Raw genomic sequence first — 41,213 nt, 5'->3', positions numbered from 1 at the left:
CCCGAATCCTTCGGGCCACCAAGCCCGTGAATCCCAGTCTTCTTCGGCGGATCCGACTTCTCACCACCACCCGACGCCTTCGGCCCCTCATCCTTCGTCGGCACCGGCGGGCCATCATCCGTCAACAGACGCCCACCACCAGGGAACTTCTCCGCCGGAGCCTTACCCTCACCCGAATCCTTCGGGCCACCGAACCCGTGAATCCCAGTCTTCTTCGGCGGATCCGACTTCTCACCACCACCCGACGCCTTCGGCCCCTCATCCTTCGTCGGCACCGGCAGGGGATCATCCGTCAACAGACGCCCACCACCAGGGAACTTCTCCGCCGGAGCCTTACCCTCACCCGAATCCTTCAGGTCACCAAACCCGGCAATCCCGGTCTTCTTCGGCGGGGCCGACTTCTCACCACCGCCCGACCCCGACCCACCGGAACGGTCGGAGTCGGCGGGGGCCGGCTCTACCTGGGTCTGGCTGCCCTCGGACTTCCCACGCGTCTGCGCCCCGCCGTCGGCCGGGCCGGACCCGCCCTCGCGCCGCCCGCCTGCGCCGGAATTCGGTGCGGCGGCACCGGAGTTGTCGCTCTCCTCCTTGGCCTTCAGATCGTCGATCGTGCCGAACCTGAGCTCCCGCGTCGAACGCGGCCTCTTGGCATCGGCCAACGCCTTGGCCTTCTCACGGTCCGCGAAGGACGGGTCCGACAGCGCCTTCGCCGCGCGATCCGCCTCACCCTGCTCGCGAAGCTGCCGATGCAGCTCAGCCTCCGCCGAGTGCCCGGGGTCAGGCAGCGGCTCCTTCTCACCACCGGCCGAATCCTTGGCCCCCTCACCGTCCTCAACAGACGGATCCGACGCCTCCTTCGCCTTGCGAGCAGCCGCCTCGGCCGCCTTCGCCGCACGGTCCGCCTCACCCTGCTCGCGAAGCTGCCGGAACAACTCAGCCCGCGACGTGTACGCAGGATCGGGCAGCGGCTCCTTCTCCCCACCCTCCGGCCCCTTGGGCGCCTCATCATCCGCCTGGGACCTCTTGGCCGCCTCCGCAGCCGCCTTCGCCGCACGGTCCGCCTCACCCTGCTCGCGAAGCTGCCGGAACAACTCAGCCCGCGACGTGTACGCAGGATCGGGCAGCGGCTCCTTCTCCCCACCCTCCGGCCCCTTGGGCGCCTGACCATCCGCCTGGGGCTGCTTCGCCGCCTCCGCAGCCTCCCTCGCCCTCCGAGCCTCCTCAAACCGAACGCGATCCGCCTCACCCTGTAGGCGTTGTTCCCGGACGCGTTCCCGCTGGAGTTCGAACTCGGACTTGGGTACGTCCTTGTCAGGACCGTTCGGGCCGGGATCCTTCCGGTCGCCCGGGCCGCCCTCGGTCTTGGGCGGCGGTCCGTCGCCGCCGTCCTTCGACGGGTTCGGGTCGGGCGTCTTCGGGCCCGGCTTGTGATCAGGGTTCGGGTCCGGCTTGATCGGGTCCGGCCTGTTCGGGTCCGGCCTATCCGGAAGCGGCTTGCTCGGGTCCGGCTTGATCGGGTCCGGCCTGTTCGGGTCCGGCCTATCCGGAAGCGGCTTGCTCGGGTCCGGCTTGATCGGGTCCGGCCTGTTCGGGTCCGGCCTATCCGGAAGCGGCTTGCTCGGGTCCGGCCTGTTCGGAAGCGGCTTGTTCGGCTCGCCGCCGCCCGCCGGCGCCGTGGTGCCACCGGTCTTCTTGCCCTGGTCGCCCCCGGACTCGGTGGGGCGGGGGGTGGCGGGGTCCGGGGTGGTCCGGCCGCCGGTGCCGGTCTGCGAGCCGGGCTTGGAGGTCTTGTCCCCGCCCGGCGCCTCCGCGCCGACCGTCGACTTCGAGCCCGTCGACTTGCCGCCCTCGGAGCCGGCCGCGTTCGACCCGCCGTCCGTCTTCGACCCGCCCTCGGTGCTGGGCCCGCCGTCGGTGCGGTGCGGGCCGGACGGCGGGGTGAGCGAGGGGGTGTGGCCGCCACCCTCGGTGCTGGTCAGGTGCGCGCCGCCGCCCTCGGTCGGGGCGGGGAGGCGCTCGCCGAGCCTGGGCACCGGGAACGGCACGGCGTGGCCCGACAGGTTGGTGGCCACGGACAGCAGGGTGAGGGGGTGGAGCGGGTGGAAGTACTTGCTGCCGTCGTGGGGGATGTCGGCGTGCTGGAGGTCCCGGACGAAGTTGGCGTACTTGGTCATCAGCGGCGAGGTGGCGCCGTGCAGCAGGTGGCGCGCGCCGCCCATGAGGAAGCCCGCGAGGAAGCTCGAACCGCTGGCCGAGAACTCGTGGCTCGGGTCGAAGATCAGGTTGTAGAAGCCCTCGCTCAGGTACTGGTTGGCGCCCATCTTGACCTGCTCGCCGAGCGCGTGGCCGAGCACGAACATCTTGTTCATCTTGTCGACACGGCCGGCGAGTTCGGGCAGCTTCTCGGCCAGGACCCGGAGTTCGCCGTTGGCGATCTTGGAACTGTTCGCGATCTCGCGCAGGGTGGCGGCCAGGCCCGCGCGGGCCCCCGGCGACTTGGCCCACTTCTCGGCGAACTCCTTGCCGAACTTCGTTCCCAGCTCGCGGGCGAGGTCCTTGCCGAGGGCGGCGCCGAGGTGCTTCTCGAAGGCGTCCGCCATGCTCTTCGTGAACTGGGCCCCGGCCTTGGCGCCGGTCTTGCCGGCGGCCGCGAAGCCCTTGGAGAGGTAGTTGGAGTGCTCCCGCAGGATCTTGTCGAGGCTGTTGGCGAACTCGTTCGCCGTCTTGTCGCCGATCGCCCGGCCGGCGCCCGACCCGGCCTCCTTCCCCCCGAGGTTCCCGGCCTCCTTGCCACCGAGGTTCCCGGCTTCCTTGCCGCCGATGTTGCCGAGTTCCTTGGACCCGAGGTTCTTCAGTTCCTTGGCACCGAGGTTCGCGAGCTCCTTGGCCCCGAGCTTCTCCAGGTCCTTGGCCCCGCCCTTGGCGAGCCCGGTGGCCAGGCTCTTCAGCGAGGCGCTCAGTTCCTTCGAGACGAAGAGCTTTCCGAACATCTTGCCGAAGAGCTTGCCCAGGCCCATGCCCAGCAGGTGCAGCGGACCGGCGATGACGCCGCTGATCGCGCCGAAGATCGCGGCCTGCTTGGTCAGGTCCTTGTCCCACTCGTGCCGGTCGCCCCGCCCGAACTGGATGCCCTGGATGATCCCGTCCATCACCAGGCCGCCGACCACACCGAAGAAGGTGTGCATCAGGATCACCTGGAGGAGCTTCTTCAGCAGGTTGATGATGATCGTCTTGACGACCTGCTTGCCGGGCTCGACCGCGAGGAGCGAGGTGCCGGCGGTGAACGGGGACCAGAAGATGGCCAGCGCGATCTCGATCAGCAGCTGGATGATCTGGCCGACGATCATCCACTTCGTGTACTCGACGGTGTTCGCGACCTTTCCCGCGAACTCGCTGAGCTGCTTACAGAGTTCGGTCGCGACACCGACGTAGTCGGTGTCGCTCCCGTCGCCGATGAACCGCCCCATCTCGCGTTCGAAGGCTTCGGCGGCCTCCCCCTCGAACTGCTTCCGGCACGCGGCCACCAGATCCGCGATGTAGGTCTTGAGCTGCGGCAGGTCCTCGGCGAGCGTCGCGTACTCGTCCCGGACGTCCCGCAGCGCCCCCTCGTTGGACTCCGGCCACGGCATCCCGGTGAGGATGTGGAAGAACGTCGCGACGCCGGGCGAGACGTTCATCGAGGAGTGGGCCATGGCGGGGAGCCTCCGGCTGCGAAGCCTGCTGAGTGCGGTGCGGGTGGGGAACGGCGCCGTCCGGCGCTATCGGCGGGTCACTTCACCAGCTCGGTGTTGTGCTCGTCGGTCGAGTCGAACAGGTTGGCCGTGCTCACGCCGTGCCTCCCGACGCTCGCCAGCTTGTCCCTGATGGAACCGACCAGTTCGAGCAGGTTGGTGGTCGGCTCGTCCACCTTCTCGTGGTACTGCTTGCCGATCTCGTCGGAGCCGGCCGCCGTCTTGTTCATGATGTTGACGTTGTCGACCTCGCCGTAGATCTTGTCGACGAACGCGGACATGTCGTCGAACTTGGTGAACGCTTCCTTCAGGTCCTCAAGCTTCCTCAGCTGCTTAGCCATTGAACTCGTCCTGCTTGTGGGAGGTCCTGGCCCGGTCGGCTCCCGGCCGCATCGCGGTGAGCGGCGCCAGCAGCGCGTCCAGGTCCAGGCCGCCCAGCGCCGACAGCAGCGGGTCCTCCTCGCGCTCGCCGGTGACCGCCAGGCGCAGCGTCTCGCCGACCCCGTCGAAGGAGCGCATCGACTGGCTGATCCGCTCGCCCATCCGGGCCTTGGCCTCGTTCAGCACGTCCTTGAGGACGGCGGCCAGTTCGGCGGGGGCCATCTCCTGGTAGGCGGTGGTGTGGAAGGTCAGCGCGAGCACCTCGCCCTGCGCGCCGACCTTCGCGGTGACCATCCGGTCCTTGGTCGTCGCCGAGGCCGTGGCCGCCTGCAGCTCCCTGGCCATCTCGGCCATCTTGATCTGCTGCTCCTCCATGGCCGCCATCGCCTGGGCGAGCTGCTCCTCGAACGAGAACGTCATCTCCGTGTTCCTTTCCACTCTCGAAACGCGAGGCCGGCTCAGCGGCCGATCACTCCGCTGACCGCACCGGTGTCGGTGCCCCAGACCTCTTCGTCCTCGGCCAGCCAGGTGGTCCGCTGACGGCCCTTCTCGCCCTGGCCGCCGCCGCCCATGCCACCGCCCATCGGCATCATGGGCATCCCGCCGCCGCTGGTGTTCACCGAGCGGCCGCGCATCGCGGCGGCCTCCTCGGCGGCGAGCTCGGAGGCCTTCTGGCTCATCGCGGACTTCTCCGCGGCGGCCGCGCCGGCACCCGCACCGGCACCCGCGCCGGTGCCGCCGACCTTCGGCACGGGCGGCTGTCCGCCGTTCTCCGCCACCTGGGGGCCGACCCCGCTGGAGGTGTTGAGGATCCGGGGGCCGCCGCCGGAGGTGCTGAGGCCGCTCCCTCCTCCGCCCACGCCGCCGAACAGCCCCGGGTAGGAGCCGAACGAGTCGATGCCGCCGCTCTGGTCGAGGCCGCTGCCGCCGGTCCCCAGGTCCAGGGTCCAGGGCGCGCCGGTGGACGGCGGGCGCGCACCGCCGCCGATGTCACCGCCCCAGGTGATGGTTCCACCGCCGCCGCCGCTGCCGGTGCCGCCGGCCGTGGTCCAGGCGTGCTGGAGGTCCCGCGAGCGCTGGACGTAGTCGGAGATCGGCTTCTTCTGGGCGTCCAGCAGGGTGCCGTCATCGGCGATCGAGGAGCCCTTCTCCACCACGACCGGGTTGCCCTGGGAGTCCAGGACCGGCTTGCCGTCGGCGTCGACGACCGTGCCGTCCTCGCGGATGGTCGAGCCCTTCGGCACCTTGGCGTTGGGGCCGTAGATGCCGCCGCCGGTGCCCGCCGGCACGTTCGCGCCGGGCGGCACGACGATCGGCTTGCCGTCCTTGTCCAGCACCTCCTTGCCGTTGGCGTCGTACACCTTGCCGCCGCTGATGTAGCCGCCGGGCGGGAGGAGGATCGGCTTCTTGTCCTTGTCCAGGAGGACGTTGCCGTCCTTGTCGCGGATCGGCGTCCCGGCGCCGCCACCTCCACCGGCACCGGAACCGCCACCGCCGTTCCCGCCGGCGCCGTTGCCGCCGATGATCGGCGGGGGGATGTGCAGGTTGTTCCCGTTGCCGCCGCCACCGCCGGCGCCCCCGGCGCCGTCGCCGAGGTTGAACTTGTTCCCGGCGCCGCCGCCCCCGCCACCACCGGTGCCGTCTCCCCCGCCGCTGCCCCCGCTGCCGTCGCCGAGGTTGAACTTGTCGTTGCCGCCGCTACCGGGCGGCGGAGGCGCGTCGGGGTTGTTGGGGTCTGGCACGGCCTTCGGGGGGAGCGTGATACCGACCGGCAGGAGGTCGAAGCCGAGCTTGGCGATCAGCGGCTCGTACGCGGTCCCCAGCGCCGTCATCGCGTCGTCACCGGGCTTGTCCAGAAGGGTGGCAACCTTCTCCAGCCACCTCAGCTTGGCCTTCGCGTCGAGTGCGGTGTAGAAGGCGTCATTGCGGGGGTCGCCCAGCGAGGAGGTGTCGTACTTCCAGGTGCTGTCCGCGGTCCAGTACATGGGCGCCTTGCCCATCTCCTCCCGCAGCACCTCCAGGATGCACTGGTACGGGAATCCGACGGCGTACCAGGCCTCCTGTGCCGCGTAGACCGCCTCGATGGCGACGCCGATCCGCTGCGCCGCGAACTTGAGGTACGGCCCGTAGCCGGCTCCGGTCAACTGGTGGCTCAGGTCGTCGAGTTCGACGGCGAACCGCTCAAGGAGCTTCTTGAACTCGCCCGCCGCGTCCCCCTCCCACTTGTCACCCGGGCCGTCGATCTGGTCGGCCCACTTGCGGAACTCCTCGGCCTGTGTCGACAGCCACTTGGTGGTGTCGTCGATCGCCTTGGCCCCGGCCACCAGACTCTGCGGGTCGATCGTGTCGTTCCCGCGGGTGCTGATCGGGAATTCACCCTGCTTGGCGTCCGGAGCCACCGTGATCGGGACGTCCGGCCGGATCGGGCCGAGGATCAGCTCGGCCTGGTGGTTGAACTTGGAGAGCACGCCGGTGGGGTCGTTCCCCCACTTGCTGTAGTCGATGTAGACGTTGATCTTGAAGTGGCGCGGGCCCCCCTGGTTGTTGTTCGCGGTGCCGTCGTAGAAGTTCATCGCCCACCAGACGGACGGGTTACCCGTCCCCGAACCGTCCTTCAGATACGTATGGGTGGAGGCGTCGTCCGGGTTGAAGTACCCGTTCTCGACGGTCATCTTCCCGGTCAGCCAGGAAGCAGCCTTCGGTCCCGCGACGTCCTCCCGCTTGGTGATCCCGACCGGAGACTGCTTGGATTCGAAGGCGGCGAGGACCGCCTCCCAGAGCATGGACACGCGGGTCTCCAGACGAGTAGGAGGGTTCAGGGGTTCAGGGGGCCGATCAGGAGGGGGAATCCACTACTTCCCGCCGCCTCCACCACCGCCGCCGCCACCACCACCGGCGCCGATGACGTCCTGCAGGATCTGCATCACCTCGGCGGCCGTCAGGGCCTCGTCGTGAGCGGTGTCCATCGTCTTGAGGAAGTCCAGGACGTCGAGCCTGGCCTTCTCCATCTGGTTGTGGAAGATCTTGAAGTCGCCCACCACGGAGCCCGCCAGATGCGCGAACCCCTTCTGCAGGTTGGTGCCGCCGTCGAAGTTCCCTGCCAGCAGCGCGACGTAGTGGTGGTCCTTGGCCGCCGTGCCCTGGCCGCTGAAGCCCAACATGGCCGAGTAGCCCGGGTCGGTCTCCAACTGGCTCAGGTAGGACGGCAGGATCGTGTTGGCGAAGTACTCCAGGTCGTCGTGGTTGACGCTGAGCGTGTGGCCGTGGTCCGGCTTCGGAGGCCCGGGCGGGGGCGCGGGCAGCACCGGATCAGTGGACATCGCACCCGCCCCTCCGGTCGAGCCGCTCCGTGGCCGTCATCAGATGCCCGCCGCACCGCGCCGGTCCGCGTCGCGGAGCAGGCCGTGCATGGTGCGCAGGACGTCGGCGCCCTTGGTGATGTCGTCGGTCATGGCGGCGTCCTGGCCGGCCAGCACCTGGTAGAAGGAGTGGGCGGCGGCGGCCAGGTCACCCTTGAGCTGGTGCTCGGCGGTCTGGATGGCCTGCAGGCAGTCCTGCATCGCGGAGTGCATGGCGCTGCCGGCCTGGGTCAGGGCGTCCGCCGCCTCGTCGATGCTGGCGTGGTGGAGTTCGATGCTTGCCATGGCTGGTCCTTTCGGTCGGCTGGGATCCGGCCCGGGGTGTCCCGGTCCGGCGGGTCGGCGCGGGCGGGATCAGGGGTTGAGCCCCTTGTAGACCTCGGAACCCGGGCCGCCGCCGCCCCAGCCGTTGTTGACGTCGAAGGCCTGGTCGTGGGCGTTGTTGATCTGGACGTGCCCGGCGGAGAACCGCCCCTGGAAGCTCTGGTAGGCGTTCTTGAGCTGCTGGTACCGCTCCTGCCAGTCGTGGATCTTCCCCTGGTAGGCGGTGCTGCACGCGGCCTTGAAGTGCTGCTGGACCTCGTCGTTGACGTCCTGGACCCGCTGGCCGGCGTTCATCATGGCCTGGATGTGGTTGTCCAGGGTCGCCATGACGGCCTTAACGGCCGCGTCGTCTGTCTGAACGATGGGAGTGCTCACTGCTTTCCCTTCCTCGGTACGGGTTCTCGGCTGCGGCGGGTGCCGCCCGAGCGGGTCGGCCGACCCGGCCCATTTGCTTCAACGGGCCCGTGGCGGGCGGTGGTTCACCTCGAACAGGCCGGTCCTGAGGGCCGCGGCGCGGGGGTCGCGGCGCCGGTCAGCGCGGCCGGGTCGAGGCTGGGCCCGGTCGGCAGCAGGGACAGCAGGGCCTCGGGGACGGCCGACGGGACGGTCTCGCCGTAGCCGAGCTGCTTGACGGCCGCGACGGAGGCCAGCGGGTACTTCACCCCGGCGTCGGTGACCAGGTAGAGGGTGGCGCCGACGCCCGCGCTGGACAGCGCCCGGACCAGGGCGCCGCCGCCGGGCTTGACGGCGATGCTGTCGGCGCCGGCGCAGGCCGGGTCCACGCCCGGCTGGGCGGCCGGCGGCGGGCCCGCGACGACGGCGGTGTCGACCAGGGTGACGGAGGTGGTCGGCGCCTGGTCGGTGAGCCTCAGGTCCGCGCAGACGCCCCGGCCCTGGGGGACCGTCACCAGTTCGGGCGGCGCGGTGGGCAGCCCGGCCGCGGCGGAGGCGGCCGGGGCGGGCGCGGTGTGCGCGGTGAGGTCGGCCGGGCCGAGCTGCGCGGGGGTGACGGCCTCGCCCGCGTAGGCGGCGTTCTGAGTGCGGGAGTCGTTGCGCAGCAGCTCGAAGGCCATCCGGCTGAGCGGGGTGAGCCCGGCCGTGGTCAGCAGGTACGGGTCGCCGCCGGGGCCGGTGAAGAGCTGGCCGATCCGGGTGGCGTGGGTGCCGAGCTGCGGGCCGGGCTTGCCGCGCTCCCCCGGGTCGGGGGCGGCCAGGTCCGGGCCGGCGGCCAGCGCGTTGAGGAAGGCGGCCGTCACCGGGTAGGGGACGACGGCGGTCTGGCCGAGGGCCTGGCGGGCGCCGTTGGCGGTGTCCAGACGCAGCCGGCGGCCGTGCCAGAGCAGGTACACGGCACCGTCCGGGGCGGAGACCAGCGCGCCCTGGCCGTCCGTCAGTCCGGTGCCGGATCGGCCCGGTCCGACCGCCAGGGCCAGTTCCGGGAGGCTGCCGCCGGACGGTCCGGGCCGGCTGACGGCGCAGGCCAGCCAGGGCACGCGGGCGAGCTGGTCGGCCCCGGGCAGTCCGTCGGGGGCCCCGAGGATGCCGATCGGGGCGCCGCGCGGGGTGTCGGCCAGCGAGCGCACGCTGACCTGGTCGACCACCAGTTGGTCGCCGGCCAGCAGCCGGGCGCTGGCCTCGTTCAGCACGGGGTGCAGGCTGCCGTCCAGGAAGAGGTAGCGGGCACCGCTCTCCTTGACCACCACCAGGGTGCCGGGCTTCTGCCAGGCCGTGGCGCCGCCGGGGACGAACGCCCCGTACACGGCGGCCACCAGGCACCCCAGCACGGCGATGATCACCCCGATGACGGTGCCCCGCGAGGTGCGCCCGGCCGGCGTGTCGGCGGCGTCGGGCTCGCCGCGCAGCATGCCGGTGGCGAGCCTGCCCATCACGAACAGGTGGGCCTGCACCTGGTCGCGCTTCGACTGCATCTCGTGGTTCTCCTCGGGGCGACGGAAGGTGACGGGCCGTCAGGGGCGGTTCAGCCGGCCAGGGCCCGCAGCTCGTGGTAGACGCCGGCCACGGCCAGCGCCAGCGGGATGACCGCCATCGCCGCGGCCGTGTGCAGCAGGTCCGCGGCCCGGCCCCAGTAGGGCAGCAGCCGGCGCCCGGGGATCGTCCAGGAGACGACGGCCAGGGCGGCCGCCAGGGCGAGCAGGCCGACCAGCACCAGCAGGCGGCCCCCGGGCCCCTCCCCGACGGCCAGGTGGCCGAGCAGCAGCGCCAGGCCGTAGGCGCCGGGCAGCAGGACGGACAGCCGCTGCGGGATGCTGCCGATCGCCCGGGAGTGCAGCAGCAGCAGGACGGACAGGGTCGCCGTCAGGGCCGTGGCCGCCCAGCCGGGTTCGCCGGCCACCAGCGTCACGCATCCCGTGAGGACCGTGCCGAGCGCCAGGTGGAAGGCGGTCAGGAAGCCGTCGGCGACGTCGCTGCGGCTGCGGACGGTGGCGCTCGGGACGGCGGCGATGCCCTCCTGGAGCTCCTCGGCGTTGCGCGGCAGCGCGGGCAGCCGCAGCCCGGACAGGCGGAAGCAGATCCCCGGGACGAACGCCCCGACGATCACCGCGAGCACCGCCAGTACGGCCGCCACCTGCGGGCCGTCCTCGCCGCCCAGCGTCAGCCCGCCCGCCAGCATCACGTACAGGGCGAACAGCACCGCGCCGAGGAACAGCGGCGCCGAGCAACCGACGGCGGCCAGCGCGAGCACCGCCGCGCCGGCGGCCGCGCAGCCGCCCGCCAGCATCCGGGCACCGACCGCGCCGGCCCCGCCACCGGCCGGCAGCAGCGCCCCGGCCATCGCGAGGTAGGGCACGGCCATGGCACCGAGCGCGGTGCCCGCCCCGGCGTCGCCGACCGCCCGGGACGCGCTCAGCGCGCCCAGCAGCAGGAGCAGGCCGGTGACGGCGGCGGCCAGGGCGCGCGTCTGCGCCGGGCCGGGGAGCAACAGCACGGCGAGTCCGCCGGCCAGGACGGTCACGGCCAGTCCGAGCGCCACGTGGTGGGTGAGCGCCGGGCGCCAGGTGTCGGAGCGGGCCCGCATGCCGGTGGCGACGCCGTCGGCCAGGTCGTCGTAGTGCACCTCGGGCAGGGCGTCGCGGCGCGGGCGCAGGTACAGCTCGTCCCCGTCGTGCAGGTCGAGCGCGTCGGCGCCGAGTTCCTCGTCCAGCGGTGGACCGCCGAGGCGTTGCAGGACCCAGCCGTCGTGCTCGACGCCCTGTTCCTCCAGCCCGGGGCCGGCATGGGCGAGGACGGCCGGCAGCAGGTCGGCCAGCGGTACGTCGGCGGGGACGGCGAGTTCCAGGACCGCCTCGGGCGTCCGGAACGTCAGTCGGCACAGTCCGGCGACGGCGGTCCCGGTCGCGCTCCCGTTCACACTTCTCCCTTTTGCCCTGGCCTACGAACGGCGTGGCGAGGTGACGGCCCGGGGGCGCCTGGGGGACGGACGAGCCCGGGCGTCACCTCACCAGGAGGGACGGACGGTGGCGTCCGCGGGGTTCAGCGCGCGGCGGAATCCGTTCACCCGGCCGTTCCCGGCGCGCGTTCCCGGCGCGCGTTTCCCGGCGGCACCGCGAGCGTTCCGGCGAACCGGGTGAACCCGGCCGGGCCCGCCGCCCGTCGTCCCGGGTGGACGGTGCGCGTCCCGGGCCGCCGGCGCGCCGAGCGGCCGTTCCCCTGCGCGAGGAGCCCTTCGTTGAGTGTGGTGCTGGTCAACCGTCCGCCGCGGCGCCCTGGCCCGGCGATGCCCGACGGCGAGATCCAGTTGCAGGAGCCGCCCGTCCTCCCCGAGGCGCAGAGCGGCATGTCGAACATGATCGCCATGGCGCCGATGGCGCTCAGCTCGCTCTCGATGGTGTTCATCTTCCTGCGCCCCGGCGACGGCGGCGGCATCCTGACCTACGTCGCGATCGGCATGATGGCGCTGTCCGCCGTGGGCATGCTGGTCACCCAGCTGATCCGCGGCGCCAGCGACCGCAAGCGGGAACTGCGCGCCGAACGCCGGGACTACCTGCGCTACCTCTCCCAGGTCCGCCGCCAGGTGCGCGGCCACATCGCCCGCCAGCAGGAAGCGCTGGCCTGGCGCCACCCCGCCCCCGACGCGCTCGGCTCGCTCGCCCGCACCTCCCGGCTGTGGGAACGCCGCAGCGTCCACCCCGACTTCGGCGACGTCCGGATCGGCACCGGCCACCAGCGGCTCGCGGTGCGGCTGGCGCCGCTGTCCACCAAGCCGGTGGAGGATCTGGAGCCGCTGTGCGCGCACGCGCTGCGCCGGTTCATCAACGCCTACGGCACGGTCGCCGACCAGCCCATCGCCGTCTACCTGCGCGGCTACGCGCAGGTCCTGCTGCGCGGCGACGACCGGGCCGCGACCCGCGCCCTGGCCCGCGCCATGCTGGCGCAGCTGGCGCTCTTCCACGCCCCCGACGAGCTGCGGATCGCCGTTGTCACCGACGCCGAGCACCAGGCCGAGTGGGAGTGGACCAAGTGGCTGCCGCACGCCCTGCACCCCGAGGACACCGACGGCCTCGGTCCGGTGCGGCTGGTGGCGGGATCCGTGGTGGAGATCGAGCAGCTGCTCGGCGGCGAGTTCGCCGGCCGACCGCCGTTCGAGCCGGAGAGCCAGCCCGGCCGGGACGAGCCGTTCACCGTGATCGTGCTGGACGGCCCGCAGGCCGGGGCCACCAGCCGGGCCGCGCTGGCCGGCTGGCGCAACGCCGTCCTGCTCGACCTCGGCGACACCCTCGAATGGAAGCCGCTGCGCTTCCGGCTGCGGCTGCGGATCGAGGACGGCCGACTCGAAATGGTCGGCGCCGACCGCAACCACCGGGACGACGTCACCGACCTCGGCCGGCCCGATGCCCTGTCCGGGACGGCCGCCCGCCGGCTGGCCACCCTGCTCGCCCCGTACCGGATCGGCGACTCGACGGAGGCCGGGGAGCCGCTGGCCACCGACTACGACCTCGCCTCCCTGCTCGGCATCCGCGACCTGCACCGGCACGAGATCAGCCAGGGCTGGGCCGGGCGCGGCGTCCGGGACCGGCTGCGGGTGCCGCTCGGCGTCTCCGGCGACGGCACGCCGGTCGAACTGGACATCAAGGAGTCCGCCCAGGGCGGCATGGGCCCGCACGGCATGCTGATCGGTGCCACCGGCTCCGGCAAGTCCGAGCTGCTGCGCACCCTGGTGCTCGCGCTGGCCCTCACCCACTCCTCCGAGGTGCTCAACTTCGTCCTGGTCGACTTCAAGGGCGGCGCGACCTTCCTCGGCCTCGACCGGCTGCCGCACACCTCGGCGGTGATCACCAACCTGGCCGACGAGGCCGCCCTGGTCGACCGGATGCGCGACGCCCTGCACGGCGAGCTCGTCCGCCGCCAGGAACTGCTGCGCTCCGCCGGCAACTACAGCTCGCTGCTCGACTACGAGACCGCCCGCGCCGCCGGCACCCCGCTGGAACCGCTGCCCACGCTGTTCGTGGTGGTCGACGAGTTCAGCGAACTGCTCGCCGCCCACCGCGACTTCATGGAACTCTTCGTCATGATCGGCCGGCTCGGCCGCTCCCTCGGCGTTCACCTGCTGCTCGCCTCGCAGCGCCTGGACGAAGGCCGGATGCACGCCCTGGAGTCGCACCTGTCCTACCGGATCGGCCTGCGCACCTTCTCCGCGATGGAGAGCCGGGGCGTCCTCGGCGTCCCCGACGCCTACCAGCTGCCCTCCCAGCCCGGCAACGGCTTCCTCCGCAGCGACATCGCCACCCTGACCCGGTTCAAGGCCGCGTACGTCTCCGGCCCCTACCGGGCCCGGCGTCCCGCCGCCGCCCGCCAGGAGGCCGCGGCAGGCCAGGTCGCCCGGTACGGCACCGCCTACGTGGCGCCGCGTCAGCCCGTCGCCCTGCCGGCCGCCGAGGAGCCCGAGGAGACGCCGGAGCAGATCCACACCCTGCTGGACCTCGCCGCCGAGAAGCTCACCGACGCCGGCCCGCCCGCCTACCAGGTGTGGCTGCCGCCGCTGGGCGTCCCGCCCACCCTCGACCAGTTGCTGCCGCCCCTCGCCCCGCACCCCGAGCACGGCCTCACCACCGAGAGCGAGGCCGACCGCGGCACCCTGACCGTCCCCGTGGGCGTCATCGACCGCCCGTTCCAGCAGATCCGCGACCTGCTCACCGCCGATCTCTCCGGCGCCGGCGGCCACGTCGGCATCGCCGGCGGCCCGCAGAGCGGCAAGAGCACCCTGCTGCGCACCCTGATCACCGCCCTCGCCCTCACCCACACCCCACGCGAAGTGCAGTTCTACTGCCTGGACTTCGGCGGCGGCACGCTGTCCTCGCTGCGGGGCCTGCCGCACGTCGGCGGCATCACCGGGCGGCACGACCCCGAGCGGGTGCTGCGCACCATCGCCGAGGTCAACAGCATCCTGAGCCGGCGCGAGCAGCGCTTCGCCGAACTCGGCATCGACTCCGTCTCCGCCTTCCGCCGCAGCCTGGCGGCCGGCGAACTGCCCGACGAGCCGCACGGCGACGTCTTCCTCGTCATCGACGGCTGGAACACCATCCGCCAGGAGTTCCCCGACCTCGCCCCCGCGCTCACCCTGATCGCCCAGCGCGGCCTCAACTACGGCATCCACCTGATCGTCGGCACCACCCGCTGGGGCGAGGTCTCCAGCGCCCTGCGCGACCTCCTCGGCACCCGCTTCGAACTGCGGCTCGGCGACGCCGTCGACTCCGCCGTCAACATGCGGGCCGCCGCCACCGTGCCCAACATCCCCGGCCGGGGCCTCACCTCCGACCAGATGCACTTCCTCACCGCCCTGCCCCGGCTGGACGGCAGCGGCACCGCCGCCGACCTCGGCGAAGGCGTCGCCGACCTGGTCGACGCCGTCGCCGACCACTGGACCGGCCCGCGCGCACCGGAGATCCGGATGCTGCCGCTGCAACTGCCCGCCGCCACCCTGCCCGCCCCCGAAGGCCGGCTGCGCATCCCGCTCGGCCTCCAGGACGTCTCGCTCACCCCGCTGTGGCACGACTTCGAGGAGACCCCGCACCTGCTGGTCGTCGGCGACAGCGAGGCCGGCAAGACCAACCTGCTGAAGCTCGTCGCCGCCGCCGTCACCAGCGCGTACCGGCCCGACGAGGCCCGGATCATGCTCATCGACTACCGCCGGGTCCTTCAGGAAGCCGTGCCCCAGGAGTACCGGCTGGGCCACGCTGTCAGTGTGGACGTGCTGCGCCAGATCGTCGACGGCGCCGCCCGCGCGATGGCCAACCGGCTGCCCGGCGCCGACATCGCCCCGGCCCGGCTGCGGCTGCGCGACTGGTGGGAGGGGCCGGAACTGTTCATCGTGGTCGACGACTACGAGCTGGTCTCCGGCTCCCCCGGCGGCCTCCACGACCACCCCTTCGCGCCGCTGCTCGACTACCTGGCCCAGGGCGTCGAACTCGGCCTGCACCTGATCGTCGCCCGCAGCGCCAACGGCATCGGGCGGGCCTCCTCCGACCAGCTGCTGCGCAAGCTGGAGGAGGTCAACACCCCGGTGGTGCTGCTGTCCTGCCCGCCCAGCGAGGGCTTCCTGTTCGGCTCCACCAAGCCCCGCACCTTCCCGACCGGGCGCGGCCTGCACATCACCCGCCGGCGCACGGTCCAGGTGCAGACCGCCGTCCTGGAGGAGGACGAGGACGAGGGGTGAACCCCGAGGGGTGCGGGGGCCGTAGAGCCGGTTGAGACGTGCGGCAGACGCGGCCGGGCGGACGGAGGGCGGGACGATGAGCACATCAGCGCAAGCGGCAGGGGACGCGCCCGGCGCCGCCCCGGCGAAACGCCGGCTGACCCTCCGTCGGAACTCCGCCGCCGCGACGCCCGCCACCCTGCACCAGGTGGGCCCGCACTTCGTCATCGCCCCCGGTGGCGGGGACGGCACCGGCCCGGCCGCCCTACCCGCCGCACTGACCGCCGCCCTGACCCGGCTCACCCCCGTCACCCGGACCGTCACCGTCCTCGCCGCCGCCCCCGACGCGCCGGCCGTCCTCTTCGGCCGGCTCGACGAGCTGACCCGCACCGCCACCGTCCGGGACGCCAGCGCGCTCGTCCTCGCCGCCTCCGGCCTGGCCACCGCCCCGGACACCGGGCGCCGACCCGCCGAACGGATCGCCGAACTGACCGGCCTCGGCGTCGTCGCCCCGGACGGGCTGGTCACCCTCCGGCCCGACGGCACCCTGCTGACCAGCGGGGCGAGCGACGACGCGCCGTCATCCTGGTGGCTCTGCACCCCGACCGGACAGCTGCGCCGGCTCGGACCGGTCTGGCCGCTGCCGACGGAGCCGGCCGTCAATCCACCGACGGAGGAACCGGCGGGCGGCGAAGCGGCGGAGACCGTGGTGATGGCGAGCCCGGTGGCGGAGACCGTGGTGATCGCGAGCCCGGTGGCGCCGCCGGTCGGCGCCGCCGACCCGCTGGTCACCGCGCTGCCGCACGGCTACTGGTTCCGCAGCGAGCCCGACCCCGACGGCCCCCCTGGCCCGCTCACCAGGGCCACCGCGGGCGAGGACACGGTGATCCTCGTCGTCGGCCACCCGGGCACACCCCTGCCCCCGGCCGCCGACCTCGCCGCCCGGCTCCGCCGCCTGCTCCCCGACCCGTCGGCCGACCTGCTGCTCAGCGCCCCCTGGGCCCCCACCCCCGCGCTCACCGCCCTCGCCGCCGGGCTCGCGGCCGAACTCGGCCACGACCTCCGCGCCGCCGTCGGCCTGCCCATGCGCACCACCAGCGGCCTCTCCTCCCGGGTGCTGACCGCGGACGGCACCCCCGGCTGGGAGCCGTGGCTGACCGAGCTCACCGCCTCGCCGGAGCGACACCGCGTCGTCGCCTCCGCCTGGCGCACCACCTCCGGCGGCCCCGCCACCTGCGGACCGGCCCTCTACGAATCCCCGGTCACGGGCTGGCGGCTGGAGGCCGTGCCCGCCGGCCTGTGGCTGCGCCCCGAGGAGCCGCCGCAGGACCGCGGCCCACGCCTGCGCGACCCGGACCCCGCCCACCCGCTACTGATCGCCGGGGCGGACGGGCGAACGGTGCCCCCGGAGGTGCTCGCCGTCCTCGACGACCTGCGCGCGGCCCTCACCGCCCCCGGCACGACCCCACCCGAGTTGCTGATCGACGGCGCACGCCACCAAGGCGTTCTCCGCTCGGAGCAGCCCGCCCAGCCCGCCCTCCCGGCCACCCCGCAGTCCCCTGCCGAACCCGCTGAACTCGTTGAACAGCCTGACACTGCAGGCGAGTTCACCACCGTTGCGACAGCGATCACGCCGGCACCCAGTTCCGTACCCACGCCGGCACCCGGACCCGAACCCGCACGGCAGGCCACCGCCGAACCCGCCGTCGCCCCCGAGCCGCCCGTCCGGACCGCCACGGCGGCCGTCGGACAGGCCCCGGTCGTCCGGACCCACACCTCCGACCCCGAGGGCCGGTCCGCCACCGCGACGAGCGCGCCCGCACCCACACCCGCACCCACCCCCGAGCCGCCGGCCCACGGCACGATCCGCCGGACCACCCCCGACGCCGAGTCCGCCGCCGCGCCGGACCCCGACCCCGACCCCGCCCCCGAGCAGGCCACCCCGCACCTCGAGCCGGCCACACCTGCCGACACTGCCGAGGAGCCCGCACCCCGCGCCGGCACCGCGCCCGAAGCCCCCCGCACCGCCCGACTCCTCACGCCCGACGGCACGGCGGTCTCCGGGCGGCCGAGCACAGCCGCCGAGCGGACCGCCTTCCGGGCGCTGCTGGGCGAGCACTTCCAGCGCTGCGCCAGCCGCGCCGAGCAGGTCGCGATGCGACTCCCGGCGCTGCGCTCGCACGCCCGGGACGACCTGAAGAGTGACCTCGCGGCGGTCTACCTGCACCACACCGACACGGGCGTCCCAGCCTTCCACGCAGACCTGGTCGAGGCGGCCCGCCGGCCCGGCTCCGGACCGCTGGATCCGTACCTGGCGTGTCTGGGGTCCGGCCTGCGGCGGCTGCCGAACCATCGGGGCGCCGTTCTGCTGGGCGCCGACGCGGGCGAGGAGGAGTTGCGCCACTACGTGCCGGGAGCGCTGCTGGCGGAGCCCGCGCCGGTGGTCGGGACGCCTGCGGCGGAGGTCGTGCCGGGGACGTCCGTCGAGTTCCTGGTGTGGTCCGCCACCGGCCGCCGCACGTCGGTGATCTCCGAGGACGGCGAGCCCGAGGTGGTGTTCCCGCCCGGCTCGTGGTTCTCCGTCCTGGAGGTCCTGCCCGGCGGCGAGAGCCTCCCGACCCGCGTCCTGCTCCGCGAGGTCGGCCCGGGCACCATGTCCGGGACGGCGGACGACCGGGACCAGCAGGCCCGCGTCCGACTGCTCGCCTGGCAGTCGCGCCGCGACCTCCTCCCCCCGGACGAGCTCCGCTCCCCGTCCCGCCCCGAGCGCCTCCACCTCACCCCGGGTGTCACCACGTGCCGGTGATCGGCCCCACCCGGAAGAGGCGCTGACGGCCGGTCGACGTCCGGCGCTCCCCGGACGACGGGGCGCCGACCACCAGTTACCGACGGGTAGACTTCCCGGCGGCTCGTCCGGTCCCTCCGGACGACGGCGGGACGGGAGACATGGGGATACGACTGCTCGGCCCGGTCGAGCTCCGGCACGGCACCGGGGCGGACGAAGGCACCGGCTCCGCCGTCCCCGTCGGCAGCGCGCAACGGCGGGCCGTACTCGCCCTGCTCGCACTGGAGTTGGGCCACACCGTCCCGGTCGGCCAGCTCCTCGAACTGCTCTGGGCCGAGCGGCCGCCCACCCGCGCGAAAGCCGCGCTACAGGGTCACATCGCCACCCTGCGCCGGCTGTTGGACGGCTCGGGCCTCGCCATCACCACCAGTGCCCCCGGCTACCGGCTCACCGGGCGCCCCGAGGCCGTCGACGCCCTGCACGCCGAGGCCCTGGCCGCGCGCGCCGCCGCCACCGACGACGACGCCACCGCCGCCGCGCTGCTGGAGCGGGCCCTGCGGCTGTGGCGCGGCGCGGCCCTCGCCGACCTCCCCGCCACCCCGCTCGCCGCCGCGCTCGCCGCCCGCCTCGACGACACCCGGACCGAGCTGCTCACCGCGTGGACCCGATGCCTGCTGCGCCTCGGGCGCGGCCATGCGGCCGTGCCGGCGCTGGAACAGAGCGTGCGCGCGGACGGGCTGCGCGAACCCACCGCCGCCCTGCTGGTCCGCTGCCTGCACCAGAGCGGGCGCGGCGCCGACGCCGTGCGCGTCCACCGGCAGGCCGCGGCCCGGCTCGACGAGGAACTCGGCGTCGGCCCTGGAGCGGAGCTCCGGGCCGCCCTGGCCGAGCTGACGGAGGCCGGCGAAGCCCTCACCGACGGCGACCCGACGATCCGCCACTTCCCCTCCACGCCGGACGGGTTCGTCGGCCGCGAAGCCGAGGAGCGGTGGCTCGACCACCACGGCCGGGCCGAGCAGGGCGGCGGCGGGCTCGCCGTGGTGGTCGGCCCCGCCGGGGTCGGCAAGAGCGCGACCGTCCTGCGGTGGGCCCACCGCGCCGCCGCCGGCTTCCCCGACGGCCGCCTGTTCGCGGACCTGCGCGGCTTCGACCCGGCGGGCCCCGCCGACCCGGCCCAGATCCTCGGCCGCTTCCTCCGTTCCCTCGGCCTGCCCGAGCAGGCCGTCCCGGAGGGCCTCGCCACCCGGGCCGACCTGTTCCGCGCACTCACCCGACGCCGTCGGCTGCTGGTGGTCCTCGACAACGTGCGCACGGCCGCCGAGGCCACCGAACTGCTGCCCGCCGGACCCGCCTGCGTCACGGTCCTGACCAGCCGCACCACCCTGGAGGAACTCGTCGTCACCGACGGCGCCGCCATGCTCCACATCGACGCACTGCCCGTCTCCGACGCGCACCGCCTGTTGGAGCACCGGCTGACCGCCGAGCGGGTGGCCGCCGAGCCCGCGGCGGCCACCCGGCTGATCGAACTGTGCGACCGTCTCCCCCTGGCGCTGCAGATCACCGCCGACCGCCTCGCCGCCCGCCCCGGCTGGGAACTCGCCTCCCTCGTCGACGAGTTGGCGGACGAACGGACCCGCCTCGGCGCCCTCCGCACCGACGACGGCACGCTCAGCGTCCGGACCGCGCTCTCGCGCACCTATCCCCGCCTCCCCGGACCCGCCCGCCGGCTCCTCGCCCTGCTCACCGTGCACCCCGGCACCACCACCGACGTGTCCGCGGCCGCCGCCCTGCTCGCCGCCGACGCCGAGACCGCCCGGCACGCCCTCGGCATCCTCGCCGCCCACCACCTGCTGACCGAACCCGCGCCCGGCCGCTACGGTCGCCACGACCTCGTCCGCCTCTACGGCGCCGAACTGTTCGACGGCCTCCCCGCCGAACGGCGGGACACGGCCTTCCAACGGCTCGCCGACTACGAGCTCGCCGCCGGCGGCCACGCCGTCCAGCGCACCAACCCCCACTACCGGCCGTACCAGCCGCCCGGCCCCGGCCCGCAGGCCCTCCCGCGCCTGTCCGATGTCCACGCCACCCTCGACTGGTGCCGCGCCGAGGAACCGGTCCTGCGGGCCCTGGTCACCGCAGCCGCCGACCGCGGCGACCACGAACGCGCCTGGCGCCTCGCCGAGGTGACCGCCGTCCTGTACTACGGGGCCGACCGGGTCGCCGACCGGCTCTCCTGCCTGCGGGCCGGCCTCCACGCCGCCCGGCTCGACGGCGGCCGGGAGGGCCTCGCCGCGATGGAGGCCGCCACCGCCTGCGCGCTCGGCACGGTCGGGTACGTCGCCGAGGCGCTGCCCCTCGCCGCCCAGGCCGTCGACCGCACCACCCCCGAGGACGGCGACCGCCACATCCACGCCCTCTCCGTCCACTCCTCGATGACCGCCCTGTCCGGCGACCCGGCCGAGGCGGACCGGATCTCCGGGGCCGCCCTCGCCCTCGTCCGGAGCAGCGGCCTGCGCCAGCACGCCGCCACCATCCTCAGCAACGCCGCCGCGATCAAGCTCACCCTCGGCGACCCGGCCGCGGCCCTCGCCCACGCCCGCGAGACCCACACCCTGCTGCCCCACCGGCCCACCGCCAACGCCGCCATCTGGGCGGTGGTCAGCGAAGCCCTCGCCCACCAGTCGCTCGGCGACCGCGACCACGCCGAACTCGCCTGGCGCGACGCCCTCCACCGCTGCCGCTCCACCGGCAACGTCCGCCTGCACGCCCTCGCCCACCGACAGTTCGCCGAGTTCCTCACCGTCGGCGGCCGCTCCGCCGAAGCCGCCACCCACCACCACGCCGCCGCCGAGCTCTACACCGCCCACGGCGACGCCCCCCGCGCCGAACACCTCGACCGTCAGCTCGTCGAGCCCGCCCGGCTCACGGCACCGCGGTAGCCCACCTGCTGCATCCGGTCGGTGCGCCAACCGGCCCACAGCTCGACAAGTCGTCAAGTTGTCTGTACGGCTCCGGTCCCCGTGGCGGCCATCGGATCGTCATCGAACTCCCCGGCCCCGGTCATCTCGGTCCCTTAGACAAGGCTCGTCCGGGTCGAACAGATGGCCCGGCGCCCGTCAGCGAGGAGCCCCACCCGATGAGTCCGATGCCCGAACTGTCGCGCCGCAGCCTGCTCGGCGGCGCGGCGGCGGCCGCCGTGCTGTCCGCCCTCCCGATCAGCGTCCAGCAGGCGCTCGCCGCGCCGGCCCGGCCCGGGCGGCTGGCGGACATTCAGCACGTCGTGGTGTTCATGCAGGAGAACCGCGCGTTCGACCACTACTTCGGCACTCTGGCGGGCGTCCGCGGCTTCGGCGACCGGACGGCGGTGCGCGGGGTCAACGGGCGCACGGTGTTCCACCAGCCCGACCCGAGCCGCAAGGAGGGCTACCTGCTGCCCTTCGCGATGAACGCCGCGCACACCAACGCCTACCAGCAGGGCGCGCCCGCCTTCGGCTTCGTCGACTCCATGAAGGCCTGGAACGACGGCCTGGCCGACGGCTCGGTCACCCGCCGCTCCGGCGGCTGGCTCGGCCAGGGCTACTACGAGAGCGCCGACATGCCCTTCTACCACGCGCTCGCGTCGGTGTTCACCACCTGCGACGCCTACCACGCGTCGGTCCAGTGCAACACCAACACCAACCGCGACCACGCGATGACCGGGACCAGCGGCGGCACCGTACGGGACACCCCGGTGACCGACAACACCGAGATCGCCGGCGGCTACGAGTGGACCACCTACGCCGAGCGCCTGGAGCGGGCCGGCGTCAGCTGGAAGACCTACCAGGCGCTCGACAACTTCGACGACAACGCGCTCGCCTGGTTCGCCCCCTTCGTCAAGGCCAGGCCCGGTGAGCCGCTGTACGAGCGCGGCATGCGGGCCGTCGGCGACCCGGCGAAGAAGAACGACCCGTTCGCCATGGGCGACGCGCTGGTCGACGCCTTCGCCGCCGACGTCCAGGCCGACACCTTGCCGCAGGTGTCCTGGATCGTCGCCCCCGCCGCGCTCTCCGAGCACGCCAACTACGCGCCGCCGAACGGGGAGCACCTCACCGCCCGGCTGCTCGCCGCCCTCGCCGCGAAGCCCGAGGTGTGGGAGAAGACCGTCTTCATCCTCAACTACGACGAGCACGGGGGCTTCTTCGACCACCAGCTGCCGCCCGTCCCGCCGCTGGCCACCGGGCGCGGCAAGTCCACCGTCCCGGTGGACGGCGAGGTCGTCGTGCGGGTGAGCAAGGGCGGCTCGACCTACCACCGCGTCGTCAGCCAGGACGGCAAGTACCGGGTGAAGGCCGCCGACGGCTCGCTCGGCTGGTCCGACACCCTGCCGGCCGGGGAGACCCTGGTCTCCGGCCCGTACCCGATGGGCCTGGGCGTACGGGTGCCGATGATCGTGGTCTCGCCGTGGACCCGCGGCGGGATCGTCGACTCCACCGTCTACGACCACACCTCGGTGCTGCGCTTCCTGGAGCAGCGCTTCGGCGTCCAGGAGCCCAACATCAGCCCGTGGCGGCGCGCCGTCTGCGGGGACCTCACCGGCGTCTTCGACTTCTCCGGCCGCAACCCGGTCTGGCCGCAGCTGCCCGACACCAGCGGCAACCGGCAGAAGGTCGTCGACACCGGCAAGCTCCCCGCCCCCACCGTGCCCAGCCCGCAGGCCCTCCCGCAGCAGGAGCGCGGCACCCGCACGGCCCGCCCCGCGCCCTACGACCTGCTGGTCAAGCCCCGGCTGAAGGGCGGCGAGCTCACCCTCGACCTCGTCAACCAGGGCCGCCAGGGCGCGGTGTTCGCCGTCTACCCCGCGCCGGGCGACGCGCCCCGGCACTACACCGTCGGTGCCAAGAGCCGGCTCTCCGACGTCTGGACGGTCGGCCCGGAGGGCTACGACCTGCGCGTCCACGGCCCCAACGGCGCGCTGTGGCACCTGCGCGGCGACGTCGCCTCGACGTACGAGGTGTCGCTGTCGGAGGAGAGGAACGGCAAGGTCCTGGAAGTCGACGTGAGCAACCGCTCGCGCACCGCCCAGACCTTCCTGGTCGGCGACCTCGCCTACGGGGACGGGCTGCGCGAGGTGCGGGTCGCGGCCGGCGACGACCGGACCGTCAACATCGCGGTCCGGCCCGAGGGCTGGTACGACGTCGTGGTGGCCGTCCGCGGGGACCTCACCTTCCGCCGCCGGATCTCCGGCCGCTTCCCCTGGGACGACCGGACGGTCACCGACCCGGCCCTGGGCCTGGCCGACCCGCTCGCCGTGGACGTCGCCCTCGGGGCCGCCTCCACCACCGTCGACGAGCCGGTCCTGCTGCCCGGCCGCCCGGCCCGGGTCTCCGCCGTGCTCAGCGCCGGCGCCGCGCTCACCGCCGTCGAGGCGCAGCCGGTGGTCCCGCCGGGCTGGACGGTCACCGCCGTCACCGCGCCGCCCGCCGCGCTCGCCGCCGGCGCCACCGCCACGGCCGTCTGGGAGATCACCCCGCCCGCCCAGCTGCCCGACGGGGCCACCCACCGGATCCTGGTCACCGCCCGGGCCCTGGCCGGCGACCGCTTCGCCCTCGCCGACGGCGAACTCGCCGCCCGCACCGCCCCCGTGATGGCCGGCCACCTGCTGGGCGAGGACTTCGAGTCGCTGGCCGGCACGCTCCAGCCGCAGGACGGCGTGCTCGGCTGGACGGCCCAGGCCCCGCAGGGCTGGTCGGTGGTCAACGCCCCCGGCATGCCGCAGGGCACCGTCCGGCTCCAGGGCTGGACCTTCCACACCAAGCGGGAGTGGTCCACCCCGGCCGGGCAGGACCGCGGCAACTTCACCCGCGGCCTGGGCGTCCTCGCCGTGGCCGACCCGGACGACTGGGACGACACCGGCTCCCCCTCGCGCAAGGGCGTCTTCGACTCCACGCTCGTCTCCCCCGCCGTCCAACTCCCCTCCGGCGCCGACACCCTGTACCTGGCCTTCGACTCGCACTACCGCCAGGAGGCCCCGCAGAAGGCGGCCGTCACCGCCGTGTTCGACAACGGCACGGAGACCCGCCTGGTCTTCTACAGCGCCGACGCCACCGGCAACGACAACGCGGGCAAGGACGTCCAGAACACCCTCGTCACCCGCCGCCTCGCCGTCCCGGCCGGGGCGCGGACGGTGACGCTGAAGTTCCGGATGTACGACGCGGGCAACAACTGGTACTGGGCGGTCGACCACATCCGCCTGGACACCCGCCCGATCACCGGCTGACCGGCCGGATCGCGGGCGGCCGGGCCGCGCTGATCCTCCCTCAGTACGGCCCGGCCCGGGCGATCCCGTCGGGCCGTCCCCACCCGGGCGGGGGCCGGTGTCGGTGGCGGCTGCTACGGTCCGCGCATGATGAAGCGAGTGCCGTTCACCGGCGACGAGAAGAACAGTCTGCACGTTGCCCTGGACCGGCACCGTGATGCGGTGCTGTGGAAGCTCGAAGGGCTTGACGACGAGCAGTTGCGGCGGCCGATGACTCCGTCCGGGACGAACCTGCTGGGCCTGGTCAAGCATCTCGGGGGTGCGGAACTCGGCTGGTTCTGCGAAGCCTTCGGCCGCGAGACGGGGCCCCTGCCGTTCGACTTCGACGACGAGAACTCCGACATGCGGGTGGAGCCGCACGAGTCCACCGAGGACGTGCTGGCGTTCTACGCCCGCGCCCGGGCCGCCGCCGACCAGGTGATCGGCGAGCTCGACGTCGACGACCTGGGCACGGCCTGGTTCGGCGACACCGTGTCACTGCGCTGGGTGCTCATCCACATGGCGACGGAGACCGCGCGGCACGCGGGCCACGTCGACATCCTGCGCGAGCTCATCGACGGCGCGGCGGGGGACCACAACCGCGCCTGACGGGTGGGTCTCAGGCGCGGCCGAGGACCCGGTCGACGGCGATCTCGATGACCACCCGGTCCGGGTTCACCCGGGGCTCGCGGTAGCGCTCGGTGTAGCGCCGCTCGGCGTCGGCGACCTGCTCCGGCTCGTCCCGGACCACGGCCACGCCCTCCAGGGTCGACCAGCGCGCCCGGTCCACCTGGCAGACCGCGACCCGCAGGCCCTGCGGCCCGGCCGCCGCCACGTTGCGCGCCTTGCGGCTGGTGCGGCTGGTGATCACCCGGGCCGTCCCGGTCTCCGGCTGGTACGTCACGCCGACCGGCACCACGTGCGGCGAGCCGTCCGGGCGGGCGGTGGTCAGGGTGGCGATGTGACGCTCGCGCCAGAAGGCGAGGAGGGCGTCGTCGAGGTCACGCGGGTCGTGGGACATGATCGCGATCGTACGGCCCCCGGAGCAGGGTGCTGCTTCCGGGGGCCGTACGGTGCTCACCGCCCGCGTTCGGTGGTCGCGCTCAGTGCCCGCGGGCGATCCAGTCCGGCAGGGCCGGGGCCTCGGCGCCGATGGTGGTCGGGTCGCCGTGGCCGGTGCGGACCACCGTCTCGGCCGGGAGCGACAGCAGCCGCTCGCGGATCGAGTCGATGATGGTCGGGAAGTGCGAGAACGACCGGCCGGTCGCGCCCGGGCCGCCGTGGAACAGGGTGTCGCCGGTGAAGACGGTGCCGATCTCCGGTGCGTACAGGCAGACCGCGCCCGGGGCGTGGCCCGGGGTGTGCAGGACGGTCAGCGCGGTGCCGGCCACCTCGATCCGCTGCCCGTCGGCGAGTTCGCCGTCCGGGAGGCGCTCGGGGTGGGTGAGCTTCCACAGCGGCAGGTCGTCCGGGTGCAGCAGGATCGGCGCGCCGGTGCGGGCCGCGAGCGCCGGGGCGGCGTCGATGTGGTCGTTGTGCGCGTGGGTGGAGACGATCGCCAGCAGTCGGCGCCCGCCGAGCGCGGCCTCGATCGCGTCGGCGTCGTGCGCGGCGTCGATCACCACCGCCTCCTCGTCGTCGCCGACGATCCAGACGTTGTTCTCCACCTCCCAGCTGCCGCCGTCGAGCTCGAAGGTCCCGGCCGTCACCAGCCGGTCGATGCGGGTGCTCATGCGCCCACCTCGCTGCGCTCGGCAGGCGCTTCGCCCAACGCGCACCTCTCGACGGTTCGCTCGCTCACAGGACCACCACCGAGCGGAGCACGTCGCCCTGGTGCATGCGCTCGAACGCCTGCTCCACCGCGTCGAGTTCGATGGTCTCGGTGACGAACGCGCCGAGGTCAAGGCGGCCCTGGAGGTACAGGTCGATCAGCATCGGGAAGTCCCGGGAGGGCAGGCAGTCGCCGTACCAGGAGGACTTCAGCGCGCCGCCGCGGCCGAACACGTCGAGCAGCGGCAGTTCCAGCGTCATCTCCGGCGTGGGGACGCCGACCAGGACGACGGTGCCGGCGAGGTCGCGGGCGTAGAACGCCTGCCGATAGGTCTCCGGGCGGCCGACCGCCTCCACCACCACGTCCGCGCCGTTGCCACCGGTCAGCTCGCGGATCGCCTCGACCGGGTCGGTGGTGCGGGAGTTGACGGTGTGGGTGGCGCCGAGCCGGCGCGCCGTCTCCAGCTTGCGGTCGTCGATGTCGACGGCGATGATCCGGGCCGCGCCCGCGAGGCGGGAGCCCATCACGGCCGCGCCGCCGACGCCGCCGCAGCCGATCACCGCGACCGAGTCGCCGCGGCCGACGCCCCCGGTGTTGATGGCGGCGCCGAGGCCCGCCATCACACCGCAGCCCAGCAGGCCGGCGACGGCCGGCGAGGCCTCCGGGTCCACCTTGGTGCACTGGCCGGCCGCGACCAGGGTCTTCTCGGCGAACGCCCCGATGCCCAGCGCCGGGGACAGCTCGGTGCCGTCCAGCAGCGTCATCTTCTGCTTGGCGTTGTGGGTGTCGAAGCAGTACTGCGGGCGGCCGCGCCGACACGCGCGACACTGGCCGCACACCGCGCGCCAGTTGAGGACGACGAAGTCGCCGGGCGCGACCTCGGTGACGTCCTCGCCGACCGACTCGACGATGCCCGCCGCCTCGTGGCCGAGCAGGAACGGGAACTCGTCGTTGATGCCGCCCTCGCGGTAGTGGAGGTCGGTGTGGCAGACGCCGCAGGCCTGGATCCTGACCACCGCCTCGCCCGGTCCAGGGTCCGGCACCACGATCGTGGTCACCTCCACGGGCGCGCCCTTGGCGCGCGCGATGACTGCCTTGACCTGCTGGGCCATCCGAAATCCACCTCCGTCGGCCGATGCGGCTCTGCACCGGCGTGACCTGCGACAAACGACTGCCCACGAAGCGTAGCGCCCGTTGCGGCGACCGCCGACGGAACGGGCGGGGTGATCCGGCTCACCGCGGCGGCCGGGGCGGCCGGATCCACCGTCATATGCCGCCGAGATATCCGCCGGTCACCCGGCCCGGCCCGGCGAACGGGGCGCACGGGCGGCGCCGAGCGCCCGTCAGCGAGCCCCGAAGTGCCCGGAAAGGACCGCCGTTGGCTGGAAGTGCCGCTGACGCACGCACCGCGGCCCACGTACGGTCGTAGCAGAAGCGGTCCACTCGACCACGCTCAGCACACTCGCCCCACCCGACGGTGCGCCACCGCGAGCCGTCCGTGCCGAGGCGTACCGACCGTCCGCCGTCGCACGATTCGCGCCATCCATCCCACCGATCGGCCCTTCGCACCTTCGCACCTTCACCCCGTCCCGATCCACCCGCTCCCCCGATCCGCCCGTTCCAACGATCCACCGATCCACCTTCGTCCCGGTCCGCCCGAACCCGGCCCGAGCCGAGCCGCCGGCCCGCCCCACCCGTCCCCGCCCCATCCCGGTTCCACCCCCCGTCGGGCCGCACCGCGCGGCCCCCCGCCCTGGAGTCTGGAGTACGGATGTCCGCCGAGAACAGTGCGACCGGTGCCGGAACCGGCACCGTCCCGCTCATCCCGCTGCACTGCCTGCGCCGCCTGGAGCCCGGCCCGCCCCGGCTCGCCGCGCTGCCCACCGGCACCCCCGTCTGGCTGGTCAGCCGCCACGCGGACGTGCGACAGGTGCTGACCGACCCCCGTCTGGGCCGCGCCCCGCTGTACGCCCCGGGCGCGCCGCAGATCGCCGTCATCCCCAACATCCTGGACGATCCGCAGAGCATGCTGAACATCGACGGCACCGAGCACCAGCGGCTGCGCCGCACCGTGCAACGGGCCTTCACCCCGCGTGCCATCGCCCGCTGGCGGCCCTGGGTCGCCTCGGTGATCGAGGCCCTGATCGACGAGCTGATCGACCACGGCTCCCCCGCCGACATCGTCGCCGGCTACACCCGCCCGCTCCCGGTCCAGGTGATCAGCCGGCTGATGGGGCTGGACAACCTGGACGGCAAGAAGCTCGCGCACTGGAGCGACCACGCGCTCTCCGCCACCGCCTACACCGCCGAGGAGATCGGCACCGCCATGGCCGAGTTCGCCGGCTTCGGCGCCGCCGTGATCGCCGACCGTCGCGCCGACCCCGGCGAGGACCTGGTCAGCAGCCTGCTCGCGGCCGCCGCCGAGGACGGCTCGATCGCCGAGGGGCAGCTGGTCACGCTGGTCATCGGCCTCGTCGTGGCCGGCCACGAGACCACCATGACCAGCCTCGGCAACGCCCTGGTCTACCTGCTCTCCGACGGCCGCGAGGCCTGGCAGCGGCTGGCCGCCGACGAGGCCAGCGCCACCGCCGCGACCGAGCAGATCCTGCGCGCCGTCCCGCTCGGCGACGTCCAGCACACGCCCGGACTGCTGCGCCGCACCATCGAGGACGTCGAGATCGGCGGGGTGGTGATCCCGGCCGGCAGCGTCGTCGCCGCCGACACCGGCGCCGCCAACCAGGACCCGTCGGTCTTCACCGGGGACCTGCTGACCGAGCTGTTCTCCCCGCTGGCGGCGCCGATGCTGACCTTCGGCGCCGGGCCGCACCACTGCCTGGGCGCCTGGCTGGCCCGGATGGAGCTCGAACTCGCCCTGCACCGCCTGGCCCGCCGGCTGCCGTCGCTGCGCCTGACCGGGCCCATCGAGGGGATCGACTGGCGGCGCGGTCTGCTCACCCGCAGCCCCGAGTCCCTCCAGGTCGCCTGGTGACGGCCCGATCGGAGACGGGCACCGACCCGGTGGTCGTCCGGGTCGACCGGGACCGCTGCATCGGCTCCGGGATGTGCGCCCTCAGCGCCCCCGGCTCGCTGGCGCTCGGCGCCGACGGGTTGGCCGAGCCGGTGGCCGAGTACGCGGCCGGCGGCGCGGAGTTGACGGAGGCGCTGACCGAGGCGGTCGACTTCTGCCCGGTCGAGGCGCTCACCCTCCACTCGGCGTTCGGCGGCCACCGGATCGCCCCGGCCGAGTGACCCCGCCCCGGTGCCGCCTCCCGCACTGCGGCGGGCGGCACCGGGGACACCCTCGGATCGATGAGCCGGGCTCATGGATGGATGAGCTCATCGATCTTGTTCGGCCCGCGGCGCGGGTGGTGGGCTGCCCCCATGACCAACGCCGAAACCCTCGCGCCCCCGGCCGCCCCCAGCAGTCCGCCCCGCTGGGCACCGCTCGTCGCCGTCGCCCTCGCCACCTTCACCGTGGTCTCCTCCGAGATGATGCCGGTGGGGCTGCTGACACCCGTCTCGGAGACCCTCGCCGTCTCCGACGGCGTCACCGGGCTCTCCCTGACGATCACCGGGATCCTCGCCGCGGTCCTCTCCCCCTTCGTGCCGGCGCTCATCGGCCTCCGGGACCGCAAGGGCGTGCTGATCGCCTTCCTGCTGCTGCTGTCCCTGGCGAACGCGCTCACCGCCCTCGCGCCCGACTACCCCGTCCTGGCCGTCAGCCGGGTCCTGCTCGGCCTCGCGATGGGCATCGTGTGGGGCATCACCGCCGGGCTGGGCCCCCGACTCGCCGACGGACCGCGCATCGCGCTCGCCACCACGCTGATCTTCTCCGGCGTCTCCATCGCCTCGGTGCTCGGCGTCCCGCTCGGCACCTACCTCGCGGCCCTGCTCGGCTGGCGCTCCGCGTTCTGGGCCCTCGCCCTGCTCGGCGCGGTCTCCGCCGCCGTCCTCGCCCGCACGCTCCCCGCCCTCCCGGTCCACGAGCGGGGCCGGCTCGACGGCATCGCCGACGCCCTGCGTAACCGGGGGGTCGCCGCCGGGCTCGCCGTCACGGCGCTCGTCGTGCTCGGCCACTTCACCGGCTACACCTACGTACGGCCCGTGCTCGAACTCGACGCGGGTCTGAGCAGCGGCGTCATCGCCGCCTGCCTGCTCGTCTACGGGCTGGCCGGCGTCGCCGGGAACTTCACCCTCGGCCCGCTGGCCGGACGGCACCCGAAGGCGGCCGTGACCACCGCGCTCGCCGGCGTCGCACTCGCCGCCGCCCTGCTGCCGTTCCTCACCGGGAGCCTCGCGGCGGTCCTGCTCGCACTCGTCGTCTGGGGCGCCTCGTACGGCGGGGTCTCGATCTCCACCCAGACCTGGGTCCGCACCGCCGACCCCGCCCGGATCGAGGCCTCGGCGGCGCTGTGGGCGGGCGTGTTCAACGCCGGCATCGCGCTCGGCTCGCTCGCCGGCGGGCTGGTCATCGACCGGGCCGGGAACCGCGCCGTGCTGCTCTCGGCCGGGCTGGTCACCGCGGTCGGGCTGCTGCTCGCCGCGATCTCCCGGCCGCGCGGCGGCCGGCTCAATTGACGGAGCCCGCCAGCAGCTCCACGAACCGGGCGGCCAGCGGGTGCGAGCTCCGCTCGCTCCGCACGACGAGCAGCGTCGACGGCTCCAGGTCCGGCACCGGCAGGTAGCGGATGTCCGGCCGCTGGACGTAGGCCGTGCTCGCCTCGCACAGCAACAGCCCCAGCCGGGTGCTGGCCACCGTCGACAGCCCCTCCTGGACGGTGGCGGCGCCGGCCTGGTAGGCCAGCTCCCGCCCGTCCCGGGTCCGCCGCGGGGCGTTCGCCCGGCGCCAGTAGTCGGGGGCGGGCCCGCGCGGCTCGATCAGTGCCAGCGCGGCCAGCTCGTCCCCGGCGACGCTCGACGCCCCGGCCAGGCGGTGCGCGGCGGCGAGCGCGACGTACATCGGCTGCCGGGAGAACTCCAGCAGCACCCGCAGGCCCTCCTCCCGGCACGGGGACAGCACGATCGCCAGGTCGATCTCACCCCGGCCCAGGTGGGAGAACGGATCGCCCCAGGACAGTTCCACCAGGTGGGCCGCCCCTTCCGGCAGGCCCGCGATCGCCCGGGCGACCGGCTCGTACACGGCGCACTGGAAGCCCAGGCGCAACGGACGGTGCGTCGAGGCCGCCCGCGCCCGGGCGTCGTCGTACCCCGCCCGCAGCCGGTCGAAGGCGGGCACCACCTGCTCGGCCAGGGCGCGCCCCAGCTCGGTCAACTCGACCCGGCGGCTGGTCCGTCGGAACACCGGGGCACCCACCCGGCTCTCCAGTCGCTTGATCAGCTGGGAGACCCGCCCCTGCGAGACGCCCAGCAGCTCCGCCGTCCGCCCGAAGTGCAGCTGGTGCACCAGCACGGAGAAGCACTCCAGCTCCTGCAGCGGCAGCTCCGGCAGCACGGGGCCTGGCGTCGTCCGATCCACCCCGGAAGTCTACGGTCCGCCGGCCTCCAGGCAGGCCTCAGTGCGGGCGGACGGCGCAGGCCAGGGCCGCGCGCAGCTCGGCGGCCGGATCGCCCTCGTGGTACGGGCGCTCGCTCGCCTCGACGTGGTCCAGGAACTCCTGGTACCGCAGTGCGTAGGACAGGTGGTACAGCGGCTCGACGAGTTCCAGCGCCCGCTGCGGCCGCGCGCCGGGAACGTGCTCCTGCCAGGCCCGCGACCAGACGGCGGCGAGCTGCTCCCAGCGCTCCGGCGCGAGGTAGGCGCGCGGGCGCAGCCCGTCCAGGGCGGGGTGGCCCAGGCAGGAGTCGGCGTAGTCGACGACCACCGAACGCTCGCCGTCGGAGCGCCAGTTGCCCGGGTGAAAGTCGCCGTGCACCAGTGTCTGCGGGAGTCCGCAGCTTTCCAACTCTTCCAGCAGTGCCGGGAGTTCGTCGATCAGTCGGCGGGCGTCGGCCAGTTCCTGCGCCGTCAGGCCGGTCGGGCCGGGGAGCCGGTCGAGCAGCGCCCGGGCCTGGGCGAGCAGGGTGCGCGGCGTCCGGTCGCGCAGCCCGGCCGCCGCCGCGCGCCCGTCGGCGGCCAGCGCCGCCTGGGCGGCGACCAGCCGGGGCACCACGTCGGCGACGGTGGCGGCGGACGGGCCCCAGCAGTCCGTGCCGGGCACGTGGTCCAGCAGCAGCCGCCCGCCCGCCGGGTCGGCGGCCAGCACCGGCGGCACGAGGGCCGGGTCGACCCCGCCGAGCAGCGCGATGACCTCGCCCTCGAGGGCGTTGAAGGCGGGCGTCGTGGTCTTCAGCCAGGCGTCGCGGCCGGTGACCGTCGGGATGCGGAAGAGGCCCGAGAGGTTCCAGGTGCGGACCTGCCGCGCGGGTCCGGCCGCCGGGCGGCCCACCCGGGTGAGCTCCGCCCGCGCCCAGGCCAACGCGTCCCGCAGGCCGGCCGGGGTGGCCCAGGCGGCGCGGCGCTCGGCGGGGCCGAGCAGGGCGGCGGTGCCGGCGTCCGGCGTCCGGGCCGCCAGCGCACCGGGCCGCTCCAGCGCCTCGGCGTGGTACCACACCTGCCCGCCGTGCCCGCCCTGCTCGCTGCGCCCCCGCACGAGCCGCACCACCAGCACCGGCGCCCCGGCGAGTTCGGACGTCCGCGCCACCACCCCGTCCACCGACGACCACCACCCGCCCGCCGCCTCGAACGGGCCCACCGGCCCGAAGTACTCGTCCCCGTGCGTGAGGTGGACCGTGACGGTGCGTTCGCTCGCTCGCTGCATCCGGGCAGCTTCGCCCATGCCGCCCGGGGGCGCGAGCGAATATCCGGCGGCCGAGGGGGTCGGGGCGGCGGGCCCTACGGGATCGCCACCGCCGCGCCGGACACCCGCACCCGGGAGTCCTCCGCCCGCAGCTCGACCCGCAGCACGCCCGGGCGGCCCAGGTCCTCGCCCTGGTGGAGGGTCAGCACCGCCGGGGCCGTCACCGCGCCCTGGTCCCGCAGGTAGGCGCCGAAGGCGGCGGCCGCGGCGCCGGTGGCGGGGTCCTCGACGACGCCGCCGACCGGGAAGGGGTCGCGGACGTGGAAGACGTGGGCGCTCTCGCGCCAGACCAGCTGGAGGGTCACCAGGTCGCGGGCGCGCATGTAGGCGGCGAGGCCGTCGAAGTCGTAGGCGAGGCGGGCCAGGCGGTCGCGGGTGGCGGCGGCGAGCACGAGGTGGCGGGCGCCGGCGTAGGCGACCCGGGGCGGAAGCGTCGGGTCGAGGTCGGTGCGGGCCCAGCCGAGCAGGGCGAGGGCCTCGTCGACGTCGGCCGCGGTCACGTCCGCCACTCGCGGCTCGACGCTGGTGAGGGTGGCGCGCAGCACGCCGTCCGCGTCCTGGTCGACCTGGACGGGGACCTCGCCCGCCGCCGTCGTGAAGACGTAGCGCCCGGGGCCGGTGCGCCCGGCGAGGGCGACGGCGGCGGCGACCGTCGCGTGACCGCAGAACGGCACCTCGGCGAGCGGGCTGAAGTACCGGACGTGGTGGGCGCCTTCGGTCCGGCCCGCAGTCAGGAAGGCCGTCTCGGAGTAGCCGAGCCCGGCGGCGATGGCGAGCATCCGCTCGTCGGTCAGTCCGGTGGCGTCGAGCACCACCCCGGCCGGGTTGCCGCCCTCGGGGCGGGTGGTGAAGGCGGCGTAGCGCAGGATGCGGGGCGAGGCGTCGTCGGTCATGCCCGGGCGAACGCGTTCCACTCCGCCGCTGTTCCCGGTCACCGCAGCACGGTCATCGCAGCACGCCGCCTTCTCTGGGGGTAACCGTGTGGCGCGAGGTGCCCTTCGGGGCGAGAACCCTGCGGTGCTTCAGAAGCTGGCGGCGGGATTCGCGGTGATCGGGGACGTCCAGTTCCTGCCGGGATACTCGGTACTCCTGGTCGACGATCCCGCGGTGGAGCGGCTGTCGGATCTTCCGAAGAGTCCGCCATCCGGCGCCTCGTCCTCCAGGCCCCGGCGCCCGTCATCGCCAAGGCCCTCGGCTACCACGACAAGACCGCCACCCGACTGGTCACTGAAGCTGGCGGCACCTGGAGCCGATACGCACCCGGAGACCACACACGGTGACAAGACTTCCGTCACCCCGGAGGAATACGCGACTCCTCAACATGTGGGCCTATCAGTCTCAGCCCCCGCCTCCACCACACCGTCGCCCGCACCGAGCAGGACGGCCCCGAGCAGGTGCCGGTGGCGTGCTGCCGGCACCCGACGAGGCCGACCTGCAGACCGAGTTCGACGTCGAACTGCCCTGCGGGCACGTGGATGCCGAGGGCGTCGTTCACCGCGAGGGCCGTGTGCGGCTGCGAGCACGCGCCCTATTTCCAGGCCTGCGGCTGATGTTCTAAAATATGGCATATGTGGCGCGTACGGTACTTGGTGCTGAACACGGGCGAGAGGAGTGCACCATGATCGCCAAGCTGCTCCGAAAGCTGTTCTTCACGCGCAACTACGGTGCGTACGGGGCCCACGACTGGGGTACGTCCGCCGACAAGCTGTGACCGCACTGCCGGCGGGTGCTCCCGGGCGCCCGCCGGCTTTTGGCCATGCTGCCGGCGATGTCGGCCTGGACAGGTACGAGCGCCAGGGGCGATCTCATGGGCCGAATGAATGAGCCGCCGCGGTTGCCCGAAGGCAGCTTCGCGGCCTGGAGCCGCGACCGGCTGGCACTGGCGCGCCGTGGCGCTGACGAATGTGGCGACGTCTGGCAGCTGGAGCCGGGTACCTACGTAGTCGCTACGGCTGGCCCGTGCGAAGAAGTCCTGCACCGCGCGCAGGACTTCCCCAAGCCACCCTCGCCCCTCTTCCCACCGTTGAAGCGGGCCGACAGCGCGCCGACGCCCGAGGAGCATTCGCACGCCCGCGCCGCCCGCATGCGCGGACTACGCCCGCAGGCGGTTGCGGCCCGGATCGGTGAGATCGCGCCCGGCACCGCTCGATTCGCCGACCAGTGGCCCGCGGGCCGGGACGTCGAGATTCTGCCCGTAGTCCGGCCCGTCCTGGCAGAGGTCGGCGTGCGCTACCTCTTCTCCGAGGACGCTCCCGCTCTGCTGCCCTTCGCCTGGCAGCTCTTCGTGGCCCGGGAGCTGCTCGTACGCCCCTCGCGCTGGGTATGGCCGCGCTGGGTCCCCACATCGGCCCGGCGCTTCCGCACACGGCAGCAAGTCGCCTTCACCAACGCTTTGCGGCCAATCGTCCGCCGACGCCGTTCATCGGGCCGGCTCGGTGACGACGCGCTGGGACACATGCTCCGACCCTCCTCCCGCTACGGCCTACTGCCGGAAGAGGCCGTCCTCGACACCCTCCCCGGAATCACCGTCGCCACCTTCGAGACACCTTCCAGGGCAGCCGGATGGATCATGCTCCACCTGGCCCGGTACCCCCGGGCAGCGGACCGCATCGCGGCCGAAGCCTCCTCGCTGCCCACGGACCCGGCCGCGACGACCAGCACCCACCTCGACAGCCTGCCATACACCCAGGCACTGGTTCGCGAGGTGCTCCGACTGCACCCCCCGAGCTGGCTGCTGACCCGGCGCGCCACGCAACAGACTCGGCTCGCCGACTACACCATCGACGCCGGGTCCACCGTTCTCGTCTGCCCCTACACCGCCCACCGCGACGCGCGGGAACACTCCGAGCCGGACCGGTTCCGGCCCGAGCGCTGGCTCGATGATTCGGGCTCACCGGCGAAACCGGGGGTCTTCCTCGCCTTCGGTACCGGGCCGCACGGCTGCGAGGGAGCCGCTCTGGCCATGGCCATGCTCACGCTCCTGACCGCGCAGATCGCCCGCCGCTACCACTTGAGCGAGCCGCCCGGACCGGAACCCAGCTACCAGGTCACCACCTTCGAAGGTCTCGCGACCGCCGGCCTGCGCCTGCGTGCCACCGTGCGCGGCTGAGGGCAGTCCCGCTTTCGGTGACAGGTCGCCTCCACCCGCGAGCAGAGAACGTTGATCAGGCCCGCGTGCCGTTCCACACGTGATCGTATGACCGGCTCATGGTTCGCTCATCGCGTGCCGCTGGTCGAACTCGTTGACGAGCATGCCCATCATGACAAGGTCGTGGTGCCGGCCGACGGAGAAGACGTGTTTCCGCAGGCGCCCCTCCTCGGTGAAGCCGAGCCGACGAAAAAGTGCCAGTGATGCCTCGTTGTCGGCCAAGACCGCCGCCAGGCATTTGTGATAGCGCCGCTCGGCGAACATGAAGCGCAGCAGCAGCACCACGGCTTCCGCCGCATAGCCCTTGCGTCGGTGCTCAGCGCCGATCGTGACATCGAACTCGAACCAGCCCGATGGACGGCCGGTGCGATGTGAGCCGACCGTGCCGACCAGCTCTCCCGTGGCCGTCGTTTCGACTGCCAACCGGAAACGGTCGTCATCGCACTCGGCAACGGCTTGCTCCTGCGCCCAGGCACGATAGCTCTCGGCGGACCGCGGCAGGTCCAGCCGGGTCCGGCCCTGCCCGTAACCGTCAGCGTCAGCGAAGCGCGCGAACGCCGTCCAATCGTCGGGTTCGATAGCGCGCAGGCGCACCCGTTTGCCGGACCAGGACGATGCCATGCCCTAGTTGATCACGCTCAGTGCACGCGAGGTCGAGAGGCGCGCCGAGGCAGGTGTCGCCCGCAGTACTCTGTCTCACCACTGATCATGGTTGATCAAAATAGCGAGTCTCGCGATCACGGAAGGGCCGCGGTCGTGGGTCCGACTCGTCCGGCTGGGATTTTGCCCTGAACGCGGGCGCCCCGGGCCACCCGTAACCTGATCAGCTCGCCGGTTTGCTCCTGAGATGAGGCTCATTCCCGGCCGTCGTCGTCCTCGTCCAGGTCAGGGCTTTCCGGGGCGCGAAGCGGGTGGAGGCAGTGAAGTTGTAGCGGCCGAGCATCGCCTGAGCCTCCAGCGGCGGGCCCCGGCTGTCGGCCAGCTCGTATATCTGCCCGAGCACCGAGCGGGGCGCCTAGCCCACCGACACGGCGTACGACAGCAGTCCACGCACCGCGGTGAGCACCCCGTTGATCCGCCGTTCCCTCCGGGCCGGCTCGGCCCCGGGACCCAGCACCACCGAGGCTGGTTCACCGTCCGGCGCCGATGGCGAGTACTTCAGCCAGACCATGAACAGGCCCATGTCCCGGGCCGTTTGCGGCCATTGCCGCCCAGTGATCCGGCACCACAGCAGCTACGGCGACACGCTCTCGGCGTACGCCTTCGTCGTCGGCTCGGCCCGGCTCCGACGAACCGCAGGAACCGCGGCCACTGATCTGCGCCCCACACCACACCGGGCTGGCCCCCGAAGCACGTCGCCTAAGCACGTCACCGCGGCACGGTCACCGCAGCACCGCCTCCAGGAGGTCCGAGCCGAGCCGGGCGCTGCCGGCGAGGTCGAGCTGGTAGAGCATGTACCGCCCGCGCCGCTGGGTGGTGAGCAGCCCCGCCTTGCGCAGCACGGCGAGGTGCCGGGACACCTCGGGGGCGCTGAGCATCCAGGCGGCGGCGAGTTCGCCGGTGGTGTGCGGCCCGCGCGCCATGGTGCGGGCGAGGCGCAGCCGGACGGGGTGGGCGAGGGCTTCGAGCCGCTGCTGGACGAGGGCGAGCGAGACCGGTTCGGGCAGGCCCGCCTCGGCCACGGGGTACTGGAGGACGGGCCGCCAGCCGGGGGCGTGCACCACGAGCAGGTGGGGTCGACCGAAGGCGGTCGGGATGAAGGTGACTCCCCCGCTGTCGGTGCCGCTGGTGGAGTTGTCCTGGAGCTTGTCGATGACGATCCGTCGCCGCCCGTCCGCGCCCTGGTCGAGGGTGACGGAGGGTGAGATCGCGGCCAGTGCCTCGCCGGGGCCGCGCCGGGCGAGCAGGTCGGCCTTGTACCGGGCGTCGGCGGCGAGGTCGGGCAGGACGCGCTGCCAGGCGTCGGCGAAGAACGCGGACTCGCAGTCCTCCAGCATCCGCCGGACCAGGGCGCGGACGGCGGGCGGGTCGGCGAGCAGCCGGTCGGCGAAGGCGGCCTGCCGGGGGCCGCGGGCGAGGGCGAGTTCACGGGCGCGCTCGTTGGCGGCCGGGTCGGTGAGCGGCGAGGCCTTCCGGTGGGCGAGCCGGGAGGAGCCGCAGGTGGTGATCAGGGCGGCGGCGACGTACAGCTCGTCGTCGATCCGGTCGACGGCGTCGAGTTCGGCCCTGAGGGTGGCGCCGGGAAGCCCTGGGACGAGGAAGTCGGCGCGGGAGGAGCGCCACAGGAAGTCGGCCTCCAGCAGCCGTTCGGACAGCTCGGGCGGGACGGCCGCGGTGGTGCTGGACGCCCAGCCGTGCAGCGCGGGGTGGTGCGCGGGCTCGGCGAGGACGTGCAGCATCGCGTTCAGCTCGCCGAGCGGGGACGGCGTGAAGAGCAGGCGCTCGTCGGGCAGGGCGGTGATGTCGATGGTCACGCTCACGGCCCCGATCCTGCCACCCGGCCCGATCACGGCCGGCGTCGATTGACGCGAAGCGTCAATCCGCGTGCCCGGCGGCCGCCGGGCGGCGGACGGTACCGGCCATGAGCCTGATCCAGGAGAAGTCCGTCCACGACCACGCCGCCGTACGGGCCGGTGAACCGCCCGCCCCGCCGGTCGGGGCCGGCCGCCGGGGCCCGTCCGCGCTGCTGAGCCTGCTGACCGCCGCGGGCGGGCCCCGCTACGCGGTCGCGCTGGCGGTGGACGCGGTGGGCGGCGGCATGCTGCGTCCGTTCCTGCTGCTGTACGGCGTCGGGGTGCTGCACCTGGGCGCGGGCGCGGCCGGGTTGGCGATGTCGGCGGGGATGGTCGCCGGCCTCCTGGTGGTGCCGCTGACCGGCCGCTGGATCGACCACGGTGCCCGGACCCTGCCGGCCGCGGCGACGCTGGTGCTACGGGCGGCGGGTGCGCTGACGCTGCCGGCCGCGAACGGCCTGGTCTGGTTCACCGTGGCGGCGGTGCTGTTCGGGATGGGCAGCCAGTCCTGGCCGACCACCCACGCCGCGGTGGTGTCCACGCTGACCGAGGGACGGCTGCGGGACGCCGCGCTCGCCGCCGGGCGGTCGCTGCGCAACGCCGGGCTGGGCGCGGGCGCGCTGCTGGCCACCCTGGCGGTGACCGGCGGGGCGGGCGCGGTCCGGGCGCTGGCCTGGGTGACGGGCGCGGCCTGCCTGGTCGCCGCCGCCCTGGTGCTGTCGCTGCGGGTGCGGGCCCCGCAGGCCGTCACCGACCGTGCGGCTCGTCCGCAGGAGGCGGGCGAGCCGCTGCGGCGGATCAGCCTGCTGGGTCTCGCCAACCTGCCGTACTCGTTCTGCTTCGACGTGCTGGAGGTGGCGCTGCCGGCGCTGCTGGTGCTGCACCTGCACGCCTCGCCGGCCTGGTCCTCGGGGGTGTTCGTGGGCAACACGGTGCTGGTGATCGCCCTGCAGCTGGCCCTGGTGCTGCGGCTGGCGGACCGGTCGCGGCGGGCCGTGCTGGCGGCCTCGGGGATGGTGCTGGCGCTGTCCTACCTGGGGTTCTGGGCGGCCGGGTCGCTGGGCGGGGTGCCGGGGGCGGCGGGCGTCGCGGTGGTCTCGGTGCTGTACACGCTGGGCGAGATCCTCTACACCGGCTCGGGCACGGCCCTGGTCGCGGCGGTCGCCCCGCCGCACCTGCTGGGGCGGGCCCTGGCACGCTGGGAGGTGTCGTCGGGCGTGGGCCGGGCGGCGGCGCCGGCGGTGCTGACGGCGCTGCTGGCGGTCGGTCCCGGGCTGCTGTGGCCGGTGCTCGCCGGCGCCACGCTGCTGGGGGCACTGGCGGTGCTGCGGCTGGGGCCCGTCCGTACGCCCCCGCCTGCGCGGTGACCCGGCCTCGACGCCGAGGGCGGGCACCCCGCCGTCTCGCACCCCCGCCTGCGCGGTGGCCCGGCCGGGTGCGATGGCATGATCGTCCGCATGGCGCTCACCCCCTTCCAGCAGCAGCTTCGCGACCGGGTCCTCGATGCCGAGGTGACGGCCCCGCCGGAGCCCTGGCGGCCCGTGGGCCGGGGGATGGTCCCGGTCGGCGGGCTGCTCGGCATCGGTTTCGCCACCGACCCGGGCACCGGCCACGACCTGGTGCTGGTGGTCTCCAGCAGCGGGCACGGCCTGTTCGACGCGGTCACCGGCGAGAAGCTGGAGCGCGAGTACGACCCGGAGGAGGACCCGGACGGCCCGGACCTCTCCTGCCCCGGACTCGGCCCGGTCGCGGACCTCCGGATCCCGGTGGCCGGGCTGTGGGGCGGCGGCCTGCACACCAGCGCCGACGGCTGGGAGGTCGAGGTGGTCGCCCCGGAGTGGCCGCACCACCGGGTGCTGCTCGTCGGCGGCGCGGCACCGGCCTGGAAGGGGACCCACGGCGAGACCTGGTGGCACGTCTTCGACTCCAGCTGGTCCACCTTCCGCGCCGCCGGCTTCTCCCCCTCCGGCCGCACCCTCGCCGTGGCCACCAGCAGCGACCTCACCCTCTGGAGCCGCGCCTAGCGCTGGGGCCTTTCGAGCGTCGGGTCACTCCGGATGCGGGCGGGGCGCCCAGCGCCGATGCTGGCGGCGAGGCGTGCCCGGCCCAGAGGAAGGAACTCCCCCATGAGCGCACTCGACTTCGAGATCATCGACAGCCCCGACAGCTCGCTCAACAAGACCTCCGTGCTGGTCACCGGCCCCAAGGACGTCCTGCTGGTGGACGCCGGGTTCGCCCGCTCCGACGGCCGCCGCCTGGTGGAGCGGATCCGCGCCACCGGCAAGCGGCTGTCCACCGTCTTCATCAGCCACGGCGACCCGGACTTCTACTTCGGCGCCCAGGAGGTCCAGGACGCCTTCCCGCAGGCCCGGTTCCTGGCCACCGCCGACACCGTCGAGCACATCCAGGAGACGTACGAGGGCAAGCTCAAGGCCTGGGCCCACCTCGGCCCCGAGCTGCCCACCCGGCTGGTCCGGCC

General features: G+C 73.8%; 30 protein-coding genes and 2 pseudogenes (1 of these 32 only partly in view). 14 read left to right on the top strand and 18 right to left on the bottom strand.

The genetic code is table 11. The features are described 5' to 3' along the window. The 9 genes and pseudogenes from ACIO5E_RS10795 to eccD all read right to left on the bottom strand — a co-directional run. A pseudogene (locus ACIO5E_RS10795) lies at nt 1-3,692 on the bottom strand (hypothetical protein); the annotation flags it as partial. A gap of 77 nt (nt 3,693-3,769) precedes the next feature. Then, nucleotides 3,770-4,072, bottom strand: a complete 303-nt coding sequence (locus ACIO5E_RS10790) for a hypothetical protein (protein ID WP_400665870.1) — start codon at nt 4,070-4,072, stop codon at nt 3,770-3,772. Beyond that, nucleotides 4,065-4,532 (bottom strand): YbaB/EbfC family nucleoid-associated protein, encoded by a 468-nt coding sequence (locus ACIO5E_RS10785; RefSeq protein ID WP_400665869.1) that lies wholly within the window; start codon nt 4,530-4,532, stop codon nt 4,065-4,067. Before ACIO5E_RS10785 ends, ACIO5E_RS10790 begins: the two co-directional genes overlap by 8 nt. A gap of 38 nt (nt 4,533-4,570) precedes the next feature. After that, entirely contained in the window at nt 4,571-6,901 is a 2,331-nt protein-coding gene (locus ACIO5E_RS10780; RefSeq protein WP_400665867.1) for a hypothetical protein, read from the bottom strand. 63 nt (nt 6,902-6,964) lie between these two features. Continuing rightward, nucleotides 6,965-7,432 (bottom strand): hypothetical protein, encoded by a 468-nt coding sequence (locus ACIO5E_RS10775; protein WP_400665865.1) that lies wholly within the window; start codon nt 7,430-7,432, stop codon nt 6,965-6,967. A 39-nt stretch (nt 7,433-7,471) separates the two neighbouring features. Further along, on the bottom strand, nt 7,472-7,756 hold the full coding sequence (locus ACIO5E_RS10770; protein WP_400665863.1) for a hypothetical protein: 285 nt from the start codon (nt 7,754-7,756) through the stop codon (nt 7,472-7,474). A 69-nt stretch (nt 7,757-7,825) separates the two neighbouring features. Beyond that, nucleotides 7,826-8,170: a hypothetical protein gene (locus ACIO5E_RS10765; RefSeq protein WP_280681248.1), complete on the bottom strand. Its 345-nt coding sequence runs from the start codon at nt 8,168-8,170 to the stop codon at nt 7,826-7,828. Nucleotides 8,171-8,274: 104 nt separating this feature from the next. Beyond that, the gene (gene eccB, locus ACIO5E_RS10760) at nt 8,275-9,723 is read right to left on the bottom strand and encodes a type VII secretion protein EccB (RefSeq protein WP_400665861.1); all 1,449 of its coding nucleotides are present in this window, start codon (nt 9,721-9,723) and stop codon (nt 8,275-8,277) included. Nucleotides 9,724-9,773: 50 nt separating this feature from the next. Next, a complete protein-coding gene (gene eccD, locus ACIO5E_RS10755) occupies nt 9,774-11,165 on the bottom strand; it encodes a type VII secretion integral membrane protein EccD (protein WP_400665859.1) in 1,392 nt (463 codons plus the stop codon). A 318-nt stretch (nt 11,166-11,483) separates the two neighbouring features. On the opposite strand from eccD, the gene eccCa reads away from it, so the two are divergent. The 5 genes from eccCa to ACIO5E_RS10730 all read left to right on the top strand — a co-directional run bounded on the left by eccCa (nt 11,484) and on the right by ACIO5E_RS10730 (nt 25,114). Beyond that, a complete protein-coding gene (gene eccCa, locus ACIO5E_RS10750) occupies nt 11,484-15,467 on the top strand; it encodes a type VII secretion protein EccCa (protein WP_400665857.1) in 3,984 nt (1,327 codons plus the stop codon). Nucleotides 15,468-15,543: 76 nt separating this feature from the next. After that, entirely contained in the window at nt 15,544-18,252 is a 2,709-nt protein-coding gene (locus tag ACIO5E_RS10745) for a hypothetical protein (RefSeq protein WP_400665855.1), read from the top strand. Between the two features lie 140 nt (nt 18,253-18,392). Next, entirely contained in the window at nt 18,393-21,170 is a 2,778-nt protein-coding gene (locus tag ACIO5E_RS10740; protein WP_400665853.1) for a BTAD domain-containing putative transcriptional regulator, read from the top strand. Nucleotides 21,171-21,367: 197 nt separating this feature from the next. Beyond that, nucleotides 21,368-24,487: a phosphocholine-specific phospholipase C gene (locus tag ACIO5E_RS10735; RefSeq protein ID WP_400665851.1), complete on the top strand. Its 3,120-nt coding sequence runs from the start codon at nt 21,368-21,370 to the stop codon at nt 24,485-24,487. 126 nt (nt 24,488-24,613) lie between these two features. After that, nucleotides 24,614-25,114, top strand: a complete 501-nt coding sequence (locus ACIO5E_RS10730) for a DinB family protein (RefSeq protein ID WP_400665849.1) — start codon at nt 24,614-24,616, stop codon at nt 25,112-25,114. A 10-nt stretch (nt 25,115-25,124) separates the two neighbouring features. On the opposite strand, the gene ACIO5E_RS10725 is transcribed toward ACIO5E_RS10730, so the two are convergent. From ACIO5E_RS10725 to ACIO5E_RS10715, 3 genes are all read right to left on the bottom strand, one after another. Continuing rightward, complete coding sequence (locus ACIO5E_RS10725; RefSeq protein ID WP_400665847.1) at nt 25,125-25,526, bottom strand: pyridoxamine 5'-phosphate oxidase family protein; 402 nt, start codon at nt 25,524-25,526, stop codon at nt 25,125-25,127. Between the two features lie 82 nt (nt 25,527-25,608). Then, nucleotides 25,609-26,238 carry an MBL fold metallo-hydrolase gene (locus ACIO5E_RS10720; RefSeq protein WP_400665845.1) on the bottom strand — a complete coding sequence of 210 codons (630 nt, stop codon included), beginning with the start codon at nt 26,236-26,238 and terminating at the stop codon, nt 25,609-25,611. Nucleotides 26,239-26,302: 64 nt separating this feature from the next. Then, entirely contained in the window at nt 26,303-27,388 is a 1,086-nt protein-coding gene (locus ACIO5E_RS10715) for an S-(hydroxymethyl)mycothiol dehydrogenase (protein ID WP_400665843.1), read from the bottom strand. A gap of 659 nt (nt 27,389-28,047) precedes the next feature. Here ACIO5E_RS10715 and ACIO5E_RS10710 point away from each other — a divergent pair. The 3 genes from ACIO5E_RS10710 to ACIO5E_RS10700 all read left to right on the top strand — a co-directional run bounded on the left by ACIO5E_RS10710 (nt 28,048) and on the right by ACIO5E_RS10700 (nt 30,854). Further along, nucleotides 28,048-29,265, top strand: a complete 1,218-nt coding sequence (locus tag ACIO5E_RS10710; protein ID WP_400665841.1) for a cytochrome P450 — start codon at nt 28,048-28,050, stop codon at nt 29,263-29,265. Then, nucleotides 29,262-29,525, top strand: a complete 264-nt coding sequence (locus tag ACIO5E_RS10705; protein WP_400665840.1) for a ferredoxin — start codon at nt 29,262-29,264, stop codon at nt 29,523-29,525. Before ACIO5E_RS10710 ends, ACIO5E_RS10705 begins: the two co-directional genes overlap by 4 nt. A gap of 132 nt (nt 29,526-29,657) precedes the next feature. Continuing rightward, nucleotides 29,658-30,854 carry an MFS transporter gene (locus ACIO5E_RS10700; protein WP_400665838.1) on the top strand — a complete coding sequence of 399 codons (1,197 nt, stop codon included), beginning with the start codon at nt 29,658-29,660 and terminating at the stop codon, nt 30,852-30,854. On the opposite strand, the gene ACIO5E_RS10695 is transcribed toward ACIO5E_RS10700, so the two are convergent. The 3 genes from ACIO5E_RS10695 to ACIO5E_RS10685 form a co-directional block, all read right to left on the bottom strand. Continuing rightward, entirely contained in the window at nt 30,847-31,752 is a 906-nt protein-coding gene (locus ACIO5E_RS10695; RefSeq protein ID WP_400665836.1) for a LysR family transcriptional regulator, read from the bottom strand. The two genes, ACIO5E_RS10700 and ACIO5E_RS10695, sit on opposite strands and share 8 nt — an antisense overlap. 37 nt (nt 31,753-31,789) lie before the next feature. Next, a complete protein-coding gene (locus ACIO5E_RS10690; protein ID WP_400665834.1) occupies nt 31,790-33,034 on the bottom strand; it encodes a phosphotransferase in 1,245 nt (414 codons plus the stop codon). A gap of 74 nt (nt 33,035-33,108) precedes the next feature. Further along, the gene (locus ACIO5E_RS10685; RefSeq protein ID WP_400666258.1) at nt 33,109-33,966 is read right to left on the bottom strand and encodes a PhzF family phenazine biosynthesis protein; all 858 of its coding nucleotides are present in this window, start codon (nt 33,964-33,966) and stop codon (nt 33,109-33,111) included. Nucleotides 33,967-34,054: 88 nt separating this feature from the next. On the opposite strand from ACIO5E_RS10685, the pseudogene ACIO5E_RS10680 reads away from it, so the two are divergent. From ACIO5E_RS10680 to ACIO5E_RS10670, 3 genes and pseudogenes are all read left to right on the top strand, one after another. Beyond that, nucleotides 34,055-34,207 (top strand): annotated as a pseudogene (locus ACIO5E_RS10680) (diadenosine tetraphosphate hydrolase); the annotation flags it as partial. Between the two features lie 271 nt (nt 34,208-34,478). Continuing rightward, a complete protein-coding gene (locus ACIO5E_RS10675) occupies nt 34,479-34,631 on the top strand; it encodes a hypothetical protein (RefSeq protein ID WP_400666282.1) in 153 nt (50 codons plus the stop codon). Nucleotides 34,632-34,829: 198 nt separating this feature from the next. Further along, nucleotides 34,830-36,182 carry a cytochrome P450 gene (locus ACIO5E_RS10670; RefSeq protein WP_400665832.1) on the top strand — a complete coding sequence of 451 codons (1,353 nt, stop codon included), beginning with the start codon at nt 34,830-34,832 and terminating at the stop codon, nt 36,180-36,182. A gap of 96 nt (nt 36,183-36,278) precedes the next feature. Here ACIO5E_RS10670 and ACIO5E_RS10665 read toward each other — a convergent pair whose 3' ends face one another. The 3 genes from ACIO5E_RS10665 to ACIO5E_RS10655 all read right to left on the bottom strand — a co-directional run bounded on the left by ACIO5E_RS10665 (nt 36,279) and on the right by ACIO5E_RS10655 (nt 38,701). Continuing rightward, nucleotides 36,279-36,842 (bottom strand): GNAT family N-acetyltransferase, encoded by a 564-nt coding sequence (locus tag ACIO5E_RS10665; RefSeq protein ID WP_400665831.1) that lies wholly within the window; start codon nt 36,840-36,842, stop codon nt 36,279-36,281. A gap of 394 nt (nt 36,843-37,236) precedes the next feature. Next, nucleotides 37,237-37,404: a hypothetical protein gene (locus ACIO5E_RS10660; RefSeq protein ID WP_400665829.1), complete on the bottom strand. Its 168-nt coding sequence runs from the start codon at nt 37,402-37,404 to the stop codon at nt 37,237-37,239. Nucleotides 37,405-37,603: 199 nt separating this feature from the next. Further along, the gene (locus tag ACIO5E_RS10655; RefSeq protein WP_400665827.1) at nt 37,604-38,701 is read right to left on the bottom strand and encodes a DUF5937 family protein; all 1,098 of its coding nucleotides are present in this window, start codon (nt 38,699-38,701) and stop codon (nt 37,604-37,606) included. 101 nt (nt 38,702-38,802) lie between these two features. Between ACIO5E_RS10655 and ACIO5E_RS10650 the strand changes: the two genes are divergently transcribed. The 3 genes from ACIO5E_RS10650 to ACIO5E_RS10640 all read left to right on the top strand — a co-directional run. After that, complete coding sequence (locus tag ACIO5E_RS10650) at nt 38,803-40,101, top strand: MFS transporter (protein WP_400665825.1); 1,299 nt, start codon at nt 38,803-38,805, stop codon at nt 40,099-40,101. A gap of 90 nt (nt 40,102-40,191) precedes the next feature. Beyond that, nucleotides 40,192-40,758 (top strand): hypothetical protein, encoded by a 567-nt coding sequence (locus ACIO5E_RS10645; protein WP_400665823.1) that lies wholly within the window; start codon nt 40,192-40,194, stop codon nt 40,756-40,758. A 102-nt stretch (nt 40,759-40,860) separates the two neighbouring features. Further along, a protein-coding gene (locus tag ACIO5E_RS10640) for an MBL fold metallo-hydrolase (RefSeq protein ID WP_400665821.1) crosses the window boundary here: on the top strand, nt 40,861-41,213 show its start. The gene runs 451 nt beyond the window's last position; only the first 353 of its 804 coding nucleotides appear in the window; the start codon lies at nt 40,861-40,863; its stop codon lies off the right edge, out of view.

This window comes from Kitasatospora sp. NPDC087314, from assembly GCF_044744365.1.
In the GTDB taxonomy this organism is placed as follows: Bacteria; Actinomycetota; Actinomycetes; order Streptomycetales; family Streptomycetaceae; genus Kitasatospora.
Note: the sequence above shows the minus strand (reverse complement) of the source record. Positions and strands in the feature narration are given on the sequence as shown.

What these genes read in the sequence shown, in the direction of transcription:
- ACIO5E_RS10690 (WP_400665834.1), bottom strand. Translation starts at nt 33,034, where the DNA reads ATGCAGCGAGCGAGCGAACGCACCGTCACGGTCCACCTCACGCACGGG.
- ACIO5E_RS10710 (WP_400665841.1), top strand. Translation starts at nt 28,048, where the DNA reads ATGTCCGCCGAGAACAGTGCGACCGGTGCCGGAACCGGCACCGTCCCG.
- ACIO5E_RS10665 (WP_400665831.1), bottom strand. Translation starts at nt 36,842, where the DNA reads ATGGCATCGTCCTGGTCCGGCAAACGGGTGCGCCTGCGCGCTATCGAA.
- ACIO5E_RS10685 (WP_400666258.1), bottom strand. Translation starts at nt 33,966, where the DNA reads ATGACCGACGACGCCTCGCCCCGCATCCTGCGCTACGCCGCCTTCACC.
- ACIO5E_RS10785 (WP_400665869.1), bottom strand. Translation starts at nt 4,532, where the DNA reads ATGACGTTCTCGTTCGAGGAGCAGCTCGCCCAGGCGATGGCGGCCATG.
- ACIO5E_RS10645 (WP_400665823.1), top strand. Translation starts at nt 40,192, where the DNA reads ATGGCGCTCACCCCCTTCCAGCAGCAGCTTCGCGACCGGGTCCTCGAT.
- ACIO5E_RS10745 (WP_400665855.1), top strand. Translation starts at nt 15,544, where the DNA reads ATGAGCACATCAGCGCAAGCGGCAGGGGACGCGCCCGGCGCCGCCCCG.
- ACIO5E_RS10715 (WP_400665843.1), bottom strand. Translation starts at nt 27,388, where the DNA reads ATGGCCCAGCAGGTCAAGGCAGTCATCGCGCGCGCCAAGGGCGCGCCC.
- ACIO5E_RS10660 (WP_400665829.1), bottom strand. Translation starts at nt 37,404, where the DNA reads ATGGGCCTGTTCATGGTCTGGCTGAAGTACTCGCCATCGGCGCCGGAC.
- ACIO5E_RS10650 (WP_400665825.1), top strand. Translation starts at nt 38,803, where the DNA reads ATGAGCCTGATCCAGGAGAAGTCCGTCCACGACCACGCCGCCGTACGG.
- ACIO5E_RS10775 (WP_400665865.1), bottom strand. Translation starts at nt 7,432, where the DNA reads ATGTCCACTGATCCGGTGCTGCCCGCGCCCCCGCCCGGGCCTCCGAAG.
- eccB (WP_400665861.1), bottom strand. Translation starts at nt 9,723, where the DNA reads ATGCAGTCGAAGCGCGACCAGGTGCAGGCCCACCTGTTCGTGATGGGC.
- ACIO5E_RS10720 (WP_400665845.1), bottom strand. Translation starts at nt 26,238, where the DNA reads ATGAGCACCCGCATCGACCGGCTGGTGACGGCCGGGACCTTCGAGCTC.
- ACIO5E_RS10790 (WP_400665870.1), bottom strand. Translation starts at nt 4,072, where the DNA reads ATGGCTAAGCAGCTGAGGAAGCTTGAGGACCTGAAGGAAGCGTTCACC.
- ACIO5E_RS10725 (WP_400665847.1), bottom strand. Translation starts at nt 25,526, where the DNA reads ATGTCCCACGACCCGCGTGACCTCGACGACGCCCTCCTCGCCTTCTGG.
- ACIO5E_RS10670 (WP_400665832.1), top strand. Translation starts at nt 34,830, where the DNA reads ATGCTGCCGGCGATGTCGGCCTGGACAGGTACGAGCGCCAGGGGCGAT.
- ACIO5E_RS10730 (WP_400665849.1), top strand. Translation starts at nt 24,614, where the DNA reads ATGATGAAGCGAGTGCCGTTCACCGGCGACGAGAAGAACAGTCTGCAC.
- ACIO5E_RS10770 (WP_400665863.1), bottom strand. Translation starts at nt 7,756, where the DNA reads ATGGCAAGCATCGAACTCCACCACGCCAGCATCGACGAGGCGGCGGAC.
- ACIO5E_RS10700 (WP_400665838.1), top strand. Translation starts at nt 29,658, where the DNA reads ATGACCAACGCCGAAACCCTCGCGCCCCCGGCCGCCCCCAGCAGTCCG.
- ACIO5E_RS10740 (WP_400665853.1), top strand. Translation starts at nt 18,393, where the DNA reads ATGGGGATACGACTGCTCGGCCCGGTCGAGCTCCGGCACGGCACCGGG.
- ACIO5E_RS10735 (WP_400665851.1), top strand. Translation starts at nt 21,368, where the DNA reads ATGAGTCCGATGCCCGAACTGTCGCGCCGCAGCCTGCTCGGCGGCGCG.